The organism is Alteromonas sp. 4NH20-0104 (assembly GCF_057547795.1).
In genome coordinates this window covers 1-57671 of record NZ_BAAJLP010000028.1, presented here as the reverse complement: position 1 = coordinate 57671, position 57671 = coordinate 1, and the positions used below count along the sequence as shown (strand labels likewise).

Below are 57671 nucleotides of genomic sequence, written 5' to 3'. Positions count from 1 at the left end.
GCAGGGATAACTTATGCTGAATGCGTCGATTATTTATACAGCAAGTCCTCAACCTATCGACCGGCGAGGAAATAAAAGGAGTCACATGAAACGGGTGGTATTCAATCAAAAGGGCGGTGTTGGTAAATCTACCATCAGCACCAATCTCGCAGCAGAAAGTGCCTTAAGAGGATATAAAACCCTACTGGTCGATTTGGATGCTCAGGGTAACAGTACCCATTACGCAGGCATCGATATCAACGAGGACACGCTTACCGTAGCCGATATGTTTAAACAAATCGTCGGTTGGTTTTCCAAGCCTCAGCCGCCCACCGCATTTGTGCAGGAAACCGCGTTTGAAAACCTTTATGTGTTGCCGGCCGATCCCGCCCTCGCAACCATCGAACGGGAACTGGAATCTCGCTATAAAATGTTCAAGTTGCGGGAAACGCTGGAAGCACTGAGCGAAGAGTTTGACCGCATTTATATCGACACGCCCCCCAACTTTAATTTTTATTCCAAAGCAGCACTGATTGCAGCGGATGAGTTTCTGGTCCCCTTTGACTGCGATCACTTTTCTGCTCAGGCCATTGAGCGCTTGCTGGAAAATGTGATGGAGATTAAGGAAGACCACAATCAGTCACTGGCGTTATCCGGCGTAGTGATAAACCAGTACAATGCGCAGGCTAAGCTGCCTGCAACGCTGATTGGCGAGTTACAGGAAAAGGGCCTGCCTTTATTCGAAACCCGGCTAAGCAGTTCGGTAAAAGTAAAAGAATCACACTCACACCGCACGCCACTGCCCTTTTTAATGCCCAGCCATAAAGTCACTAAGCAAATTGCAGCGTTATTCGACGAAGTAGAAGGTGGCTGATGAGGGCCAGCGGGCTAAACCGTTGCGGTCTGGCCTAAATCGAGCAGCAGTGTGGCACCCAGCCCCAGGAAAATCAGTCCGACCAATTGTTCCTGACGAACAGCGATCCGGGGATTTTTTGCCATCCAGCGCCCCAGTTGATGGGACAGTTGCACCACCAGCAAATCACAGCTCAGGGCAATAGCACTGAACAATAGCCCCAGGACCAGCAGGTCGGTAATCAGCACGTCGCCGGTCGCGTGCGTAAACTGCGGCAAAAATGCAATAAAAAACAGCGCGGTTTTAGGGTTACTCAGTTCCACCAGCAGGCTTCTTGATACAATTCGCCGGGTAGAAGCCTGCACCGGCTTACGCAGATGAGGGGCGCTGGCAAAGCGCAACGCCGTCACCCCAAGATAAATCAGATAAAGCGCGCCCAGCACCTTCACCACGGTAAACACCACAGGTACATAAGCAATCACCGCAGCCAGCCCAAACGCCGTGGCAATAGCATAACTGGATGAACCTACCGCCATTCCCAACGCTGCAGCGGTTCCCCCTGCTCTGCCTGAACCCAACGTACAGGCCAGGATATACAGATTGGACGGGCCGGGCGATAAACTGATGATCAGCGTAGCTGCGACAAAGGCCATTAGGATGTCAGGTGTTAAGGTCATGAAATGAATAACTTATTATCTTTGTGTTATGAAATACCCGGAGTGAATACGCTATAGTCTACCAACAAATCAAGCCAAAAGGAGTGCGTCGATGATCACCCTGTATCAATATTTACACTGCCCGTTTTGTGTTCGCGCCGACATGGTTGCTAACTATACCGGTGTTCCCCACAAGAAGGTACTACTGCTCAACGATGACGATGCAACCTGCCACCAGTTGATTGGTAAAAAAATGGTGCCAATTCTGCAACTCGACGATGGCAGTGCAATGGGCGAGAGCCTCGATATTGTTAACAAAATTTTATCGCTGGCGCCGCCAGATAAACAACTGCAGGCCAGCCATCAGGCCGATGAAGTCACTACGCTGCTGAGCGAATACAGTAGCGACATGAATGCTTTGCTGTTCCCCCGCAATGTCCGCATAGAACAACCTGAGTTCAAAACCGCTTCGGCCCGTGCGTATTTTCAGGCTAAAAAAGAAAAAGTGATTGCTATGACTTTTGCTGAAGCCATGGAGCGCTCAGAGCAGGCCATAGACCGGGTCAATGACATGCTCAGCAAGCTACCGCCGTTACCGGCTACAACCAGGCTAGGTATGGACGATGTGCTTATTTTCCCGTTCCTGCGAAACCTGACCATGGTAAAAGGTTTAACGTGGCCCGAGCCGGTGAAACACTATGTAAATAAGGTCGCCGCACTCACCAACATTCACCTTTACTGGCAACAAGCCGTTTAAATTAAGCTACACAGTCACACCACTCCGGGCCTTAGGGCCCTTTTCCCCTGGCGCTTCGGCAAATCCTCGCGAAACATAAAACTCTAACTATACTTTAGCCCAAGCGGCGGGAAACAAAGAATAATATCCCCTCACACACAGGTTTTAAGCCTTAGTTAACCCAGTTACTTCTGAGTTGCGTAGTCCAGAGTTATTCTAACGAGCAAACTATGAATGGATTGATGCGTTTATCGATAGTACACCTGACGCTACTGTGTATCGGCCTGATTGGCGGATTAATGCTGGTCATGACCGGCATCGCAGTGAATAAAAGCCTGACTCAGTTAAACCAGGCGGAACTGGAAATCCGAATTGTTGAACTGGTCGATGCGGTTGAAAAGATTGCCCATAATCACGCCGTTGAACGCGGGCTAACCGCAGGATTTTTGGGTTCGGGCAGCGAACAGGCGCGGGAAAAAGTGCTCGCACAACGGCAAAAAGCCGGTGTCTCGGCAGAGACACTGCGCCAGCTTTCCAGGCAGGACTGGCCGGCATCGCTTAACGTTGAGCATCAGCTAGCCAGCCTGTTTGATATGTTGGACAACAAAAATGCCATTCACCAGCAAGTAGATAACCGCGAAGGCAGCAAAGCTTTCGCCTACTACAGCCAGCTCAACCGAATGGCACTGGATACCGCCAATACGCTGGTTTTGAACATTGCCAACAGTGATGTAAGCAATACCGTTGCTCATGCTTTGACTTATGCCTGGCTAAAAGAACGCCTCGGGCAATTGCGGGGTAAAATTAACGGCGTGCTTGCCAGCCAGCGTATTACGGGGCGCTTAGCCGATGACCTGGCCGAATACCATGACAGCATTGAATACCTCATTACCGTGCAAAAAAATGCGCTGACCGGGCAGGAGTTAACCGCATTTAACGCGGTGGCAGGTTCCTCGCAAAAAGCTTTTATGGATAAGGTTTACCGGACGTTAGTCAGAGACCCGGTGGACTTTACTCAATTGCCGTCTGCCCCTGACTGGTTTGGTCAGGCCACGGCCCAGATTGGTCAGGTTAAAGGGCTGTTGGATGCCACCTGGTTGCAAGTGAAGGACAGCGCAGACAATGAGTATCAGACAGAGCTCACCAGTCTTATCATACTGGTATCGGTTACTGGAGGCGTGTTCTTGGTGGTTATACTGCTGGTTACCACTCTGGTAAAAACGCTTAATTCCCAGCTTTCAACGCTCACTCACAGGCTTAATGAGATTTCCCGCAGTGGCGACCTGACCATTAATGTAAAACTTAACAGCGACAACGAACTGGGGGTTATCTCTAAGGCCGTTAACCAAACCTTGCTGGCCATTCGCGACCTGATCACCGGTTTGGCAAAGTCGGTTAACACCAGCACCCGTTTGGGCGACAGTGTAGCGGAATCTGCCGATACTATTCATTCCGAGTCAGAACAAACCCAGCATCGGGCCATGAGTATAGCGACTGCCATTGAGCAGATGACTCAAACCAGTAAAGAAATTGCCCAGTCTGCTTTTAATACGCTGGAGTCGAGCCAGGCACTCGACAAACTGGCCGATGAAGCCACACAGGCAAACAATACGATTAAAACCTCCATTGAAAACCTGACACAACAAATGCAAGTGGTCGAGAGCAGTGCAAAAACGATGGGCGAACACCTCAGCGAAATTAGCGGTATTCTCGACACTATTAACACCCTGTCCGACCAAACCAATTTACTTGCCCTCAATGCTGCTATAGAGGCGGCCCGGGCTGGTGAACACGGACGAGGGTTTGCGGTAGTTGCCGACGAAGTGAGGCAACTGGCCACCGCCAGTCGCAGCTCTTCTGACAAAATTTCATCGCTACTCGACACGCTGGCGCAGGTCAGCAGCAAAGTCATTAATGGGGTCAGCCAAAGTGCCGAAGCGGCCCGCACTTCACTGAATCTGACCGAAAGCGGTGAACGCACTGCCAACACCGTGCGCGAAAGTGCCGGGCATGTGGAGATTCAGGCCAATGCAATGTCTGCCGCCGCCGAGCAGCAATCGGTCACTTCAGAGCAAATCGCCAGGGATGTCATTTCGGTGCAGGATGCAGCAACCCATCAGGTATCGATTGCCGATGAGTTAAAAGCACTGACTACCGATCTGCAGTCAAACAATACACTGCTCGAACGCACTATGGGCAATTTTAAGTATTAGGCGAACGGCTGCTTTGTGACATACTGGCAAAGATAATTACAATAAGGATAAAACATGCGAAAACTGATTATGTTACTCGCACTTACTGGTGTGGCAGCGTGCAGCGGTGAAGCACCGATGACAAGCGATACCGGCGATTCCCCGAGCCAGGCAACGCCTGCACAAACCACCAGATTCAACGTATTGTTTGGCGGTACTGATGTGGGCGATATGACCATCAGCCAGTCAGGCACACTGATTGATATCCGCTATAGCTTCAGCAATAACGGCCGCGGCGCCAGCAGTGAAGAAACACTGTTATTGTCGGAAGCCGGGCTGCCAATAAGCTGGAAAATCACCGGTAAAACCACATTCGGTAACCAGGTGAATGAAACCTACCAGTTGAGCGACGGCCAGGCCAGCTGGACCTCAGCCGCCGGCAGTGGCGAAGCGGATGCCAGCAACAAACCCATTTATATTGCACAGAACCCCAGCCCTTACGCGCTCTACACCTATGCTAAAACCGTCCTCGATGCGGGCGGTGAGCCCTACCCGGCTCTGCCGGCGGGCCAGGTTACGGTAACGGCTAAAGAGTCACTGACCCTGCAAGGTAAAGACACCGAGCTGCCGGTAACCCTGTATGCCGTTGGCGGCATTAACCTTAACCCCAGCTACATTTTACTTGATAAGGAACAGCAATACGTTGGCACTGTGTCGCCGCGTTTTGCGCTGTTAAGAGAGGGTTTCGAGAGCGAAGACAGTCGCCTGCGAGAGCTCACGGCTGCACTCAATACCCAACGTTATGAAGACATTGCCAGTAACGTAACCCACCAATACGAACAGCCGGTAAGAATCAATGATGTGCGTATTTTTGACCCCAAATCGCTGAGTCTGACCAAGCCGGTATCGGTGGTGATCACTGGTGATACCATCACGGCCATTGAAGAGGTCCAGTCTGCCCCGGGTAACAACGAAGTTTTTATTGAAGGCGATGGGGGCACTCTGGTCGCCGGTCTTTACGATATGCACGGGCACGTAGGCGATAACCAGGCCATTATGAACGTAATGGCTGGGGTCACCGGCATTCGCGATATGGGTAACGAAGATGACGTATTATCGGATTTGATTGATAAAATCGATCGCGGTGTACTGATTGGGCCAACCATTACCAAAAGTGGCTTTATTGAAGGGGTCAGCGAATTCAGCGCCGCCACCGGAGAACTGGCAGACACCAAAGAGAAGGCCCTGGAGCTGGTTAGAAGCTATGCCGAAAAAGGCTACTGGCAAATAAAAATCTATAATTCCATGAACGGTGACTGGGTTGAAGACATGACAGCTGAAGCCCACCAGCTGGGTATGCGGGTAGCAGGCCACGTTCCGGCATTTTACCGCGCTGACCAGATGATTGAGGCAGGTTATGATGAGCTAACGCATATCAATCAGATTATGCTGGGCTGGGTACTGGGCCCGGAAGAAGACACCCGCACTCTGTTCAGGATTACCGGCATGAAACGCTTTGTTGATTTGGACCTCAACAGCGAGAAAGTACAACACACCCTGGCGCTGATGGCAGAAAACAATATCGCTCACGACCCCACAGCGGTTATTCATGAATATGCCATGACAGGCCGTAACGGCATTACCAATTTTGCAGTGCGTGATTATATTGACCATATGCCAATAAGCGTGCAGCGCTCGGCCAAATCCGCCATGCTCAACGTGGCCGATGACGCCGAAGATGAGGCTTATCTTGTTGCCTACCAGAAGATCCTCGATACCCTGGCGTTAATGCACCAAAAAGGCATTCTATTAGTGCCCGGTACCGATATGGGAGGCGCTTTTTACCTGCACCGCGAACTGGAGTTGTTTGAAAAAATCGGTATGACGGCAGCCGAAGCACTGCGCCGGGGTTCTTATGATATGGCACAGTATCTCGGACATACCGCACGCGGCTCTATTGAAGTAGGTAAGCAGGCCGATTTTTTCCTGGTACCCGGCGATCCAACCCAGCAGCTCAAGGCTATTAAAACTATTGCCATGGTGGCTACCCAGGGACGTATTTATTTTCCTACTGAGGTGTATCCTTCGTTTGGCATACAGCCATTTACTGAGATCCCGGCAGTTCATCTTCCCGACTAGACTAAACGGCTCATAACGCGTTTACAAACATTTACAGTTTTCATTCCGCCAGTACTTTATTAACTGGCGGAATGATTTATGTTTAACGCTGGTATAATACCAATCCGCATAATAGTAGTTTGCCCCGGGCGATACGCAACGCTTATAAAAAGATAAAGGAAGACTATAATGACAGTAATCAAACACCTCACCAAAGGCCTGAAAGTAGGCGTTGGTGTGCTGGCACTCAGCGGTTTATATATAACCTCTGTTCTCGCCAAAGACGACATTAATATCGACTACGAAAAATTTACCACCGATAATGGCCTGACCGTTATTGTCCATGAAGATCGTAAGGCGCCGGTTGTTGCGGTAGCAGTGTGGTACAAAGTGGGCTCTAAGGATGAGCCAAACGGTAAATCAGGCTTTGCTCACCTCTTTGAGCACCTGATGTTCAACGGTTCTGAAAATTATGACGATGAGTGGTTCGGCCCACTGCAGGAAGCTGGCGCCACCGGCCTTAACGGCACCACAAACTTCGACCGCACCAACTATTTCCAAACCGTTCCCACGCCGGCTCTCGACCGCATTTTATGGATGGAATCTGATCGCATGGGGCACTTACTCGGTGCCGTGACCCAGGAAAAACTCGACGAACAACGGGGCGTAGTGCAAAACGAAAAACGTCAGGGTGAAGATCAGCCCTACGGCACACTCTTTAACCATGTGGTAGAAGCATTATTTCCCAGCGGCCACCCTTATAATCATACCGTTATTGGTTCGATGGACGATCTGAACTCAGCCTCACTGGACGACGTGAAAGGCTGGTTCAATCAGTATTACGGGCCCAACAACGCTATTTTAGTACTCAGTGGCGATATTAACGCCGAGGAAGCCAAGCCTTTGGTTGATAAGTATTTTGCTGATATCGAACCGGGTCCGGCTCTGGCTAAGTGGCAATCATGGGTACCTGAGCGTAAGGCAAATACCCGCCAGGTAGTGCAGGATAAAGTGCCGCAAACCCGCATTTATCGCTTGTGGGTGTCACCTGAAAATACCAGTCCAACCGCCACAGATCTGTTTATTGCTGCCAGTGTATTAGGCGATGGCAAGAACTCACGGATGTACAAAGAGCTGGTTTACGATCAACAAATTGCGACCAATGCCTCCGTATTTAACTATGAGCTTCAAATGGCGTCTATTTTTGGTGTCAGCGTTGACGTGAAAGCCGGTGAGGATGCCGCCAAAGTTGAACGCGAAATGGATAAAATCATCGCTGAGTTTTTACGTAAAGGGCCCAGCCGCGATGAGGTAGAACTGGTCTCCACCAAGCGTCGCGCCTCCATTATTCGTGGCCTGGAGGAAGTTGGTGGTTTTGGCGGTAAGGCCGATACACTGGCTACCGGTGAGTACATCGCCGGCGATCCGAATTATTTTAAAACTGAGCTTGAAGAGCTGGCCAGCTCAACGCCTAAAAAAGTCAAAGCCGCCGCCCAGCAATGGCTGGGGGATGGCTGGCATCAAATTACCTTTGTGCCATTTGAAGAGCATACCGCTAAAGCTGACGGCGTTGACCGTAGCACCGGCCTGCCATCGATTGACGCAGAAACCCAGCTAAGCTTCCCACAAGTCACCGAAACCGAGCTGTCTAACGGTATTAAAGTGGTTTACGCTCAGCGCGCTACGGTGCCACTGGTGAATGTGGCGGTACAATTTGACGCTGGTTACGCGGCAGATGCGGGCGGTAAGCTTGGCCTTGCCAGCTTTACTACGCGGATGCTGGATGAAGGCGCCGGCGATTATGATGCGCTTGAACTGGCCGCAGAACTGGAGCAACTGGGCACCAATTTAAGCAGTGGCTCTAACCTGGATACGACTACCGTTAGCATGTCGATGCTAAAAGAAAACATGAAGCCGTCACTGGCGTTACTCGGTGATATCCTTAAGGAGCCCGCGTTCGCAGAGGAAGAAATCGAGCGCCAGCGAGCACTCATCTTAAGTAACATTGCCCAGCAGAAAACCCGTCCGGTGAGTATCGCTCTTACTCTGCTACCCCCGCTTATTTATGGCGACGACCACGCCTATGGCATTCCCTTTACCGGCACTGGTACCGCTGAAGATGTGCAAGCCGTTACCCGTAGTGATTTGGTTAACTTCAAAAATACCTGGTTACGCCCGGATAATGCCACTATCTTCGTGGTTGGTGACACCACCCTGAATGAAATTAAACCGGCGCTGGAAAAAGAGTTTGGTAAGTGGAAAGTATCTGGTAGCAAAGGCAGCAAACAAATCGCCAAAGCTGAACTCCCCGCTCAGGGCCAGGCGATTATTATTGACCGCCCGGGCTCGCAGCAATCACTGATTCTGGCTGCCCATTTAGCCCCCCCTACAGGCATCGACAACAATATTGCCATTGAAGCGATGAACCTGACTTTAGGCGGCGCCTTCACTGCCCGGGTCAATATGAACCTGCGTGAAGATAAAGGCTGGTCCTACGGCGCTTATACCTTCTTACAGGACGCTCGTGGTCAGCGGCCGTTTATGGTGTATGCACCGGTTCAGACCGACCAGACCGGCCCGTCTTTACTGGAGCTGAAAAAAGAACTGAATGGTTACTTAGGTGATAAACCACCGATGGCCATGGAGCTTGAACGCGCGCGCCTGGACGAAGTACGTTCTCTGCCAGGGCAGTTTGAGACCGCCGGCTCAGTGCTTGGCAGCCTGCTGTCCAGCAGTCGTTTTAACCGTCAGTTTAACTACCCGGAAACCCTGGTAGAAAAATACAACGGCCTGACGTTAGACGACCTGAATAAAGCTGCAGCTCAGGTGATTCACCCCGATAAGCTTACCTGGCTTATTATTGGTGATGCCGAGAAAATAAAAGCTGAAGTGGAAGCTGCAGGCCTTGGCCCTGTCTCTGTGCAGAGCATGAACAGTCTGTAATCCCATCCGCCAGCGGCAGCAGCCGCTGGCACCATTTTCTGTCAGCAAAAGAATCCCCTACGTCTGCCACCACGCAGCATCGGTCTGAAGACTCACAATCTGTAACCATTTACTCCTGCACAACCGCCTTTGTCTCTGCTAATCTGAAAACAGGTTATCTGAATAAAGACATGTTGATGACTAAGACAAAACTCATTTTCCTGGCGGTGGCGATATTACTGCTATCTGGTTGCGCCGACCAAATGACCTTCGAACAGGCACAACAAGCCGATAAAGTAGGTTTCCTGCATGGCTTGTGGCATGGCCTGATTATTATATTTTCCTGGCTCGCCTCATTGCTATTCGATGACGTGGCTATCTATGCCATTTATAACAATGGCGGCTGGTACGATTTTGGGTTTGTGCTCGGTGTGGGCGGCCTGAGCTTCAGCTCCGGTTTATTTAACAGTTCGGAATCCTGATCAGCGACTTAACGGCTTAAAAGCACTGCCAGATAATACTTTTTAAGCGGTTTGCCGTAGTAATTAATCAGCAGCACCGGGATTTCATCGTGAGCATGGTTTGCCGTTGCGTATTTTGTAGTAGGATGCGTATAACTCATTAGATAAAGGGAAGCGTAATGAAAAAAGTTGTTATTATTTTATTGGTGCTGGTTGCCGCCATTGTGGGTGGTGTCGTGTATCTTGCCAGTGGTGCCAATGAATTTATCCGTGCACAAATAGAAACTCAGGGAACGAAATACTTAGCCACGCCCGTTAGTGTTGCCTCGGTGGATTTGTCTTTCAGTGAGGGGCGACTGACCATAGCCGATATCGATGTGGAAAACCCCGAAGGTTTCAGTGACGAAGACGCCATGAGCCTTACTGGCATCACGTTGGACCTGGCCGGTTCTACCGAGGAACCCTATCGCATTCAGGAAGTCACGGTTGACGGTCCGGAGATCCTCTACGAGTTAGATAGCAGTGGTCAGGGTAATCTGATTGTACTTAAAAACAACCTCGACGCTAACCTCCCTGAGGGTGGCAACGAACAGCCTGCCGATCCTTCATCTCCCAGCCCGAAGCTGATTGTTGACCAGGTGACGGTGAGTAACGCCAGATTAGTGCTGAACTTTGAAAACCTGGATACCGGTGAGTTTGAAATTGACAAGAAAACGTATGAAGTAACACTGCCTACCTTCAATGCCGGCTCTATAGGTCAGCCGGATGGCCTGCCTGCCGATCAGGTAGGTGCTGCCATTGTTAAACAGATGCTGGATAACGCCATTAAGCAGGCGAAAGCAGAAGCGAAGAAAGTGGTGGCAGACAAAGCCAGGGAAAAAATCGAAGAAGAGAAAGATAAGCTGTTAGAAAAAGGCAAAGACAAGCTCAAAGACCTCTTCAACTAGGTAACAGATTGTACCTGTAACAACTGGCGAGTTAGCAGACTCCAACCACGTCGCTTACTCGCCTTTTTAGCACTGTTCCAGCGTTAAATTACAAGTGCTGCTCGATGACCACTTCTAGACTTTCCGCTGCCTCCGGGCCCTCAATGGTTAACCATATTTGCCCATCCTGAATGGTGACCTGTATTTGCATAGAACGCTGCACCGCTCTTTCGAGGATAGCGGCCAGTGCTTCTGGTACGGTAAATACCGAGAGGTTTTTGCGGGTTTGTAACTTAGAGCTCTCTTTCTTCCACCATGCGTCAAAGCTGTTGTCGGCGTAAGCATAGATCATCATTTGCTGGCTTTGATTGCAGCCTTTTTTAATTCGCTGTTCTGAAGGCTGGCCTAGCTCGATCCACAACTCAATTTCATCACTGAAGTTCTTTTGCCACAGATCAGGCACATCATCATCTGATAACCCCTTGGTAAACTGCAGCCGCTCATGGGCATTAACGATAAACGCTATTATACGCAGCATCATCCGCGCATCGTTTTCAGACGGATGTCGGGCAATGGTCAGGTTATGGTCATTGTAATAGTTGCGGTCCATGTCGGTAATCGACAGGTCTGCTTTAAAAATGGTTGCTTTAAGTGCCATGGTGATCCTGAGTTATAGACAGTGTGAACAACCTTTAACGGGATCGTTAGCGTTGTTCAGCAGCTTTGGCCTATATTACCAGCTATTTTGCCAGGGAGTGCGCTGGGCGCATTAAAATGTACTGAAAACTCACGTTATAAGCGAAGAACGGGTAGAGGGTAAAACACAGAAATCTGCAATTTCCCGCTGCGCACGTACGCCGACTTAACTATTAATTGTAATTTGATTTACAAGGAGTTTTTGAATGTCTTTCGAGGAATGGTGCCCAGGGGTGGGTGAAGCCGTACGCTTTATGCGAAGCTTTGCTTCGCGTACGGATGAACGACGAAAATCTGTGATTTTCGGCTGGGTTAGTCCGCCGATTTGATAAAAGCTTGAATTTATTTATAAATAAGAAGTTTGAAACGTCTTTCGAGGAATGGTGCCCAGGGGCAACACTGAATCAAAAAAATAAACTACTGTTAAATATAAAATTAAGCTAAGACAGAACCAGAACGTGTTACTAAGCATGTTACTAAAACACTAAGGGCCTACTCAGTATCAAAATGAAAAACTCCGCCAATTTTTATTATTCAAAATGCCAACTCTAGATACTACGATTATTCCCACCTCGAGCACATTTGTAAAAAGTACTCCCAGGTTTCAGAGTCTTTCGCTCTAAGATGGTCAATAAGGTGCTCGGCTCTTTTCTTTAATGAAAGTGCAATTCCCTTCAGGCATTCTTCTATCAGTGGTTCATAGATATCGTCTTTCTCAATTCCTACAGCTAAGAATTCAAAGTAATTCACTAAGTAAACAAGGCCTCGAAGTGAAACTGCAATATCAACGGTCTCACGATCAACTTCAAAATTAATATTTCCTGGAAGAGTAATATTTCCTTCCTTCATCATCATTCCATAGTATTTAATTATTCTTTGATACTTCTTTCGCTCTTCTTCGCCCATTTCTTTAAGGTTCGGAAAGTAATTATCACTGGTGTACAAAGAGCTTGCTTCAGCTAACCTCTCTTGGTAAGTCGCGCTTATACGCGATTGAAGCAGAATATTTAATGTGTGGTTTTTCTTCGTCGCAATTTTGGCTTGCTCGCTTCGAATGAGCCACCAACATATTGCTAATAAGACAGAGAAACCTAGTGATAATAACGTGGTTGCTTTGTCACTTAAGGCATCCCCTTTATGAATGGAAACACCAAAAATCACTAACCCTAATATCAACGGAACAATTGCTAGTACTACCTTGGTTATGCGCGACTCATTGTGTGAGCAATTCCTATAGTAATAAAATAGGAAATGGCAATATCCGATTGAAATGTAGGTAACTATAACAAAGGGAACTAGAAACGCATTTAGCGCAGTTAATCTTGGCTCATCAAGATATTTCTCGAAGAATATTGTCGCTATAAGAATAGCCACAACAAATACGGCTATATATTTTATTAGCCTAGAAGAACCTGACTTAAGGTAACTCGTCAATTTTTCGAACACATTAATAATCCTTTAAACATGATCCATCGATACAAACAAAAAGGGCCCCAAACTGGAGCCCAAAAGGAAGCGGTATCAAAAACCTAGCCGTCTCCGTGGCCATGCTGAAGTGAATTTAAACACGATATTTTTCTAATATTCATGATTCAAGCTCCTAATTTTCAGCACCCCAACAAGGTGCTTAATTAAATATATCGTCATATTTTACGAAATGACAACAAGTTTAGTTTACAAAATTCAACCAAAAACTTATCAACAGGCTTATCCACAAGTTTATTCACAGAAAACATAGAGCCCTGAAAAAATATGTGGATAAACGCTTCTTCATCCAAAAACAAATGGCCGAATAATATACACATAATACGCAATAAAATCCAAAGCTGTTAAGCGCAAACAGAAGTTAATTCCTCAAAAAAAAGATCCTTATTTGGCGCGCAAAAAATTTAATTCAACGTGGCAATGATCAGGCTTCATTCACGACAACAATTAATCCCCCCTATCCCGTATGCGTAGAGTGTCGGCTCGGGTGTCGCTTTAGGTGTCGGCATAGATACCCTAGCCCGTTAAGCATACAACCTCTGAGGTGTCACGTAGGGTGTCGTGCGGGGTGTCACTGTAGGTGTGCCGTTCTATGTCCAGTTAGAAAAAACTTTTCGAAGTTTCGAGTGTGTGAGTTGCCATTCAGCGGCGGTACTGTGTAGCAACCTTACAGACTTTCAACTGGCCCCCTGGGTTAACTTAGTTAACTTACCTTAGGATGATCTTAGGGCGATTTATCAACGGCTTTAATAGCCTGGCAATGGCAAAACACAACAACCACCAGCAATAACACCTCATAAATAGCCAAACCTTGCGAGTCGCATTACCCGCAAGTCTCCGCCACACCGGAAAGTACCTTTTTTATTTTGGTTGCCGGTTGGTGAATGCCCGTATTATCCACCGTATTACTTGTACCTTTCTCTCTTTATCTGGCGCGGACTTCATCGGATCATTAGCCGTATTAACCATCGACTGTGCAACGGCTTTTTCGTTAACAGGCTGGCTACCCTTTACGCTACCAGGCATTGTGCCTTTTCCGCTCTGGCCGGTGTTGTCGTTGACTCGGATAGTAGAACGCTTGCACATCGTAAAACCTGCGCAGCCGCGACCCCGTATAACTGAAAACAGGAAGAACCCAAAGACTAAACAACAACCCACCACTAAAAAATTGTGGCTAGAATTTTTATGCGCTGCGTATTACCCGCTAGCAACGTTTTACTAAGGACCCGTTTAATGATGATTAACTACGCGTCAGCACGCGTAAAAGTGGCGTGAATAAATGTGACTTAACCAAGCACTCGAAAAGCTGCCTGTAATGCGCGTATCAGCCGTTTTAAGAGTGGTTGGCGCTGGTGGCCTACCTTGGTTATCTTCGCTTTGACTGACTGGCCCTGACAGACAACCAGGTAATTATCATTAGTTAATCGCATACACATAAAATCATCTTTGATTTGCTTTTCGTCCACGGTGGCTCCACTCATTCAATACTGTGATGTTATCCACCAAACTATAAGCGCTTTTCTCATATAACGCATCCTGCGCCATTCTGAGAAGATTTACAGCCGTTTGCAGTGTAACTACAACATCATCGTGTTCTATCCTGAAATCATCCGTTTCGGAGTCTCTCAAGGCTAATAGGTTACATAGTAATACTTCGGCCTGCTCGATTATTTGAGTTGGCTTCATGATCCACCAGCAAGTGACTAAGTTGTAATTAGAGCCTAGCGCCTAATGATACTGCTGATAACTGTACTCAGTGCTGGTTTATTGTTTACCGTGTAAGCTGGTGGCTTCCATTCATCAAAAGCCCTTTGGGTGTCCTTGGGGTTCACTTGAGCTTTGTATGGTTTGGGGTGAGGTTTTGTGGGGTCTTTATGGGGTTTGTACCTTAAAAAATAATAACACTTGCCTTGCCGTAATCATGCCGTATTTTTAATCGTAACCCTTATCCCAAACTTATCCTATTCATGGGGTTTGTAGTGGTCAATAAAACCCGGACACCTTTTTAGCTAATTCTTCCGCTTTTGCCGGTGGTAGCCCATCGTTAAATTGATGCGGTCTTTCCCAGTTGTAGTAATTCATCAGGTAATAACCCACATCTCGTTTCGCTTCGTTTATTGAACAGTAGCCAGTTGAAGGCATCCATTCGGACTTCAGACTCCTGAACACACGCTCCATCGGGCTGTTATCCCAGCAGTTTCCTCGTCGACTCATGCTCTGGGTCATCTTGTAACGCCATAGCCTTTGCCTGAACTTGCGCGCTGCGTACTGAGATCCTTGGTCACTGTGGAACATCACATCTTTTGGCTTACCTCGTAGCTCATACGCCATATCTAAAGCTCTGGCGGCAAGCTCCGCATCTGGCCGATGTGACATACTCCAACCGATAACCCTGCGAGTGTGCAGATCGATAACCACAGCAGCGTAATGCCATGCTGAGCCCGCCCAGATGTAGGTGATGTCGCCGCACCAGACCCGATTGGGTTTCTCCACATTGAACTGTCTGTCCAGTAAGTTCGGGGTATCGGGCCGTTCAACCTGGACGTTTTTATAAGCATGTTTGCCCGGCTGCTTACTCAGCAGTCCTTGTTCTTTCATCAACCGACCTACTTTGAAACGGCCCATGGTAATGCCTTCATCGCGAAGCATCTCAACAAGTGTTCGAGTGCCCGCGGACTGACGACTTTTATCGAACAGACGCTTCACTCTGGCGCGCAGAATACGCCGCTTAGCACCAATCAGGCGCTGGCGCTTTCGTCGTTCGTAATAACTACTGACACCAACACCTAACGCTGAACAGACCAATTCTGTTGATTCATGCTCCCTCAACCGGTCTATCAGCGCGTGGATTTCAGGTCGTCGGACATCAAGAGAGCAGTAGCCTTTTTTAGTATAGTTTTTTCTCGTTCCAGGCGATTAACGCGGGCTTCCAGTTCTTGAATACGCTGCTGGTCTGGAGTCAACGCTTTGGACTTGGGTGTACTGCCGTCGCGCTCTGCTTCAAGTTGCCTAATCCACTTGCGCAGAGTATTTTCATGTACATCTACTGCGCGACCAGCTTCAGCCATACTGTAACCCTGATCAACTACCAGGCTGGCTGAATCATGTTTAAATTCCTGACTGAATGACCGTCTTTGTCTTTTCATTGAACACCTCGTTATTAAGTGTAATGCTACCACTTAAAACAGTGTTCGGGTTTAGTCTGCCACTACAGTTTGCTGTATGACGGTAGCTAAACATTTACTTTCAACGTCAACATTTTTCAACATTAAATAGGCTTTGTTATTTCGGGTTTTATCAGTAATCTCATAGGGCTTATTAGCTGGTGGCGTTCTCGCTTTTGCGTTTAAAGCCATTTGCCGCTGATCTATTTTTACCCTCTTTGGTTACTGGGCCGGTACTAGCCCCACCATGAAACTTACAGCGCCCGTTGCTATAACTTGTACCGTCATTCTTGCACGGGTGGCCGCTGCGAGTTTTAGCACCGCATTTCATCCCCCGACATATATCAGGGAATGGCGGTGTAGCTGGTGGTGGGTATTGATAGCCAGAGTCGGCCCATTGCTCATAGCTATCAAAACAGGCTTTGTAATGAGCTTTAAGGGCCTTAACCTGGCGCTTTCTGAAATCACTATCAATCACCACGTTCGACCCCTTGCTTTCTCTTAGTGTTGGTCGCCAGGCTTTGCCAAACTTTCGTCGCATAGCTCTTGAATCTGGCTTAACAAAGCGTTTATCACCTGGTCTTGTGCCGGTGTAAGGTCTAAGTTATTAGAACCATCAAAAATATAATCCCACAATACTTTTGACAGCTCTTTGATAGGCTCCACAGTATAATGTGAAAGAGTTTCTCTTTCGTTGGTTTCGATTGCAGCCAGGTTATTCATTGTTCGCACTCCTATTTGGAATTGCGCGCTCGATCAATTCTTCATTGCTAAACTTCACTTCGGCCATTAACTCCCTTATTGCCCACACAGCAGGCCTTAACTCTTTGTTGTCGAGTGGATAACCTGTTTGGCACAGTGAGCCATAAAGTACTTCCAGTAAGCCAAACGCTTTATCAACGTTCTCGCTCACTAGTTCTTCAAGTTCTGAGTTTTTCATTGCTGATATATCAATCATCGGTATTGCTCCTTTTGGTTAGATGTAAATCTCTAATTGAATAGAGTTGATGAATTAACTATATTTAATGGTACACACCCACCAATATAGAAGTGGTACACACCCAATGCAAGTGAAAGATGATAAAAAACCAAAACGTTCTGACGACCGCAAAGGCTCGACTCGCAAAAACATTCGTTTTGAAGATGAATTACTAAATCAGATTGAGACTGACCGGCAATCCACCAGCGAAACGTTTTCAGAGTGGGTAAAGGATGCTTGCAATAAAAAACTTAAGAGCTAAATAGCTGACCTCCAGTTTTAAGGACTGTTTAGTTTAGTTCTATTTTCGGGACTCTGCTGTCCTGATTTCGGGAATGTTTAGCCTTACCAACTCATTCTAATTTGCTATATCAGGGTGTAACGTTTCGTTATCCCTGGCTGTTCATTTTGCCGTCCAACGCCTTCAATCAAGTCCTTAGATGGCGAGGCCTGTAGTTGTCCATTTTGCTGTCCGGATTAGTCTAATTTCGGACCATTACCCTTTTATGAGTAATTCCTTACCCGTATTTGGGTAACTTAAATTTCAGTAGTCAGATTCGACTTGTTTCTAGTCGGATTCGACTTTTTACAATTTCTGCCTCGCGGTGTTTCATTCCTATTTTTCACTATTATCCTGGTGATATTTTTTCTATGTATATGGCTTAATATATAAGGTGTACAGGGACGCGTACCATGGCTAAAAAGTGTTGCTCTCGCTAACTGTCTGATTTTTATAAAGGTGAAAAATAACCCATAGTACAGGAACGTGTACCGCTAACTTAAGCCAGTGTAAAGGAACGCGTACCGCTACAAGCCTTTGCGGTACAGGTTCGCGTATCATGGCTTTTTTAAGTATTCCGCTTATCAATAGCATCGTTAAAAGTCCTTGTTGGTTTTGGTGATGGTTTGACATCCATCTTGAAACCGGCAATGTCATCTATCCCCCAAAAGGTGAGCGCATAGTAATTTGGTGATCTACCGTTTTTACTTGTTGTCGTTCCTTTGGTTAACTCAATAAATCTTTTAGCGTGTAGTTCCTTAAGCGCTTCTAACAACGTTTGCTTTGAAGCAAACCCTTTATCTTTAAGTTGATCATGAATAGCGCATAGCTTGCCGTTATTACGCTTATTGTATTGATACGCAAACTGTAGAAGTAACCTTAGCGCTCGGTAACTTAAAGATAAAAAATCAGGATGCTCAATAACACGCTTAGGTATGGCCGCTATCTGCGGCCCATTGTTTTTGTTTCTAGCCATACCCGCCTCGTACAGGTAGCCCAGTAGGGCTATGCTGCCTTATCGCTTGAGTCATGCCAGGCGGGAAAATCAATTTTCTGCAACCCTCTCTTGGCGCGGTAGTAATTGAGTAAATTAATTGCTTTTACCCTGTCTTTGTCAGTCTCCAACCAGTAGCGGTGAAATGGCTTTTGGTACTGATAAACTATCGTTTCAAGATCCGGCTTTGAAATACAATGAATACCCTTTTCATGCTTCAAAGAACTGATCGTTGTATGCAACGCTGACTCTCGGTAAAGCGTGTGCGCTTCTGGCTGTACAAGACCCTTAGCGCCTTTGGTAAGCAACCAATATAGGGCTAGTTCAATCTTGCGCGGTTGCTTTGTTGCTGTATTATCGGAAGTGTCTGATTTGGTGTTGCTGCCCTTTGGGGTGGCTTCATCTTTCATCTCACAAGCCCCCTATGCCACAAGCTCTTGAAGTAGCTTTGAAGCTGATTCTTTACGCTTCTCCACCAGCTTAATAACCAGGACTTTTACTTCCTTGTCATCCATGCCTACAGCATGTGCGGCTATGATTGCGTCAACTTCGTGTTTGATGAAGCCAGAGGAACGGCCACCTAGTTTGATTGGAGGAACGAATAGCCCCGCTTTGATGTGCTGCCAAAGAGTTGATCGCTTGCTACCGGATTTAATTAAAACTTCCGGCAATCTAAGAATAGTAACGTCCGTCATAATTTGCTCTCGTCTTCTAAAGTCCGAGGGCAATTGTTATTGTTTACATAAATTTAGTAACGGACCTTAAATGCGCTTATTTGTCCGTTGTGCTTCGCCACCTTCGCCAACTCCTTAGGAACGATTCAGCATCTAATTCTTTATCATTAAGATGCTTCAACGCTGTCCAGTGTGTACTTAAATATTCTTCAGCAAGCTCTGACTTAGAACGAACCTCTCTTTTTTCGTTTTTCGCCAGATATTCTTCGGATCTAATCAAGCTCGAAAAGCCTGAATAAAAAAAGGAACTTGCTCTCCGTCTTGACTCGTTTCCGATCCGAGGTTTTTCCCTACCAAAAAATATGTGTTCCAAACTTACCTCACCACTTACTTGGTAATAGCAATGAAAACACTCATCGAGCCACAACAGCAATTCTGGTGGCGGATATATACCTGCCCCTACAAGTAGCAATAATGTATCAAGAGGTGAGGCATCACCTAGCCTAGCTCTATCCCTGCTATTTTCTAAAGCCTGATTAGATTCAGGATACATTGCACTATAGGCTTCATTGAGTAACTGAAATGGCCTATTAGGGATTGGGGAATTAGATTGGTAATCTTCAACGATTTTAGTCACAACTTCCCATTTATTCTTATGATGAACGGATTTCATATACCTTAAGTCACTCCTTAACTTACTAAATTGAATCTACTCACATCTAGTGCTCAAGAATCGTACGAGGTGTGGTAAAACGCCTTAGGCTTTCTTAATTTCTAATACATTGCTGGTGGCTTCTGTTTCCTTTCCAGCCAGCGCATTCTCAATATGAGTAGACCACCAGACCATCATCACTTTGCGCCGCTCAAGGTACTGAGCACGGTTATAAGCTGATCTCACTTCATTGTCGTCTAAGTGTGCTAGTGCCGCTTCAATCACATCATGATCAAAAGCCTGTTCATTTAACGTGGTACTCGCCAATGAGCGTAAACCGTGTGCTGTTTGTTGGCCTGTAAAGCCCATATCGCGTAACGCCTTGTTCGCTGTTTGACGGTTGGCTGGCCTTTTAGGATCGATGTTTGATGGGAAAACGAATTTACGGTGGGCGCTTAGCGGCTTCATTGTCTCCAGTATGTCGAGCACTTGTGGGGTTAATGGCACAATGTGATCCCGCTGCATCTTCATTCGTTTGGCAGGTATGGTCCATACACCTTTTTCTTCGTCAATCTCTGACCATTCAGCTTCGGCGGCTTCACCAGGGCGTACCATTGTATGTAGCTGAAATTCAATTAAGCAGCGTGTGGCTATCTTAGCGGATGAAAACCTGATCGCTTTCATAAGCTTTGGTAGCTGCTCTGGTGGCAATGATGGTTGGTGCTTTACTCTAGTGGCCGGTATCAACTCCCTGATACCCGCTAATGGGTTGTGGTGAACAATTCCGGCATTAACAGCAAAGGTCATAACGCTATTCATTCGCCTGGCAACTTTTCGCGCTATCTCGTGGCTGTTACGCCCTACAACCTTATTAATGACCTTTATAGCTTTGGGCGCTGTTAGCTGTTCAATTGGAAGCTTACCTACCAGCGGAAAAACGTCTTTCTCAAAATACCGCGTAATATTAGCAAGCGTTCCGGCTGATACCTTGGTAGCGTGTATTTCCATCCATTGCCGTGCAACCAATTCAAATGTTGTGTTTATTGCTTCGGATTTTTTCTGGTGGGTTTCTTCCCTGTGCTCATGCGGATCAATATCCTGAGCAACTAATGCTCGATATTCCTCCCTTAACTCCCTGGCTCTTGCCAGTGAAATATCAGGGTATGTGCCGACAGTGAGATTGGAGCGCTTTTTAGTGAATGGCTTAGGGTAATTGAATACCCACTTTTTAACGCCATTAGGTTTGATTCTGAGCAGCAGGCCGCGACCATCTGCAAGGCTATATTCCTTGTCTTTTGGCTTCGCTTTTTCGACCTGAGTAGGGTTAAGTGATGTGGTAGTTCTAGCCATTTAATGTAACACGCTCCATGCGTATTTATGCCCGTGTTACATTCAGTGTTACTAAAATATTTGGATATAGCAAGACGCGCTCAGACCATGACAGACTAAGAATTATGCTAAATGTTTGATTTTTGGTTTATTTTTGAGCGGAATTTTATTTATTTGGATGTCGAAAGACAAAGGAATGGTGCCCAGGGGCGGACTTGAACCGCCACGACCGTTAGGTCACTAGCACCTGAAGCTAGCGTGTCTACCAATTTCACCACCTGGGCCTTCGCGTTTAGCTCGTTGCTCAACGCGGGCGGAAAGATACGCTCTTGGGCTAATCTTGTCAATCACTTCTTATCACTTTTTCCTAAATTTTTGCATCCAACCGCCTGAGTATGGGCAATATCCTGCAAACTCATCTTGCCGGTGGGATCCATGCTGTAATATTGCGCAAACCAAAGCTGTAATGTTGCCATCGCATCATCGAGCGCATTGTGCGCCGGTGCCAGTGGTAAGTTTAAGCGCTGCCGACACACAGTCAGGGTGGCGCTATTGGGCGGCAACACATCATGCTGTTTTTGCAGCTGATACACCGCCAGCTTAAGCGTGTCGAGGGTAATAACCTCTGGCAGGTACATATCGTTAGCCGTTAACACCTTATCCAGCACTGCCAGGTCGAGCCCGGCATTATGAAATACCCAGACATGGGTCTGAGCATAAGGAGCGAGGCGCTCCAGTGCTTCCCTGATATGTGTCCCCTGAGCAATATCATAGGCTGTGAGGCCATGGATAACCGGGCTTTGTTCCAAGTCCCCTGAAGCTCTGACCACGGCGTAATAACAATGACTCAAATCGATACTGCCCGCTTTTCCTTCGGTCCAGCCAATGGAAGTAACCTTGGCTTTTTGCGGATCAAGCGAAGTCAGCTCCAGGTCTACGGCTAATAAAGGCAGGTCCCTGAGCATTTGATGTTTACGACTCTCGGGTAAGGCCGAGCCACCACTAATCCATTGCTGTATACGCCGCCAGAGCGACGGTTGTTGCTGCGCCGGCATATCAGGACATGCCGCCGGAGAACTTCATCACCGCCGCCTGTTGAGCCCGTTCAATGGCCTGAAAAGCCGCTTTCAACTGATGCTTCTCAATTGACGATAAGTCACTCACCGACACCAGGTTATTGGTCACTTTATTGTGCAGTTGATGACGCCAGCGCAATCGATTCAAGAATAGCCAGATATCCCGCAGGTTGTCGGCGTCGCGGCTGGATAACCCCGCCCCCGCAGGAAGCGCAGCCAGTCTGCCAAGTGTCGATGGCATGGTCAGCCCATTGGCCAGCGCATAAAGCCGCACCAGGTTGTTAATAATAGCAATAGCTCTCACTTTCAGATCGATGGCATCTTTCACGCTATGGCCTTTTTCATAGGTGAATTTTTTAAACATCGACAGCGGTACCGAGGCATCATTGGCCTGGCGAGCCAGCGCCGCCAGAAACATGGGTTGTTTTAACAGCGGCACTCGTGCCATCTGCATTTTTCTGAACAGATCCACGTCGCCGGCTGCCGCCCGGGCATCCAGAAAAATATTAAAATACATAATGGCTTTATTGGTGGGCTGATTTACCCAGCTTTTGGCTTCATTAATCGCGGCATCCAGCGATAATCTTAAATCCGCATTACTGGCCATAATATTGCCCGGACACAATTTTATGCCGCACTTACCCAACCCGTTACAGACATACTCAGCCATTTGGGCAAAGTATGCGGCTTCCTGCTCGTCAGGCTCCCGTTCAAGCAGCAGCCCGTTATCCTGATCTGACCCCATGGTCTGGTCTTCTCGCGCCTGAGAACCATAGACTATCCACGCATAATCGAGCGGCGCCGGCCCATTTTGTTGCTGGTAATAACTAATCAGTTTACGGGTCATAATATCGGTGGCCTGAGCCAGCACTTTACCTGCAATATCAAAGTCACCGGGGCGCTTGGCGTGAGTCGCAAAATAATGCGGCATCTGCCAGGATAAACGGGTCAGCTCGTACAGGTTTTCGGCCTTTGAGAGCTCGCCAATCACAAACAACACGTTGCCTTTTTGATGGCGTATCACATCCGACGCGGTAACCATCCCCACCGGTTGTCGGGTGGTGCGGTCGACTACCGGCAAGTGATGAATATTGCGTTCCGTCATCAGTGCCATGGCATCAAACATGGTGCGGTTTTGAATAATCATTGCCGGCTTTTCAGTCATAATAGACTTTACCGGTAAACTTACGTCCAGCCCGGTAGCCACTACCCGGTTGCGTAAATCCCTGTCAGTGACAATGCCTGTCAGCTTATCGTGCTCGGTAATCAGTAACGAGGATACATTACTCGCCGACATCATTTCAGCGGCCTGCTGCACCGATAAACTCACATCTATTCTTACCGGCGGCCGCTCAATCACCTCCGACAAGGCCTTATACAGCCACATGGAGTTTGAGTCCTGCACAGCCTGATTTTGTAAAGCTTCGCTTTTGGTACTTTGAAAGAAATTGGCAATTTCCGGCATTTCGAGGGATTTTTTAAACGCCGCTTCGCTAAAAGAGTACACCAACCCCGGACTGTCTATTTCTACTTCCAGCGGGTAGGTCACGCCGTCAATAAGCGCGTGAAAGCCAAAGTAATCCCCTTCACTTAAGTGCCGCTGTGGCCCGTCGCTGTCTTTTACCGAAAACTGACCGCTCTGAATCAGAAACAACCGACCGGTATTTTCATTCAGTAATGCCTGCTGATTTTCCTTTGCCAGATAGATCAGCCGTGCCTTCTGTGCCAGTTCGTCGAGCATCTCACCTTTGAGTTGATCAAAAGGCGCTGACGTTTTTAAAAAATCGATTACTTGCTGCGGCGTGGTACTCATCAGTAGTCCCCAAAAGCGTTTTTATTGCATTGCAGTACATACAAGCATAGCTGGTTTTAGCACATGGCTGACTGTGCCAGATCAAGGCTATTTATGCCTGAATAACGTTTTATTCACGTCACTCAGGGATAAATAAAGAAGGCCCACCACAAGGTGAGCCTTTTTTACTGTATTGCTAGCAGGTCTTAGTGAGCCGAAGCTTCACCCGAACCTTTCGGGAAGCGGATACTTTCAACCATTTCCTGAATTTCCTGCGGCGCTTCATCAGTCATCTTGAACACGCCATAGGCTACGCCGAAGTTCACCAGCATACCCAGAGTACCGATACCTTCCGGAGAAATACCAAACCACCAGTTAGCAGGCACGTTAGCGGCCGGATTCACAAACTTGAAGTAGATGATATAGGCTGCAGTAAACGCGATACCTGAGATCATACCTGCCACAGCACCTTTATCATTCATACGCTTGCTAAAGATACCCATAATGATGGCCGGGAAGAAACTCGAGGCCGCGAGACCGAACGCGAAGGCGACCACCTGCGCGACGAATCCTGGCGGGTTAATCCCAAAGTAACCGGCAATCACAATGGCCACACCGGCTGCCAGTCGGGCATAGCCCAGTTCAGCTTTATCGGAGATGTTTGGCGCAAAGTTACGTTTCAGTAAGTCATGCGATACTGAGGTAGAGATTACCAGCAGCAAGCCTGCCGAGGTAGACAGTGCCGCAGCCACACCACCCGCTGCCACCAATGCGATTACCCATGCAGGCAGGTTCGCAATTTCAGGGTTAGCCAGTACCATGATGTCACGGTCAACTTTCACTTCGTTAGCACTGTTAGGGTCGGTAATACTACCCGCTGCATAGTACATGTTGCCATCACCGTTCTTATCGTTAAATTCGATAAGGCCGGTTTTTTCCCAGTTTTTAATCCAGGTCGGCGCTTCAGCATAAGGCGTACCCGCCAGATCCGGACCATTGATGGTTTCAATCATGTTTACGCGGCCAAATGAAGCCAGTGCCGGTGCAGTGGTATACAGGATAGCGATGAAGACCAGCGCCCAACCCGCACTCTTACGTGCATCACGTACTTTAGGTACAGTGAAGAAACGTACGATTACGTGCGGCAGACCCGCAGTACCTACCATTAACGCGAAGGTAATAAAGAACACATCAATGGTACTCTTCGTGCCGGTGGTATATTCATTAAACCCTAAGGCCATGGATATATTGTCCAGCTTCTCAAGCATGTACATCCCGGACCCATCAGCCAGTGTGGCACCGAATGCCGTTTGCGGCAGAATGTGACCAGTCACCATTACCGAGATAAATACACAAGGGACTAAGTAAGCAAAAATCAGTACGCAGTACTGGGCAACCTGAGTGTAGGTAATGCCTTTCATACCACCTAATACGGTGTAGAAGAATACAATTGCCATACCGATAACCACGCCGGTTACGATATCAACTTCCAGGAAGCGGCTGAATACCACGCCCACACCACGCATCTGACCGGCAACGTAAGTAAAGCTTACGAAGATGGCACAGAATACCGCCACAGTACGTGCGGTTTGTGAGTAGTAGCGATCACCAATGAAATCCGGTACAGTAAATTTACCGAATTTACGTAAGTACGGTGCCAGACATAACGCCAGCAGTACATAACCACCGGTCCAGCCCATCAGGTAAACCGCGCCGTCGTAACCCATAAAGGAAATCAGACCGGCCATAGAAATAAATGATGCGGCTGACATCCAGTCCGCTGCGGTTGCCATACCGTTAAGGACAGGTGGAACACCACCGCCGGCAACATAAAAGTCGTTGGTTGAACCAGCGCGAGCCCAAATCGCAATAGCGATATACAGGGCAAACGAGGCGCCAACGATGATAAAGGTTAATAATTGTACATCCATTGGATTACTCCTCGTCTACGCCGTATTTTTTGTCTAACGCATTCATTTTGGCCATATACACAAAAATGAGTACCACAAACACGTATATTGCACCTTGCTGTGCAAACCAGAATCCCAGCTTAAAGCCAAAGAATTGGATCTCGTTTAGCACATCTACTAAGAGAATGCCGGCGCCAAAAGACACGACAAACCAGACTACTAACAATTTGGCGAGGATGGAGAGATTCTCCTTCCAATACGCCGTTTTGTCGTCATCACTTTTAAATGCCATCTTTCCGTCCTCATCAACAGGTTAATTCGATGTTCTATTTTTACATTTTCCTAACGGAGAGCTTCTCAGGCGACTTTAGCGCTTACTTTAGCAATCCCAAACCGCCAAAATCGCCTAAAAACCGCATAATTAGGAGCTTCGGATATACTCTAGACGGGCATGACAATTCAAGAAATGAGACCATGGTCGTAGGTCAGGTCTTAGGGGCTTGGTTATAATGCAATCAGATTTGTTAAAAACCTGTTAGGACAAGGCATGACGTTCGGTTGGGTTTCACTCGCACTCGTTTATTTATTTTTATTATTTTATATCGCCAGTTGGGGAGATAAGAATTCTCCCACCGCCAGATGGATCACCTCTCACCCGGTGATTTACTCACTGGCGCTGGCTATATATTGTACTGCCTGGACGTTTTTCGGCGCGGTGGGTCAGGCTGCCCGGGATACCTGGATTTATCTGCCTATCCTGCTGGGGCCGGTGCTGGTATATATTCTGGGCTACCGGTTTATCTATAAACTGACGCTGGTCAGCAAAAAACAACACATTAATACCATAGCCGACTTTATAGCCTCCCGTTATGGTAAACGCCAGGCTGTGGCGTTGCTTGTTACCATTATTGCGTTAATGGCTACTATCCCTTACATAGCCCTGCAGCTAAAAGCCATAGGCGCTACATTCAGGCTGTTAACGAACCAGCCTAACAGCCAGTTTATCATTGTACTGGCCACCGCCTTTATTGCCCTGTTTGCGATTTATTTCGGCACCAAACAAACCGACGTTACGGAGTACCGCCGCGGTTTAATTCTGGCCATTTCCTTTGAATCATCCATTAAGCTCCTGGCGCTGGTTCTTGTTGCCATCGTCGGCTATCAGGCTTGGTACGAGCAGGAAACACGGCCTATCCTGGAAGACTTCCTTACCACTGAGGCGTTGTCTCAGTTTTCTTCTTTTACCTTTTTTGCTCAGGTTATTATGGCTGCCGCGGCGGTCATTTGTTTGCCCCGTCAGTTTCATGTAGCGATCGTTGATAACCTGAGCCTGAACCATTTAAAAACCGCACGCTGGTTGTTCCCGCTGTATCTGGCAATCACAGCAGCAGTTATTCCTATTATTGCTATGGCCGGGCAGTCTGTATTCGCCGATAACCCTATTGAGCCGGATACGTACGTGTTATCGCTGGCTATGTTCTCAGAGTCTTTCCTGCTCCAGGTGATCGTATTCGTAGGGGGGTTATCTGCTGCCACGGCAATGATTATTGTGGCCACTTTAACCCTCAGTACTATGCTGACCAACGACGTGGTTCTGCCCCGGTTGCTGGCGGTTAAACAGCATTCCGCCTCCTACGGCGACTATGGTAAACGTATCCGTTTAATCAGGCGTATTATCATCGGCATTATTCTGCTGCTGGCGTTTTTATACCATCAGCAAATGACCGGCAGTCGTTCGCTCCACTCCATAGGGTTAATTGCTTTTTCACTGGTAATTCAGCTGATGCCCGCTGTGATTGGCGGTTTGTACTGGAAACGAGGCCATGCTCACGGCGTCTATGCCGGGCTGGTGGTGGGCCTCATTACCTGGGTGCTGTGGCTGGTTTTGCCGATCGTTAATGTTTCCTCGTCAGACTTTGAACAAAGTGAATTGCTAAGCCAGGGCGCTATCATCAGTCTTATCGCCAACACCATCGCCTATTGCCTGTTCTCCTGGTTTGCCCCGGCCCGGTTGATTGACCGGATTCAGGCCGAAGCCTTTGTATCACCGGCCGAGGTCCGTAATACCCCGCTTAAAAATCAGAGTGTCAACGTGACCATTGCCGATTTGATCACACTGCTCTCCACGTTTATGGGCACCGGACGCTGTAAGCAACTGGTTAACGAATACCAGCAACTTCACCACACCACCATAGAAAGCTCTCAGGTACCGGATGAAGCCTTTATGGCTTTCTGCGAACGGGCACTTGGCGGAGTAATCGGGGCATCCAGTGCCAAAGCGCTAATCGACAGTGTATTACGCGGTAAAAAGCTCGACTTTACCGAAGTGATTAACTTCTTTGACGACACTACCCAGGCCATGCAGTTTAATATGACGGCCCTGCTTACCTCACTGGAAAACATGGATCAGGGTATCAGCGTCATCGACAAACACCTGAATCTGGTGGCCTGGAACAAACAGTACGCAGCCTTGTATACCTATCCGGAAGAGTTGCTGGTTGTCGGCACCCCCATTGAAAAACTTATGCGCTATAACGCTGCAAAGGGCGAGTTTGGTGCCCACGATATCGAAGTGGAAGTTGAAAAACGGCTCGAACATTTGCGCTCCGGTACGCCCCACCGTTTTACCCGCCAACGTAGTGACGGCCGGGTGATTGAAATGGTGGGTAACCCCTTGCCTGGGGGCGGCTTTGTAACCAGCTTCAACGATATTACCGGCCACGTGGAAATACAGCAGGCACTGGAAGAGTCAAACATTGACCTGGAACTGCGAATTAAAAAGCGTACCGAAGAAGTTCACTCCATTAACGCCGAACTTCGGCTGGAAATAGAACGTCGCCGCGGCGTAGAAAAAGAGCTTATCCGGGCCCGCAAGCAGGCCGAAGATGCTAACGCCAGCAAAACACGGTTTCTGGCGCTGGCCAGTCATGATGTACTGCAACCCCTTAACGCCGCCAAGTTGTATGTCTCTGCGTTACAGGAAGCCAGATTACCGGAATCGGTGAATAACATCGTTAATAAACTTAATCACTCGGTAAGTTCCAGTGAGGCCTTAATTGCCACGCTGCTGGACATATCCCGTCTGGATCAGGGCGAATTGAAACCTAATCCGGAACCGGTGAATCTGAAAGAATTGTGTGACCCCATAGTCGATGAGTTATCGATGCGGGCAAAAGATAAAGGAGTGCAGTTAAAAACCCGTTTGCTGGATTGTTGGGTCTATGCCGACAAAACCTTTTTGTATCGCATTATCCAGAACCTGCTATCTAATGCCGTAAAATATACCGATTCGGGTAAAGTTCTGTTTTCAACCCGCAAACGGGCCGGAAAGATACTCATAGAAGTGCGCGACACCGGCATCGGCATTTCCAAAGAGCAACAGGCTTTAATTTTTAGCGATTTTTACCGCACCCACGAAAGTTCTGAGCACGGTATCGGTTTGGGGCTGGGTGTTGTCAGACGCCTTAGTCAGCAAATGCAGTGTAAGGTACAGGTAGAGTCCAGGGTTGGCCGGGGTAGCTGTTTCTCCCTGAGTTTCCCCATGACCCAGCCGCTGGCAACCAAAAGTACCTCTCTGGCCAACCCCACGGCGTCGTTCAGAGGCTTACGGGTATTGTGTGTTGACGATCAGCAGGAAAATCTCGACGCCCTGCAAACGCTGTTGAATAAATGGGGAGTAAGAACGGTACTGGCTGATAATTGGGACGATGCCATTACCCAGGCTGATATTTTCTCGCCGCAAATTTTGCTGATGGATTACCAGCTTGGTAACAATCAGAACGGTCTTGATCTAATTGATGCTATTCGTCAGCACCTCGACATTGTGATCCCGGCGTCGCTGGTAACTGCCACCCACGATGAAGATCTGGTAACCCGCTGTAAGGAACAGGGCGTAAACTATCTGAGTAAACCCATTAAGCCGGCCAAACTCCGGGCGCTGCTGAAAAGCATGACCCGTTATATTAAGCATGCCCACTAATAGTGGGCATAACCCGGCGTGACAGCCCACTGTTTTTAGGCGTATGCTATAGACAGTTACGGTAGGTGATGAGTCTTGTTATTACTCAAGATTTCTCACCGTCACGACAAATTTTATTTACTTTACATTCCCCTCACACAAGGCAAAGTATGCCGTTTTTTGCCGCAACCAATACTGAGCTTAATCATGCGAATTGCAATACTCTCGAGAAACCCAAGGCTTTACTCAACCCGCCGCTTAAAAGAGGCAGGCGAACTCAGAGGGCACACCGTCGATGTTGTCGACACCATGCACTGCTACATGGACATCACCAGCAGCAACCCTTCGGTTCGCTATAATGGTAAAAAACTGCCTGTTTATGATGCGGTGATCCCACGTATCGGCGCTTCGGTCAGTTTTTACGGAACCTCGGTTGTTCGCCAGTTCGAGATGATGGGCACCTACAGCATTAACGAATCGGTGGCCATCAGCCGTTCACGCGACAAACTGCGTTCATTGCAACTGCTGTCCCGCAAGGGCATTGGCATGCCGCGTACCGGCTTTGCCCACCATCCGGACAAAGTCGACGACGTTATCAAAAACGTTGGTGGCGCGCCGGTAGTTATTAAGCTGCTCGAAGGTACCCAGGGTATTGGCGTGGTACTGGCGGAAACCCAGAAGACAGCCGAAGCGATGATCGAGGCCTTTATGGGACTTAACGCGAGTATTTTAGTCCAGGAATACATCAAAGAAGCCGGCGGTGCGGATATTCGCTGTTTTGTGGTCGGCGGAAAAGTAATTGCCGCCATGAAGCGTCAGGCAGCCCCGGGCGAGTTTCGTTCTAACCTTCACCGGGGCGGCTCTGCCAGCCTGGTTCGCCTGTCACCGGCAGAGCGTAAAACAGCCATTGATGCGGCCAAAACCATGGGCCTGAATTGCTGTGGTGTGGACATATTACGCTCTTCAAGAGGACCGGTAGTGATGGAAGTAAACTCCTCGCCGGGTCTGGAAGGGATTGAAAAAGCAACCAGCAAAGATGTCGCCAGCATGATTATCGAGTTTATCGAAAAATCCGCCAAGCCACACAGCACTAAAACGAAAGGTAAAGGTTAATGGGCACCCAGGATTTGATCATTGGTGGCGTGCGCGTTGCGCCAGGCGAAACCACAAAAATCGAGCTGGACATGCCGCCGCTTTATACTGCCACCAGTATGAGCATTCCGGTTTATGTGAAACGCGGTAAACGCGCGGGTCCAACATTATTTGTAAGCGCCGCGATTCACGGCGATGAGCTTAATGGCATCGAAATCATAGCCAGACTGATCAAATCCCGGGCCATCGACAGACTAAAAGGTACCCTGATAGCGGTGCCTACTGTCAATGTTTACGGCGTGCTCAATCAATCGCGCTATTTGCCCGACAGGCGCGACCTCAACCGCAGTTTTCCCGGCAGTCGAAAAGGCAGTCTGGCCGGCCGGCTGGCGCATTTATTTTTTAATGAGGTGGTCAGTAAATGCGATGTTGGTATCGACCTGCATACCGGCGCCATTCATCGGAGTAACTTACCTCAGATCCGCGCCGATCTGGACGATGAAGAGGTACTGGCAATGGCCCAGGCGTTTGGTGTGCCGGTACTCCTGAACGCCGATATTCGCGATGGCTCGCTGCGCGCTACGGCCAGTGAGGCAGGAATAAAAATTCTATTGTATGAAGCTGGTCAGGCACTGCGATACGACGAATTTTCTATTCGGGCTGGCGTAAAAGGCATTATCAATACCATGCGGCATCTTGGCATGCTGAACAAAAGTCGGGCCAAGGGCGTACCGATTAAACCCTATATTGCACGTTCCAGTGGCTGGGTGCGAGCACCGGAAAGTGGTTTCATTAATCATCTGGCCCAGCTGGGTGACCATGTGGAAAAAGGTGACAAACTGGCCACCATTGCCGACTCTTATGGTCAGTTTCTGGGCACCTTAACCAGCCCGGCTGAGGGGGTTGTAATTGGTAAACAAAATATACCACTGACTCAGGAAGGCGAAGCGATTTACCACATCGCCTATTTTAAAACGCCGGATACCGTGGCAGAACAGGTGGAAATGCTGCAGGACAATCTGGTGCCTAACGATTCAACGGTGACGATATAAATGAGCAGAGTACATAAAACTAAACAAATGATTGGCGCCCTCGAGTACGCCGATCTGCCAGAACTGGGCATCACTAATTTAGTGATGCGAGTGGATACCGGTGCCGCAACCTCCTCTTTGCATGTAGACAATATTGTCGAATTTGAGCGCGACGGTGAACGGTGGATACAGTTTGATATTCACCCTGACATTCACGACGTTGAACGCACGGTAAAATGTGAGAGCAAGGTACTCAGTCAAAAGAAAATTAAAAGTTCTACCGCCGATCGTCAGCGCCGCTATGTAATTAGAACCCGGCTGGAGATGGGCGCCCGGGCGTGGAAAATCAAACTCACGCTCACCGACCGCTCTGAAATGACTTACCTGATGCTATTGGGCAGACAGGCCATGGCGGGAAAATTCTATGTGGATCCGGAGTATGAATTTATTCTGCCGGCCCGCTAATAGCCCTTCGGCAGCGCTGCGAGTGAACTGAAACTCGCAGCGGATTGCTGTCATCAATCAGGGCATGACAAATTGCACCTTTGAGTTGTGCAGGAACTGAACTCATCACCTATACTTCAACAGTGATGACTATGGAACTGTGCTGCTCATGAAGAAACTGGCCCTGATTGCCGTTGTGTTAGCTGGATTTTACTCAGTGAAGAGTACAGCCCAGGAAGTGATAAGGCTACCAACCTTTACCATTGACCACCCGATTATTAACTACCTGAACCTGCAGCTGGAGCTGGCAATTAAAGCCTCTGAGCAGGATTTCGGAGAAGCCGAGTTGGTGCATCTGAGGATCCCGGTTGAAGAAGAACGTCAGCTACGCAATCTTAATCAGAGCATTACCGATGTTGCCTGGGCGACCTGTTCGCTGAAACGCAATGAAAGCTACCTACCGGTGTTAGTGCCGCAGGTAGCCGGGTTGTTTGGCGTTCGGGTAAATGTGATCCGCGAAAACGACCCGCGCTTCTCCGCTATCAACTCAGTCGGCGCGCTTAAAGGGCTTGTCGCGGTGCAGTCAGAAAAGTGGCATGATCACGACATTCTGGTTAATAACGGTTTTACGGTACTTTCGTCGGATCGCTTTTCTGCCTACCGGGCTTTGGAAAGAGGCCTCGCCGATTATTACCCACGCGGAATAGCCGAAGTGATAGGGGAACTGAAAGCCGCTAACGTGGATGGCCTGGCTATTGCCCCTGATCACGCCTTACGCTATCCCCTGCTGTTTCTGGTTTACGTTAGAAAAGGCAATTCGGCACTGGCAGAGCGGCTCTCAACGGGTTTTCAACGCACCGTGGAAAGCGGCGCATTCCTTAAACTGATGGAAGAGCAACAGTGGTATAAGGAAGCAAAATCCATACTTCGTGGCAGAACTGTTTTTGATCTGGAAAATATCGGTTCCCTGGGCGCGTGCCTGCAGGCCCAGGAACAACATCAGCAACTGTTACAGGCACCCTATGGCAATAATTAGTTTGTAAAATGAAGAGACTACCAGGGATAAGGTTAATCCTGGCTGCTGTGCTGGCCGGTGGTTTACAAGGTATGGTCAACACGTGCCAGGCGCAGCCCAACGCATTCAACGATGTCAGCCAAATTAACATACCCACCTATCAACCCGGTACCGGTGAGTTTTATTTTTACATTAAAACCCTGCTTAGCCTGGCTTTAGCACAAACCGATAATCAATACGGGCCGGTCATACTGGTACCCGACGCTCAGGTGGTGTCTCAGCAAAAACAATTTGAAGAACTCGCCCGGGGACGTACCGACATCACCTGGTCGATTACTACGATTAAGCGAGAGCAACAGCATATAGCGGTACGTGTGCCTTTAACGGCCGGCCTGTTTGGTTACCGCGTGATCCTGGTAAGAGCAGCCGACGATCGGTTTAACCATGCGCTTTCGCTGTCTGAACTCAAAGCGCTGACTGCGGTGCAAGGCACCGGCTGGCCGGATAACAGCATTCTGACCTTCAACGGCTTTACTCTGGAAAGAGACAGCTACGCAGGTGCTTTTGCACGATTATCCGCTGGCCAGGCAGACTATTATCCGCGGGCCGCTCACGAAGTGTTTGAAGAGCTTGAAAGCCGATCCGCTGAAGGCTTTGTTATCGCCCGCCACATTACCCTGCAATATGACAACCCTATGTTTTTCTTTGTCACCAAGAACAAGCCGGAATTGGCTAAACGGCTGCAAAAAGGGTTACAAATTCTGGCGGCTAACGGTGATATGTCGCGCTTACTAACGTCACAGCATTTCTACATCAGAGCGCGAAACTTACTGGCAGGCAGAACGCTTATCAGCATCGCCAATCCGCTGCTGTCAGACCCTACCAAAAAGGCCATCTCACACTATAACAGCCCACTTAAACATTTGTTTTGACGCGTGGCTACTTGTCTGGCGTTGCCGGCGGCTCTAATTCAAGCTGCGAGGCAATCAGTACCGCCTGAGTGCGGTTATTGATACCCAGCTTTTTAAATATTGCCGTTACGTGAGCTTTCACCGTGGCTTCAGCGATATCAAGATTATAGCCAATTTGCTTATTGAGCAGACCGTCGCGCATATAGCACAGCACTTTGTATTGCGAAGGTGTCAGGCTCGACATTTTGTCGGCCAGTTCGGAGAATTCCTCGTCCACATCTTCAAGCTTTTCGCTGATAGATTCAGGTAACCAGATATCACCGTCCAGAATCACCTGAACCGCTTTGGCAATGTTGTCGGCACTGGTGGTTTTAGGAATAAAACCAAGCGCCCCAAGCCCAACAATTTTAGAGATAATGGTGGCGTCTTCGGTGCCGGATACAACCGCTACGGGCAAGTCGGGATAAAGCTTGCGGATATGTAATAAGCCGAACAGATCGTTACTGCCCGGCATATGTAAATCGAGTAATAACAAGTCGACATCCTCTTTTTCGAGGATGTCGGCGGTGGCAGTAAGGTCACCAGCCTCCAGAATGGTGAGGTCTGGCAACGACAAGGACAACGCTCCCTTTAGCGCATCGCGGTATAAAGGGTGATCATCGGCAATCAGCAGCGTTATCATTATTACTCCGTTCTACTTGTTAAGACGCTCCTCTATGAGTGTATCAACAACCGATGGATCCGCCAACGTTGACGTGTCGCCTAATTGCTCATGCTCATTGGCTGCAATCTTACGCAGGATACGACGCATGATTTTGCCTGAACGGGTTTTCGGCAGACCGCGAGACCATTGGATCATGTCCGGTGTGGCGATTGGGCTCAGTTCAGTACGTACCCAGGCACGAATTTCTTTGGTCAGCGCGTCATCCGGCTCAACCCCTTCATTCGGCGTGATGTACACATAGATACCCTGGCCTTTGATGTCGTGCGGATAACCCACAACGGCAGCTTCCGCCACTTTAGGGTGTGCAACCAACGCACTCTCGATTTCAGCGGTACCTAAACGGTGACCAGACACGTTTAATACGTCGTCCACGCGGCCGGTAATCCAATAGTAGCCGTCTTCATCACGACGAGCACCGTCACCGGTGAAGTAAACGCCTTTATAGGCACTGAAGTAGGTATTAATGAAACGCTCGTGATCGCCATAAACGGTACGCGCCTGGCTTGGCCAGCTTTCTTTAATCACCAGGTTACCTTCGTTGGCACCTTCCAGTTCCTGACCTTCAGCATCAAACAGTGCTGGCTGAATACCGAACATCGGACGCGAAGCCGACCCCGGCTTAAGTGGTGTGGCACCCGGCAGTGGCGTAATCATCATGCCACCGGTTTCAGTTTGCCACCAGGTATCCATAATCGGACAACGGCTTTCACCAATAACGCGGTAGTACCATTCCCAGGCTTCCGGGTTAATGGGCTCACCTACTGAACCTAACAGACGCAGAGAAGACAGATCGCAACCTTCTACCGGCGCTTCACCATGGGCCATCAGCGCACGAATGGCAGTAGGCGCAGTATACAGAGAGTTTACTTTGTACTTTTCAACAACCTGAGCAATACGACGTACATCCGGATAAGTGGGTACACCTTCAAAGAAGACCTGCGTAGCACCGTTAATCAGTGGTCCGTAGGTCATGTAACTGTGACCGGTGATCCAGCCCACATCGGCAGTACACCAGTAAATATCATCTTCGCGGTAATCGAAGGCATACTTGAAAGTCATCGCGGTATATAACAGGTAACCACCAGTGGTATGCACCACACCTTTAGGCGTACCGGTAGAGCCTGACGTATACAGAATAAACAGCGGATCTTCGGCGTTCATGACTTCTGGCTCACACTGCGCAGAACAGTCTTCTACCAGGGCGTCCCACCACACATCAACACTGTCATCAAAGGCGACATCACCACCGGTCAGCTTATGCACGATAACATTGGTAATTGAAGGACACGCATCGTTAGCCAGTGCGCGGTCGACGTTGGCTTTCAGCGGTACGCTGCGACCAGCACGGCGACCTTCATCACAGGTGATCACTACTTTGGCGCTACTGTCATTGATACGGTCGGCAATGGCGTTTGGCGAGAAACCACCAAAGATTACCGAGTGAACCGCACCGATACGCGCACAGGCCAGCATTGCGTATGCTGCCTGGGGTACCATCGGCATGTATATCGCAACACGATCGCCTTTTTCGACGCCCAGTTTCTTCAGGCCATTGGCCAGCTTACAGACTTCATAATGGAGCTGTTGGAAACTAATTTCATCACTGTCTTCAGGTGAATCGCCTTCCCAGAAAATGGCCGTTTTCTTGGCATTTTCTGCCAGGTGGCGATCGATACAGTTGTAGCTGGCGTTGATTTCGCCGTCTTCAAACCATTTTATGGAGACGTCATCAGCGCCGAAATGCGTATTTTTTACTTTTGTTGGCTTGGTATACCAATCCAGCGTGCTGGCATGTTCGCCCCAGAATCCTTCAGGATCTTCAACTGACTTCTTGTACATCTCGAAATATTGCTCTTCAGTCAGATGCGTAGATGCTTTGATGTCCTCTTGAACCGGGTATATCTTGCTGGCAGTCATTTGATGTGCCTCCAATTTTAAATAAAAAGCAGTGATATTGTTGATAGATCAATGTAGCTGTTCCTGACCAAAGAAAAATGCGACTTTGGTCTTAGCGAAAACGAAAATTCTATTTACTTACCATGTGTTACGACTTTCGTCTTATAGACCATCCGCTTATTTGCAATTGGTCTAAACTCATCCAAATTATTATTCGTTAACTGTATTTTTACACTTTTTTTACCAATCATCCAATTCCTGGACAAATGGGACGAGAAACATGAAAACCACTATGAAAACAATTACCCGCGCAGTATCACTGGCTGTAGCTGGCTTTGCAATGGCTTCAGCCAACGCCGCTACGATTGGCTCAACAGACGTTAAATATACCGGTTACATCAAAGTAGATGGCATCTACAGTGATTACTCCAACGGCGAAGGTCATCCTCTGAACCGGGATTTTTATGTCCCTTCCACTATTGCAGTGGGCGCATCTGATGATGACATTGGCGGCCGTTTTGATGGTCATGCAAGACAGTCTCGTTTCCGTTTAACCACCAATACGCCGGTAGATGGCGGTGACAGCATCACAGGTGTGCTGGAATTTGATTTCATGGTAACCAAAGGCGACTACGATAACGAGCGGATTTCTAACTCTTATCTGCCACGTTTACGTCACGCCTTCTTAAAATACAAAAACTGGTTGGTAGGTCAAACCTGGACCACCTTTATGGACGTAGGCGCATTACCTGAGTCTCTGGACTTTATCGGTACCACCGATGGGATTACCTTCGGCCGTCAGGTAATGGTACGTTATTCACAAAACGGGTTTGATTTTGCGTTGGAAAATCCGGAAACCACCGTAGTTGGCGTGGGCGCAACAGATGACAACTCAGTGCCCGATGTAATTGGTGCCTACACTCACAAAGCAGATTGGGGTCACGTAAAAGTAGCCGGTATCTTACGCCAGTTATCTTATGAGGTAGGTGGCATTGATGCATCCGACACTGGGATGGGTGTGTCTATTACGTCAAAAGTGAAGTTAAGCGATACCGACGACCTGCGTTTCACTTTCTTCACCGGTAGCGGCATTGGTCGTTACGCTGCTCTGAATGCCGCGCAGGGCGCCGTGTATAACGAAGACACCGGCAGCCTGGACGCCATTGATTCAACGGGTTATGGCGTAGCTTACCGCCATATGTGGACCGACAAAGCCCGCTCCAGCATCATGTTTTCAGCTTTTGATGCCGACGCCGAGCAAGTTACCGACGTTACCATGGGTGACTACACCGATAAAACCTACAGTGCCCGCGTGAACTATATTTACTCCATGAGCAAAGCCGTTACGGTGGGTGCTGAATATGCTTACGCGAAGCGTGAAACCGAAGCGGGTCTTGAAGGTGACATGAGCCGCGTGCAATTTTCGGCGAAGTACGCTTTTTAAGACTACACTTAATTACGGCAGCGTGTGCGCGCTGCCCGTTGTGTTCAGTTGTTCCCAAGTTGGCCACATTAATTGTGGCCTTTTTTATGGCAGCTTAAATCCTGACAGTAATAAAAAGCCAAACGGCAACGCAAAAAAGACACTCAGAATATACACCAAACCCAGTACCTTTTGTTTGGCCACTCTGTCAGCCAGCAAACCAGACAACAGCGGCGGGATTTCCCGTAACCATGGTAAACCAAAAATTAACAGAACTGCCAGCACGTTATAAATAAAATGGACCAGCGCGATTTGTAGCGCAGGCTCTGCCATAAGGCCACTAACCCCGAGCGCAGCAATAATTGCGGTAATGCAGGTGCCAATATTGGCGCCCAGTGTAAATGGATAGATATCTCTGGCCGTGAGTACGCCACTGCCGACCAACGGCACCATCAGCGACGTGGTGGTTGACGAAGACTGCACCAGCACGGTTACCGCCGTGCCAGAGGCAATTCCGGAAATTGGCCCTCTGCCAATACTGCTGTACAGCATGGTTTTGGCCCGGCCGACCATCAACGCTTTCATGATTTTACCAAGATAAGTGATGGAAACGATGATCAGGCATATCCCTGCCACAATCATCAGCGCACCGGCATAGCCGGAGGATAAGCCCGACAACAAGGATTCGAGTTGCTGGCTTACCGGCGAGGTGACCGCTTTTATGGGGTTAAATCCCCCCACCTCCAGCACCTCGTCGCTGTGCATCCAGCTCACCAGCACGCCACTGATTTTCTCCAGCAGGTTAAACATAATCTCCAGCGGCAGGAAGATAATCACCGCCATCAGATTAAAAATGTCATGAATCGTAGCGGCCTGGAAGGCTTTACGGTATTCATCGGCATTTTTGATATGGCCCATACTGACGATGGTATTGGTAATACTGGTGCCAACATTGGCGCCCATCATCATCGGCACCGCCAGTGTTATGGGTAACCCGCCGGCAACCATCGCCACGATTATCGAAGTTACCGTACTGGACGACTGGATCAGGGCCGTAGCAAGAATGCCAATAATCAAACCGGTAACCGGGTTTTCGGCAAACTGAAAAAGCGACTCTGCATGGTCGGCCGTCATCGCCTGAAAGCCATTGCCAATTACCGAGACGGCAACCAGCATCAGGTATATAAGCCCCAGCAAGACCACCCACTGATGGCGGTTTGGTTGAGGTGCAGCGCCCGCCTGGCTGCCTAATGGAAGTGATGTTGTCGACATAAACTGAAGGTGGAAAGTTAACCAACCACCAGTCTATTGACGTTACATGACAATTATATTAAGTGCTTTACCTAACAGGAAAAGCTCTGAGATATGCTTATCAATCTGACTAGCCTGCGGCAGGTCTCTCTGCCAGCCTTGATTTAAACTGCTATGAGAGTAACCGATAAAGCTTTCATGCTGGAATTTGCCATAATAAAGTCAATGACTTTGATGATTAATGCATGCCTGTTGACCCCAATCGATTAAAATTTACCCGAACTGTTTGAGTTCATCAGAATAACTCTATCTTAGGCTCTCTTAGTTCGTCGGTGGGGCGTTTTTCACCATTGGTAGTGGTAAGATCAAAATGTATGCGGCGCTGGTCTTCCATCACGTAGTTTTCAAACATCTCAGCAATACTCAGATTAAATGTGTCGTCAAAAGCTTTTCGTTTATCGATGTAGTCGGAGAAATGGCGAAACAATGAAACCATGGTGTCGTGCTCAAGCTTAACGTTCTCGGCACGTTGGCGAATAATATCCTGAAACTGAATTTTACCGATAGCATTGCCGACCATTTTAGCAATGGTCGTTGCCACACCAGAGAAACTGGCAAGCATTCTCGGACTAAATGCCTCAAGCTTGCGATAGTGTTCTGTTACATTGCTCAACGAGTCAGAAAATGAACACAGTAGTTCACAGGTATCTTCACTGTGGTTTGTTGCCAGCAGCCTTTCTCCATGCACTTTGGCCGATTGCAATGCCGACTTGATGCCAGTTTCAATTTTCTCAGCGGCCTCTGATGACTGTGAAGATAAGGTTCTCACCTGTTCAGCAACCACTGCAAATCCGCGACCATATTCGCCGGCGCGGGCAGCCTCAATAGCAGCATTAAGTGCCAACAGGTTGGTCTGAAATGCAATATTTTTAACCAGTTCTGTAAGTTCTTTCAGGTTATCGATCTCCTGCAGAACATCCTGGATCGCTTCATTATGGGCTTTATCCTGTTCGCGTTGATTGTTAATAAGCTGGGTGATTTCTTCTAGACGATCATTGACCCTTTCCAATTCGTCAGAACTCGATTTCCTGAATTCCGCGGTAGACTTTTGAGATAGTTCAACTTTGTCCAACCCGTCCTGTATCGTCGTTTCAATCTCATACAAAGCGTTCATTAAGTCTATAGAAGCTTCTTCAGTGATTTCCGATATACCATCAATCTGCCCGTTTAAAATGCTCGCATACTCACTAACCTGTTCATGAGTCTTCTTTAGCTGAACGGAAGTTTCTGCCAGGTAAGTATCGGCAACCGACTGTTTTAACTCATCCTCTTCCGCTTTCTTACTGGCTTGTCGATGTTGAATCGCGCTCCACAACACACTGGTGACCAGTGATGAAAGAAATACCTGAAAAAAGGCTACGCTGCCAGGCGCAATTAATTCTACAAGCGAGGCCAGTACAACACATATGATTAATCCGGCCATCGATAACATCACCACCATAAGTATGGTTGACTTACCCGCTTCGTGCTGCAGAAAGGTATCCGGATCTATTTTTAGCAATAAACTTTTCATACATCACCTATGGGGCAAGCTGTTTTACGATAGCCAGTAGCTGCTCTGGTTCAACCGGCTTGACCAGCCAGCCGGTAGCTCCGGCTCGTTTGGCTTCATCCCGGCGAGTTTGCTGAGACTCCGTAGTCAGCATAAGGATTGGGGTAAAGCGGAACTTACTGTCTTTTTTGATGCTCTGGATCAGTTCAATACCATTCATACCCGGCATATTCAGATCGGTAATGATCAATTTTGGGGTGGACTCTTTTAATGCCGCCAGCGCTTTTTCTCCACTGACTGATTTAATAATATCGTAGCCCGCTCGTTTTAATAACATCTCCATGCTCATCAGCATGGTAGTAGAATCATCGATTAAATGAATAGTCTTCATTATAAAACCTCTTAGTTAGGTAAAAAATTATCACACAGCAGCTGGTAATCTTTAGCACCAGAGCACGCAGGCGCATAGACAGAAACCGGGCAGCAAGCGGCAAAGGCTTCAGCCACTTTGATGTTTCGCCGAATGGGAGGCAGTAGTCTTGTAGCACCAAAGCGCTGATTCCAGCTATCCAACGTTGCCCTGTGTAACAACAATTGTTTATCAACCATCACTGGTAGTACTGAGATTTTGGTTGCGCGGAATTGCTGTTTTTTAATTGCCCGCACGCAGGCATTCAGTAACTTTTGCACACCATCTGAAGCGAGAGGCGTAGGTTCAGACGGAATTAAAATTTGATCGGCAGCGGCCAATGCACTCAATAAAACCGGCCCCAGAGTTGGCGGCGTATCAACCAAAATCAGATCATATTGATTTAGAGTGCGAACCCGCCCGAAAACAGTGGTCAGGAACGGTAGCGTAAATACCTCCTGTTGTTGCTCATTACTGGCAACCGCTATATCGATATATTCGTTGTAACGGTATAGACCTTTTAGCGCGGGCACTGTTGCCAACCATTCAGGTTGCTCAAAGGGTTCGTCGCCATTTACGCAACCAAATCCAATCGCTACATGCCCCTGGTTATCCAAATCACAAACCAGCACACGAAAACCTTTCTGGCTAAGGCCATAAGCAAGATTCACTGCGGTTGTTGTTTTTGCCGTCCCTCCTTTGCGATTAGCAATCACCATCACTTTCGCCATCAGCCCGGCTCCGTGACCCGACCAATGCTTTGCATAGCCGTTTGCAACCATTCCAAATCTGGTAACTTTGGCCAAACAGATACGCCGGGTTGTAAATTAAGCAATACCTGATACACCGCCGTGTGAGCAGACGTTAGTAGCTTCAGATTGACCTGCCGGTTGGGTTTCTCTGCCAACCAGGCAGCTAATGCTTCTGCCAGCTCAATTTCACAATGTCCATCAAATACTGCGACCTTTTGCTTAAATTCTATTGGCATGACAATAACTCCTGGATATTAATAATTAGCAACACCCGTCCGTCACCCAGTAAAGCCGTACCGCTAAAATGAGAATAGCCTGCCATAACCCCTTCCAGCGGCTTCTGAATAACATCAATACCTTCGTGGAAGCGATCGATTTTCAGACCGATTTCGCCTTCCCTGGTATTCACCACCATTACTGCCTGTTCTTCTTTGGTTTCGCAATCAGGATCAAACCCCAGATGACTGCGTAAGCAATAAAGTGGCACGAGCTTTTCTCTGATCACTAACACCTGATGATTCTTGATATGCTGAATTTCTGTCGGGGGCACTTTAACGGTTTCAACCACCGCATCCATGCTTACCCCAAACATCTGGCCGTTTACTTCAAACATCATGACCCTGTTTACCGACATAGTCTGCGGCAGAATCAATTTAAACTGCGTACCAATCCCCACTTCCGAATGCATTTCAATGGTGCCACCTGCCTGATTGACCATAGTTCGCACAGCATCCATTCCTACCCCACGGCCAGAGAGGTCAGAAACTGTTTCAGAAGTAGAAAATCCAGGGGCAAAAATTAATTGCAGGGCTTCGTTATCATCCATGCTTTCCACTTGCGACTCGGTAATAATGCCTTTTTTAAAGGCCAGCATTTTTATCTGTGTGGCATCAATTCCCTTACCATCATCACGGATTTCAATAATAACGTTATCGTCCTGAGGAGTAGCGATAAGCTCAATGTTACCGACTTCCTCTTTGCCGTTGTCAAGGCGAACCCTTGGCGTCTCGATGCCATGATCGATACTATTGCGTAGCAAATGAATAAGAGGCTCAGACAGAGACTCAATCAGATTTTTATCAAACTCAGTATCCTCTCCCTGCATAACCAGATTGATCTTTTTATTGAGCTTACGCGCCAAATCCCTGACTAATCTTGGATAGCGCTGAAACACATGAGAAACCGGCACCATTCGGATTTGCAATACCGCGCTTTGCAGCTCTTCGGTCAGACGATTTACAATAGAAAAATGCGACTTAATTTGTTTACTGAGCTGGCGGTTCCCGCCTTCTTCTTCGGCCTGCTTGGCCAGATAAGGCAGAGAGTTTTTAGCAACAGTGAGTTCGCCAACAAGATCCATCAGATAGTCAATTTTTTCCTGATCTACCTTTAAGGTTTTTGGAATCTGGCGTTCAGTGGCCCGACCGGGCTCCAGTATTTCATCCTTAGTAGCCAAAGTGTCAGTTGCAGGCGTTGCGGAGGTGTTGTTCTCTGTCGCTGGCGGTTCACTTGTCGCTGCTGGCTGTTGCTCTTTTACTACCGGCCCGGTGTTCAATGCGCTATCAATCTGCTGGATCCAAAACTGAATGGAATCCTGGTCGCTATCCGTAACATCTTCCGTATCTAATGTACGTTGCACAATCAGTCGAATGGCAGGTAACGCTGCCCGACTGTTAGCGCTGTCCAGCATATTTTCAAGCAGAGTGCGCTGCTGAGTTAATAACCGGGTTGCAGTATCCGACAAAGCTGGCATTGTGGCAGCAGGCATGGTGACGGCTTGCTCGCTCACCATCAGGCCAGCCAGCTCATTAAGCCTGGCAGGCTCTTCACTCAACTCGGCAAGCCACTGATAAACGGTAAAGTTATCACTTTCGGGGTTATTTGACGCACTGAAAAATTCACTCAAACGCTTAGTTTGTAAAGCATCGCGCCCGATTATACTCTTGGCCAGTTCAATAGCGTCATCTCTGCATGCCTTTCCCAGTGCATCATTAACGCTTTCAAACATCGCCTGTTTACTGACCAGACAAAGCTCATATTGCCCTTCATAATAAGCCAGATGCTGTCGAAGCTCATTGACAGGGGCAGTACTACACAGCAACAAATCCAAATGGCAACAATACACATCCTGCAGATCGGCATCGTTTTTTCGCGCCAGACTCATGGCGACTAAACCCGGCGTTGCCAGTGCAACATTTATTGGGTCTTCACCACGAAAAAAACAGTCGGGATCAGGCTGATAGTCAACCAGTGTAATACTCTCAAGAGCACCGCATAACTGGCTCAATGCCGACAGCCTGCCACGCAGGTCGAGTCTGGCAAGAAGTGGTCGTCGTGATTCGCATTGTTCATAGACAGGCGCTTCTGTTGTTTGGTGAGGACTTTCTTCTGTGCTGGTTTGATCGTCCGATCTAGTGTCGCCTGTTATGGGAAGCATTTGTCCACGCAATCGCAAAGCGAGCTCTTCAGATAAGACAGCCCACTCAGCAAGATTATAATTACCGATTTCCAGTTCATCAAAAAACGTGCTTATCTGATCGAGACCTTCTAACAAAATATCAGCAATTTCTTCAGTGTAGGGCGTCTCCTGACTGCGAATGCTGTCGAGCAGGTCTTCTGCTGCATGGGCCAGGCGGGTTAATGGCTTAATATCAAACAGATCTGATGAACCTTTGATGGTATGCAGATCGCGAAATACATCATCAATTGCTTCAGCATTAAACCCCTGGGTGTGAAGCAAAATAAGCTGCTGGCTGGCTGATTCGAGGTTTTCCCTGGACTCACTAATAAACGTATCGAGTAATTCACTCATCACTTTACTCCCCCAACATCAGGCCAACCATTTCATTTAACAGTTCTCCTTCGACCGGCTTGACCATGTAGTAGTTGGCCCCACAGCTAAATGCCCGGTTTGCGTCCTTTGATTCAGATTCGGTACTAATCATGATAATCGGAATATTCTGTAGCAACGGATTCTGGCGAATCTCCTGACACAACCGATAGCCATCCATTTTCGGCATGTTTACATCAACCATGAACAAATCCACCTTGCTACACAGGGCTTTTTCAAGCGCTTCGATACCATTCTCAGCCTCCTCGACCTTTCGCGAAGGGGTTGCGATCAGCATTTTGTGGTAGGTTCTGATGGTATTCGCATCATCCACAATCATGATGGTTTTCATTTGGTAATTCCTTCGCTAATTGGCTTTTGATACACAATAACATCGCCAAACTTCTTAATTTTAAACAGCGAACTAATCCGGCTCATGGATTCGCTATGGCCAAGAAATATGTAGCCCCCCGGATTTAACGCATCGTAAAGCACCTGTGCAGCTCGTCTGCGCGAGTCATCATCAAAATAGATCAGCAAATTGCGACAAAATATCAGGTCAAAATTTCTAAATTGTCGGGCCATTTCGGGTGCCAGTAAGTTAGCCAGACCAAAAGACACAGAGTCTTTTATATCACTGCACAAATGAAACTCGCCGCCACTTTCTATAAAGTACTTTTTACGCAGCACTGGTGACACATTTTGCACAGAGCGTTTGGAATATATCCCTTGTCTGGCACGGGCCAGGACACTGGTATCAATATCCGACGAAACAATTTCCACGTCGCGGTGGGCGAGTCCATTCCAGTACTCAAGTAGATAGATTGCTATCGAGTAAGGCTCTTCACCGGTGCTGGATGGAACAGACCAGATACGCAGTTCCTGATCAGTTTGACGAGTTTTGTCGAGGTCATTCATGAGATGGCGACACATGGCGTCAAACTGATAATCCTCCCGAAAAAAGTACGTTTCGTTAACGGTCATCGCATTTACCAGTTCCTGGAACTCTGCTCCACTGGCCTGAAAGCGCATAAACGTAAAGTAAGTTTTAAACTGGTTATGACCGGTTAATCTGATTCGGTCTTTGAGGCGTTTGTCGACAAAATACCGCTTGGAGTCTTCAAAATAGATACCTGTTTTGCGATAAAACAAAGCTCTGAATCGGTCAAAATCCGCGGCAGAAATCTCCAAATCAGCGTGTTTGTCATCGCACTGGTTTACCATTACTCCGCTCCCTCAATGCTGTGCCTGACACATTGAATAGCAAAAATAATATAAGGTTGGTCAGCATACTTCTCTGCAGCCTGCTGCAATACCGGTAGACTCTCATTAGTGCCTATTTCAGCCAGTTTGTCGATTGCTGTACCCACTACATTGATATGCGTATCCTGCAGCACAGTGTGATGTAACCAGTTAACTGCTGATGGATGACATACCGCGCCAATCACATCCATGGCAAAGATCCGGACATCCGGATCGTCATCAGCCATCAGTTCTTCAATGTGCGCAGCTACCAACTCAGGCTGAGTTTGCAGTAGCTCAATAGCACAGTTACGAATCTGCGCATCTTCAGACTTTAGCTTTGTCAGTAGCGCTACAGCACAATCGTCATCACAGAGATTTGCCAGTGCATTAAACAGCGATTCAATCACTTCTGGTGCCTGCTCAACATCAATTCGCTTTAAGAGATGTTCCCGTGCCTGCGGGTAGTTTTGTAATTCAGAGGCGGCATAACGCCGACGGCTACCCGCCTCTGCTTCTAGCTCCATTAGCAATGCTGTCAGCCGATCTTCTGCTGATTCAATCTGAATATTATTTTCAGATACTATTTCGATTGCTTTTTTGAGTGCCATATGCGACTCCTAATGTGAACAGATCTCTATGATCTTGCTGGCAATTTTCTGCGATCCCAGAACATACGTGGCACAATTTGCCTGAATCAGCTCTTTGGGCATGCCAAAGACCGTTGCAGTATCTTCACTTTCTGCGATAGTCACGGCACCACGTTTATAAGCTTTCGACATAGCAGCCACGCCATCGCAGCCCATTCCAGTGAGTTGTATACACAACATCTGAGAAGGCGGAATACACCCAAGGGCAGACTCCACCATTCGATCAACACTGGGGTGCCATAAAAAATTCGGACTTGCTGGTACCGGTCGAACAGATATTTGCTGGGCATTTTTAACCATCGAAATATCTGCATCACCTTTAGCAATGTAGGCTTTACCTGATTCCAGCGGCATGCGCTGATCCACTTCAACCACGTCAAGGGCACACAGTTTGTCCAGTCGGTTGGCCAGCGCAGACGTGAAAGCTTTTGGCATATGCTGGGCAATAACAATCGGGCAACCGAAGTCAGCCGGTAAAGCCGTAAGTATGTCTTCCAGTTTGCGTGGCCCACCAGTAGATACACCAATCAACACACAACTAATCTGACCGGGTTTCGCCCTGGCAGGTCTCGCCACTTCAGACTGAACCGGAAGGTTGCATTCTGCCTTTTTCGATACCTGTTTACCTTGTGTCAGAGCCTCGACCTTGGTGATTAATTGCTGCTCAATGGCGGCAATATCTTTAGACACTGTGCCACCAGGTTTAAGTACATAATCAGCCGCTCCCAACGCCATCGCTTCAAGAGTTACCAAAGCCCCTTTTTGGGTCAGTGAAGAAAGCATCAATACCGGGCAATGGTGAAACTTCCTTAGCAAACTCAGGCAAGTCAATCCGTCCATCACCGGCATATTGATATCCAGCGTAATAATGTCCGGTTTAAATGAGGCCGATTTGGATAGTGCTTCTTCACCGTCCCTGGCGGTTTCAACATCGTAATGATGCCTTGTAAAAACCTGACTAAATAGCTTCCGCATTAACGCGGAATCATCCACCACTAATACTTTTACTGCCATAACACGGTCTACCCTGCAGTCATGCTGCTAACGGCGCTGTCAGATAACAATACCGACGGCTCCAGCAACTGAATAATCCGCTGCTCATCATCCAGCTTAATCAGTCGATTAAGCATTTCAGACTGTTCGTCTGATAAAGCCGGGGCAGATTCGATGGTTTTACTTACAACGGTTTTAACCTCGGCCACACCATCGACTATAAAACCGGTTTTCTGATTATCCCGGGTTAGCACTATGATGCGCTGACGGTCTGTCTGCTCTGCAGTAACCAACCCAAGCAGGCAACGCAAATCAATCACCGGTAATACGGTACCTCTCAGGTTGACTATGCCTTGCAGGTAATCGGGTGTATTAGGTACGCTCTCAAGGCTATCGGGTACGCGTGTAATTTCCTGGGTATCTTCTATTCCCACGCCATATTCCTGGCCGTCAATATAAAAAATGACATACTGCTGATAATCCTCTTCAGCAATCAGCGCTTCATTCTGGGTTTGCATCGCATCTGCCTCCGACTGACTGGTTGTCTCTTCAAGGCTACGCCGTAAGGAACGACTAAAAATGCCATTGAGGTTTAGTATGGAAATGAGTTTACGGCTGCTCTCATCGCGATAAACAGACGCCAGTGCACCATCTGAATAGCCGTCGTTACACATTGCCGGGATTGCTTCAAGAGCATCAGGAGAAATACTGATGACATTTCTGACCCTGGCTACCACTAACCCAACACTGCCGAGTTCAGCAGAGTGAGAATGCACAATGATAATGCGCGATGCATCGTTAATATGCGCGCGAGGTAGCCCCAGGTTGGATGCCAAATCAACAATTGGAATGATACGCCCGCGCAAATTTACCAGGCCGAGTACCGATGAATGGCTGTCTGGCAATGCTGAAATGTTGTCTGGCACCCGGACAATTTCACCGACATCATTAAGGGAAAATGCAAAGTCCTGTTCAGCAATTGAAAAACACACAAGCTGATGTTGCTCTTCGATATCATCCGGTTCCAAATGTGAGTCAGCTTTGCGCAAACCATTGAGTGCTATGTTTGAATCACTATCACCAGACACTACGTGAAGCTGGGCTTTAACGAGTAAGTCTACATTCAGAATTTGCTCCAACGGTTCACCATTTTGCCGGATCAGGCCATCAAGAAATTCATAGGCGATAGCTGACTCTTTTGCCTGTTCTTTGACCACAGAATCTTTACTGACGCTGTAAACCCGGTTGACTTTGTCGACCAGAAAACCGGTAACGCCAAGCGAAGATTCAACCACGACTACCCTAGAACTGTCAGTGCTTGCGGTTCTTTCGCCCAATAACACTACCCGTAAATCATAAACCGGCAGTACATTACCGCGCAGATTGGCCAGGCCCAGCATTTGTGGTGTACCCAGTGGCACTCCCACCATTGAAGGTACGCGAATAATTTCGCCTACTGAGTTCATAGGAAAAGCAAACTTTTCGCCGCCGATTAAAAAAGACACGAACTGCAGCTCGCTTTCGCCCGTTGTGCTTTCCTGTATTTCTGTATCGTTCATGGAAAACCTCCAGGTCGCAATTAACCGTTTTGCATCTCGTCGGCAACAGAAGCAATCTCTTCGATAGACTGAGCGAGAATTTCCATGCCTTTGCTTTGCTGATCAGCCGCAGAGAGCGCTTGCTGACAGTTACTGCTGGCTTGCTCATTAGCAGTGGCGATTTGTTCCATACCTTTATGCGCCTGAGTCACTGCTGCCGCGATTTCTTCTGAGGCCTGTTGTATATCTTTGTTGTAGCCGAGCACAACTTCCATATCTTTGGCAATGCTCGCTATATCGGTTGTGGTTTTCTGCGCTTTTAAAACCTCCCGGTAAGCACTGTCTGCAACGTTAGTCAGATCCTGCTTAACACAAATTGTCTGTTCCTGAATGGCTTTTATCAGGTCTTTGATTTGTTCCACGTTTTCGGCAGCTTCATCAGCGAGGCTTTGTATATCGGCAGAAACTACCGCAAAACCCTTACCATATTCCCCCGCTCGGGCCGCCTCCACAGCACCATTAACCGCCAGCATGCTGGTTTTTACCGATACCGTTGTGATCGTATCGATAACTTTATCGATTTGACGGGTCATCACTTCCATTTCCGAAATGGATGACACATTCTCTTTGCTGGTTTTAAGCGCCTTATTGATGCCCTCAACCATCTCTTCAATTAATGCCCGGTTTTCCTTTAGCAATGACGTGATCACATCACCTTTAGTGAGGCTTTCGTCACACTGTCGAGAAGACTCATTCACACCTTCTCGGAGAATGTTAATACTGGAAACTGACTGATCCACAGCCGCAGCAGCCTGTTGTGCGCCATTATTAATCTGGCTCAGTGCAGTGGATATTTCAGTAGTCGAACGGCTGATCTCTTCCATGCTGGAAGACAACTCTTCGGCAGACGATGCAACTTCTTCTGCGCTTTTGTTAATGTCAGTGCTGTTCTTTAACTCTTCAGTAATGATTTCAAGGGATTGCGCTGCTTGTTCAGCCTGGGTCAAAGCGCTGCTTTGCTCACCAATATTGCTTGACACTTCCTGAGCTGCCGACGATTGCTCATCGGCAGCACAAGAGATGGCTTCGGCTCCTTTCTGAATATCGCGGGACGCCGAGTCCATCTCGGTTATCTGAGCTTGCAGTGTCTCGGCACCTTCTGCGATTGACTGCATGTCGGTTTTAATTCGTTCTAACTGAGTAGTGACCTTTTCGCCTTTACTCACTTCGTCAAGGGCCGCTTCTGATGAACGTTTCACCGAGTCAGACACGTTATTTGACTGTTGTTGTATAAGCTCGATCTGCTGGGCGATTTCCGCAGCGCTTTTGTCTGACACTTCGGCCAGCGCGCGAACAGTATCAGCAACTACAGCAAACCCTTTACCATGTTTACCTGCTCGGCCTGCTTCAATGGCGGCGTTAAGGGCTAAAAGGTTGGTTTGGTCGGCGATTCTGGTGACCTGTTTTACTGCCTCGCCTATGTTAGATGCCTGTTGCTCGAGCTCACTCATCATCACAACGGAGCGGGACTGATGCTCCGAAGCCGTCTTAACACTATCCATCATTGTGGTTAAATCTGTCATGACACTTTCAACAAACTTCTGAAGGGATAAGGTGGTGTCTTTTGAGCGGCCGGAAAGTTCCAGTTGTGCTGTCAACGAGGCCGATATTTGAGTAATGGCCGCCAGGCTTTCCTGACTGGCGCTGCTTGATTCCTCTGCGCCCGCAGCAATTTCGTTTATAGCGGTACTTAACTGGTCGGTGGCACTGGCAGACTGACTAATACCGCTGGCAAGTTCTGCCGTTGCTGTTGCAACGCGCTCTGCTGCCTGTTGTTGCCTTGCCAGGGTTCGCGCCTTACGCCGCTGCTCTTCTGCCTCGCGACGCATTTTTGCATCAACTCTTACAGCAGGTGCAGAAACCGATTGTTCTGCATGTTTTTTCAGTGCCATGGGTTACCTCGAATCTTCGTCTCAACTACACACACAGTGCTTGTGCATATAGATTGGACGAAAAACGCCCAGCACATAGGTATTATTCCCAATACCTTGTTATAAAAAAAACAACTAATGCGCACAACAAACACCAAAGCAATATATTGCCCATTTGTCACTTTTGTCACATTGGATGGTTTTTATTTTTTTAATTTTCATTAAGTTAATTTTTCAATGTTCATCATTTACGGTGAATCAATAATGTCAAGCAAATAAAAACAGACACTTGGAGATGAAATTCAAAATTATTGCCTCTTAAACTTAAGACTAATAGCAAATTAATACTGTTCGTTTATTGTTCAAATCACGATTTGTTGATGTTTATAAAGCTAGCTATAGACGATAAAACAATACCTTTTTATCAAGCCTATGTTTATGAGTTATCCAAAAAGCATTGTCCACAACGAGGTCAACATGTCAGATTCAACCGGTCAGGAATTATTAGATATCAAGGGCGACATTATGAATGTCGCCTTCAATAAACATTTGGAGAGTTGCGTTGGCAATGAGTTTTGTATAGGTGAAATTTCCCAAGGCGGTCAATTTGTTGGTTGCAACGAAAGACTGCTTGCATTTCTTGGCCTCACCACACTGGAGGAAACCCACTTTGATGAAGTGTTTTATTCCGATGATGAACTCGATTTTGCGGCTATTTCCCAAAATTTGCCTACTCGACGTTATTTTAGAGCCAAACAAGACAGAAAACTCAATTCCAGAACGATGCTGGTCGTGCTTTATCCGGCTGATTCAGAAAATTCCTTCGGCAGCTTTCTTTTGATTGGTGGTAAGCGAAGTAATGCCTTTTCAGGATGTCACGCCCTTAATGTCGCCTCAAGCCTGTGTAATTGGCGGCTTTAACCGACGCGGTTGGGTTATTCCTGTAATTAGCCTGGAAACATATGTAAGCAATGCCAACACTTGCAGACAGCATGACATTATTGTGATACTCAGTTTTGTTGACTCGCTGATTGGCATTGCCATTGATGAGGTTGTGGGAATGTTTGACATCGATGTGCACACTATTGGCCGGTTTACTTCTCATTCTGAACAGAGTGTTTTCTCGGGTAGCTTCTATTATCAGTTAACCCAAAGTACCGTCACTATGCTTAACCATGAAATGCTTTTTGCAGATTCAGCATTACCTTTCGTTACCACGCCTGACACTACTGCGCTTCATCCAGAGCATCTCTCCAAAGACACATTACAACCGCAAATATTTATGCTGATAAAAATTGGCGAAAGAATGCTGGCTTTCAATGCCAAAAGCATCTTTAGTAGTCTTAACATCACCAACGTGGAAACAAGCACTTGCAGCAGCCCGTGTTATCTTGGTGAAACCGCGCACCTGGGTAAATTGATCCCGGTATTGGATCTAGCTTGCTTGATATTCGGACAGCCTAGTGAAATAGCGCCTCAACAACGTCCAACTGTTTTCATCAACATTAATGAACATCAGATCGGATTCAGTGTTGATTGTATAATAGAGGTGGTTGAAGTTGACTCACAGCAGGCCATAAAAAAGCCGGAGCAGACATTTAGCGGACACAGTTGGTTTTCAACGTTGTATCCAGTGTCTGCCGTTTGCAATCAAAACGCAGGAGCAGAAGTTGAGCAGAGTCCGCCTCTTATCATGGAAGTGGATATTGACTATCTCGCAAACAATGAAGCTATTCAAGGCGTAATGGGTCTATGCCGGTCAGATAAACAAAAGATTTCAGAAAACCAACTAATTTGTAACAGTGAGCAAAACCGTGCTATCCACTATGATATGGGCACCGAAATTTTATCTGACCTTAGTGATATTGTCGAAATCGCCCCTGCGGATACTCCAATTATTCCGGTATCAGACAATGGTTATCTGTGCGGTATGATATTACTTCATAATAAGTCTGTTGCGGTTTATGATTTTCGCTCTCTTTTTTCGGTCAACAACAGTGATTACCACACGAAGACTAAGATTAACCAAGGCAAACTTGAGCGTATTTTGGTGCTAAAGAATGACAATGATACCTTTGGTATTCGGGTTAACTGCTTGCTTGATATTGTAAACTATTCAATTCCTAGCGATGCTCAGTGCACTGCTCCCGATCTTCCCGAAGAAGAGGCGGAGTCAGTGCTTTTAACGGTTAGCTTTAATCAGAATGAGAAAAAACGTTACGCAAAATTAGTTTCACCTGAGTATTTAAAGCAACATTTCAACGGCTAAAGAAATCCCTTAAGTGCATACCTAATAAGCCACCGGGTAGCGCTTGATCACCTGGTGGATTTGTCTTTTGGTGTCTTCCGTCAGGCATATTTCGAATGCGTCGATGTTTTCTTTTAACTGCGCCACGCTGGTTGCGCCAATGATGGTGGATGTCACGCCGGGGACCTGCTTGCACCACGCCAGCGCCAGTTGGGCGGGCGAGATTTTAGCGCGCTCGGCAACTTCCATATAGCGCGCGGTCGCCTCATGGGCTTCAGTGGTATTTCTGAATAAGCCCTGGCGCTGAACAAAGGTCCAGCGGCTGCCCTTCGGGCGCTCATCATTCTGGTATTTACCGGTCAGTAATCCTGTGGCCAGCGGCGACCAGGGCAGATAAGCAATATCTTCAAATACACAGGTTTCGATTAAATAAGGCCAGTCTTTCATATGCAGCAGACTAAACTCATTCTGAATTGATACCGGCTTAGGCACATTAAGCTCGCGACAGATATTTAAAAAGGTGTGAATCCCCCAGGGGGTATCGTCCGATAAACCCCAATGGCGAATTTTACCGGCTTTAATTGCCTCACCTATACCTTGAACTATATCCCGCATACCATCACGCTCACGCTCGACATCGGTATCCAGCGGATTCGTCCGCCAGGGCCAGTGTTTGGCAAAATGTGGTGAAGTACGATTTGGCCAGTGTAACTGGTAAACATCAACATAATCGGTTTGCAGCCGCTTCAGTGACTCATCGAGCGCCACCGCAATACTGTTACTGCTAATGGGGCTGGCATCGCGGATGTAAGCCAGGCCACTGCCGGCAATTTTGGTCATCAGCACCAGCTTTTCACGCTTATCCTGATTCGCTGCCAGCCAGTTACCAATAAAACGCTCGGTATCAGCGTAGGTCGCTTCATTAGGCGGGATTGGATACATTTCAGCAGTATCGATGAAGTTAATGCCGTAATCGACCGCGTAGTCGAGTTGGTCGTTAGCATCCTTCTGCGTATTCTGAATACCAAATGTCATGGTCCCGAGGCAAATTTCCGATACCTGTAAGTCGCTACTACCTAGTTGATTAAATTGCATTGCTGCCCTCTTATAAAATGTTATGGCGCAACCTCTGAAGATTTCCGGCCGGCGGCTTCCAGTTTGGCCAGTCGTTGCTCGGTTAGCCGCCTGCTTTCAACCATCTCATTGGCCAGTGCAGCGAGCGAACGAAACTCCGAAAATCCGAGTTGCTTTGGGTCTATACGTTGATATTGCCGTTTACAGCGGTAAAAAAACAGTACGAAGTTAGCAAAAGACCGGTGGAAGGTCGCAAAACTTTTGACCAGTAACAAAATTAGTGCGACTGATGTCAGTACAGCAATGGCCGTACTGTACATGGTTGCCTGTTCTTTATGCGATAACAGTACGGGTTGCAGGGCTTTATCCAATGCAGCCAAATCATCTTCAACCCGATGGGCCTGCTGGCGAAACTGACCACGTAGGCCTTGTTGTTCGGTAAAGCCGATTTGTTGCTTAACCTCAACCAGACGATTTACCTGCTGGCGAAAATCAACCAACAGGCCTTCGACTTCCACGGGTAACGACTGACTACCAAGGATGAGTGACAGCGTTTGTCTGAGTGCTTCCAGAGTTTTCGGATCGGCGATAAGTTGATAATCGGCGGCCAGATAAGTGGCTCGACCGAGCAAGTTTACCAGAGCTGGCGTGAGCCCTTCAGCCCGGGTATTTAACGCCGTGGAAAGCTGGCGAAGTTCGCCGTTTATCCCCGTTTCAGCGGTTAATCCATAACTTTCCATCAATTCTGCCAACTGATAAAAATGCCGGGCATACTGTTCACTGTTTACCGCAATATTACTCACCAGAGTAGGCGGCAGATGATATTGCTCAATGACCTTATCAAGGGTATGAACCGTGCCGATAAAATGCTGGTATTGCGCGCGAAATTGCTGAAGATAACGACGATCATGGCGCAAAAGGAAGTCTTTTTCGTGGCGCCGCAATTGCAGCAGACTTGTTTGCAGTTGCTGTAACGCTACGTTCTGCTCATTGAGGGCACTTAATTTCTGACCAAAGTAATGCTGATTAACGGTCATTAATCCCATACCGAAAACACACAAGGTGGTCATTAAGAGTAACCGGGACTTAATTGAATCCCATTTCATCGCTTAACCTTGTTGGCAAATAAAGCCCGACGCTACCCCACATTGATGACGTTTACATGACGTCATAGTTTGCTGATAACTGCACCGCTACAAGTTCGTTTCAAGGGAGGAAGGCTATGCTGACTCATTGTCTCTTCCTGGCGAAGAAACAGATTACAAGCCGATAATATAAAGAAATAAGGCAGCAGGCTTGTGTCTGTTGTCAGTTCAAATATCCGGTTCGTCATCCAATTGAGAATGTTGATGTAAACCATATAGATACCGAAGGCCTGAAAAGCATGGCATGTAATTATTTTAAGCATAGTCTTACCTGGGTTTCCTGAGCCGCTTACAGGCAAAGGTTAAGATTCAATTACCTTTAGCCTGCCTTTTTTCAGGCACATTTTAAGCTGTACCGGCTACCAGAAATTAGGGATACCGGTTAAAAACTTGACCACCGCTCGTTACTTGCTCATATTTTATGCAGATAATAACAAGGAGTATCTATGAAAAAGGTAACATTTGCTGCAGTGGCAGGCGTTGCGGCTTTGTTGGCGGCCCCTGTTTTGGCACATCAACATGAATCAAGGCACGGTGAATACCACGCTTTTTTTACTAAGCTTGGTGAGGGTAAACCCATAATGTATACCGGCAGACCTATCTATCAGCATGTCAAAACGGGTGATTTACCTTCCGAGATCGGCCTGTTCGAGGAAATATTACCCGCAAAGTCACTCGGCGCTCCGCCCCATACCCACACCAATGAAGATGAAATATTTATCGTATTAGACGGCACGGTACATTTTCTTAATGGAACCGATGAGGTGATTGCTGAGCCTGGCACTGTAGCGTCATTGCCACGCAACAATCAGCATGGTTTCTGGAACCCCTACGATGAGCCTGCTCATTTACTGGTTTTGGTTGCACCCGGCCATTTTCAGGAGTTCTTCGGTGCTGTAGAGGCTGCAGTGAAAGAGTCCGGCGCTAAATCTCCACAGGACATCGGCGCTATTATTGGTCAGGAAGCAGCAAAGAAAGGCGTGATGATAGATATGTCTGCCCTGCCACCTTCAGCACTGGCTTTATTGCCACCGCCACCGAAGTAAGTATTATCTGAAGAGTCAGCCTTTTAAGGCGATCCCGGCTCGGAGGCCGGGATGACGGAGTTCAAACAACCACGTCATTCCCGAACCGACTGCGTCTTCCCGGAAGCTCGCAGAGCTATCCGGGATCTCCCAACATGATGTCGTAGAATTAAAAAGTGCTATTGCGAACAGGCTCTATCTGGTGAATCAACCTTTTCAGGAGATCCCGGCTCGGAGGCCGGGATGACGGAATAGAAATCGTCATCCCCGTACCGGCTTCGTCATCCCGGAAGCTCGCAGAGCTATCCGGGATCTCCCAACATGATGTCGTAGAGTTAAAAAGTGCTATTTCGAAAAGGCTGTATCTGGTGAATCAACCTTTTAAGGAGATCCCGGCTCGGGGCCGGGATGACGGCAGTAAAAATCGTCATCCCCGAACCGACTACGTCTTCCCGGAAGCTCGCAGAGCTATCCGGGATCTCCCAACATGATGTTGTAGAGTTAAAAAGTGCTATTGCGAAAAGGCTGTATCTGGTGAATCAACCTTTTAAGGAGATCCCGGCTCGGGGCCGGGATGACGGCAGTAAAAATCGTCATCCCCGCATGCTTTAAGCGGGGACCCCCTTGCATGATATTGTGGGTTTAATACGACCTTTCCAGCAG

51 protein-coding genes and 1 tRNA gene are annotated in these 57671 nt (G+C 47.7%); 18 read left to right on the top strand and 34 right to left on the bottom strand.

The window, feature by feature from the left end:
- Nucleotides 1-85: 85 nt before the first annotated feature.
- Nucleotides 86-853, top strand: coding sequence for a ParA family protein (locus AC27IB_RS18020; protein WP_296050735.1), 768 nt, complete (start codon nt 86-88; stop codon nt 851-853).
- Between the two features lie 14 nt (nt 854-867).
- On the opposite strand, the gene AC27IB_RS18015 is transcribed toward AC27IB_RS18020, so the two are convergent.
- A complete protein-coding gene (locus tag AC27IB_RS18015; protein WP_487122691.1) occupies nt 868-1509 on the bottom strand; it encodes a LysE family translocator in 642 nt (213 codons plus the stop codon).
- 91 nt (nt 1510-1600) lie between these two features.
- On the opposite strand from AC27IB_RS18015, the gene grxB reads away from it, so the two are divergent.
- The 6 genes from grxB to AC27IB_RS17985 all read left to right on the top strand — a co-directional run bounded on the left by grxB (nt 1601) and on the right by AC27IB_RS17985 (nt 10864).
- The gene (grxB, locus tag AC27IB_RS18010) at nt 1601-2245 is read left to right on the top strand and encodes a glutaredoxin 2 (protein WP_487122689.1); all 645 of its coding nucleotides are present in this window, start codon (nt 1601-1603) and stop codon (nt 2243-2245) included.
- Between the two features lie 209 nt (nt 2246-2454).
- Nucleotides 2455-4437, top strand: coding sequence for a methyl-accepting chemotaxis protein (locus AC27IB_RS18005; RefSeq protein ID WP_487122687.1), 1983 nt, complete (start codon nt 2455-2457; stop codon nt 4435-4437).
- A 54-nt stretch (nt 4438-4491) separates the two neighbouring features.
- Entirely contained in the window at nt 4492-6555 is a 2064-nt protein-coding gene (locus AC27IB_RS18000) for an amidohydrolase family protein (protein ID WP_487122685.1), read from the top strand.
- A gap of 168 nt (nt 6556-6723) precedes the next feature.
- Nucleotides 6724-9477, top strand: a complete 2754-nt coding sequence (locus AC27IB_RS17995; RefSeq protein ID WP_487122683.1) for a M16 family metallopeptidase — start codon at nt 6724-6726, stop codon at nt 9475-9477.
- A 176-nt stretch (nt 9478-9653) separates the two neighbouring features.
- Nucleotides 9654-9938, top strand: coding sequence for a hypothetical protein (locus AC27IB_RS17990; RefSeq protein WP_487122682.1), 285 nt, complete (start codon nt 9654-9656; stop codon nt 9936-9938).
- 158 nt (nt 9939-10096) lie between these two features.
- Nucleotides 10097-10864, top strand: coding sequence for a hypothetical protein (locus AC27IB_RS17985; RefSeq protein WP_296053669.1), 768 nt, complete (start codon nt 10097-10099; stop codon nt 10862-10864).
- 88 nt (nt 10865-10952) lie between these two features.
- Here the strand turns inward: AC27IB_RS17985 and AC27IB_RS17980 are convergent, their stop codons facing one another.
- The 7 genes from AC27IB_RS17980 to AC27IB_RS17950 all read right to left on the bottom strand — a co-directional run bounded on the left by AC27IB_RS17980 (nt 10953) and on the right by AC27IB_RS17950 (nt 17146).
- Nucleotides 10953-11501, bottom strand: a complete 549-nt coding sequence (locus AC27IB_RS17980) for a YaeQ family protein (RefSeq protein WP_487122680.1) — start codon at nt 11499-11501, stop codon at nt 10953-10955.
- Nucleotides 11502-12100: 599 nt separating this feature from the next.
- The gene (locus AC27IB_RS17975; protein WP_487122678.1) at nt 12101-12985 is read right to left on the bottom strand and encodes a DUF4760 domain-containing protein; all 885 of its coding nucleotides are present in this window, start codon (nt 12983-12985) and stop codon (nt 12101-12103) included.
- Between the two features lie 1479 nt (nt 12986-14464).
- Complete coding sequence (locus AC27IB_RS17970) at nt 14465-14710, bottom strand: hypothetical protein (protein WP_487122676.1); 246 nt, start codon at nt 14708-14710, stop codon at nt 14465-14467.
- Between the two features lie 297 nt (nt 14711-15007).
- Nucleotides 15008-16170 (bottom strand): IS3 family transposase gene (locus AC27IB_RS17965; RefSeq protein WP_487122674.1). Its coding sequence is split into 2 segments (ribosomal slippage): nt 15008-15915 and nt 15915-16170, totalling 1164 coding nucleotides; the frame shifts between segments, so codons are not numbered across the junction.
- Nucleotides 16171-16342: 172 nt separating this feature from the next.
- Nucleotides 16343-16729 (bottom strand): HGGxSTG domain-containing protein, encoded by a 387-nt coding sequence (locus AC27IB_RS17960; RefSeq protein ID WP_487122672.1) that lies wholly within the window; start codon nt 16727-16729, stop codon nt 16343-16345.
- Nucleotides 16690-16911 (bottom strand): hypothetical protein, encoded by a 222-nt coding sequence (locus AC27IB_RS17955; RefSeq protein ID WP_487122670.1) that lies wholly within the window; start codon nt 16909-16911, stop codon nt 16690-16692. The genes AC27IB_RS17960 and AC27IB_RS17955 overlap by 40 nt, the downstream gene beginning before the upstream one ends.
- Nucleotides 16904-17146, bottom strand: a complete 243-nt coding sequence (locus AC27IB_RS17950; RefSeq protein ID WP_487122668.1) for a hypothetical protein — start codon at nt 17144-17146, stop codon at nt 16904-16906. Before AC27IB_RS17950 ends, AC27IB_RS17955 begins: the two co-directional genes overlap by 8 nt.
- 106 nt (nt 17147-17252) lie before the next feature.
- On the opposite strand from AC27IB_RS17950, the gene AC27IB_RS17945 reads away from it, so the two are divergent.
- Entirely contained in the window at nt 17253-17429 is a 177-nt protein-coding gene (locus tag AC27IB_RS17945) for a YlcI/YnfO family protein (RefSeq protein ID WP_487122666.1), read from the top strand.
- Nucleotides 17430-18015: 586 nt separating this feature from the next.
- On the opposite strand, the gene AC27IB_RS17940 is transcribed toward AC27IB_RS17945, so the two are convergent.
- The 10 genes from AC27IB_RS17940 to AC27IB_RS17895 form a co-directional block, all read right to left on the bottom strand.
- Nucleotides 18016-18423: a hypothetical protein gene (locus AC27IB_RS17940; RefSeq protein ID WP_487122664.1), complete on the bottom strand. Its 408-nt coding sequence runs from the start codon at nt 18421-18423 to the stop codon at nt 18016-18018.
- A gap of 29 nt (nt 18424-18452) precedes the next feature.
- Nucleotides 18453-18851: a hypothetical protein gene (locus tag AC27IB_RS17935; protein ID WP_487122662.1), complete on the bottom strand. Its 399-nt coding sequence runs from the start codon at nt 18849-18851 to the stop codon at nt 18453-18455.
- A 12-nt stretch (nt 18852-18863) separates the two neighbouring features.
- Nucleotides 18864-19136 carry a helix-turn-helix transcriptional regulator gene (locus AC27IB_RS17930; RefSeq protein WP_487122660.1) on the bottom strand — a complete coding sequence of 91 codons (273 nt, stop codon included), beginning with the start codon at nt 19134-19136 and terminating at the stop codon, nt 18864-18866.
- A 76-nt stretch (nt 19137-19212) separates the two neighbouring features.
- Complete coding sequence (locus tag AC27IB_RS17925) at nt 19213-19788, bottom strand: hypothetical protein (protein WP_487122658.1); 576 nt, start codon at nt 19786-19788, stop codon at nt 19213-19215.
- Between the two features lie 84 nt (nt 19789-19872).
- Nucleotides 19873-21117, bottom strand: a complete 1245-nt coding sequence (locus AC27IB_RS17920) for an integrase domain-containing protein (protein WP_487122656.1) — start codon at nt 21115-21117, stop codon at nt 19873-19875.
- A gap of 176 nt (nt 21118-21293) precedes the next feature.
- Nucleotides 21294-21380 (bottom strand) — tRNA-Leu (locus AC27IB_RS17915).
- Between the two features lie 63 nt (nt 21381-21443).
- A complete protein-coding gene (locus AC27IB_RS17910) occupies nt 21444-22151 on the bottom strand; it encodes a 3'-5' exonuclease (protein WP_487122654.1) in 708 nt (235 codons plus the stop codon).
- A 1-nt stretch (nt 22152) separates the two neighbouring features.
- Complete coding sequence (locus AC27IB_RS17905) at nt 22153-23985, bottom strand: putative nucleotidyltransferase substrate binding domain-containing protein (protein ID WP_296050328.1); 1833 nt, start codon at nt 23983-23985, stop codon at nt 22153-22155.
- A gap of 185 nt (nt 23986-24170) precedes the next feature.
- Nucleotides 24171-25895, bottom strand: a complete 1725-nt coding sequence (locus AC27IB_RS17900; RefSeq protein ID WP_296050325.1) for a sodium:solute symporter family protein — start codon at nt 25893-25895, stop codon at nt 24171-24173.
- Nucleotides 25896-25899: 4 nt separating this feature from the next.
- A complete protein-coding gene (locus AC27IB_RS17895) occupies nt 25900-26166 on the bottom strand; it encodes a DUF4212 domain-containing protein (protein WP_296050322.1) in 267 nt (88 codons plus the stop codon).
- Nucleotides 26167-26421: 255 nt separating this feature from the next.
- Here AC27IB_RS17895 and AC27IB_RS17890 point away from each other — a divergent pair, with 255 nt between their 5' ends.
- From AC27IB_RS17890 to AC27IB_RS17865, 6 genes are all read left to right on the top strand, one after another.
- On the top strand, nt 26422-29853 hold the full coding sequence (locus tag AC27IB_RS17890) for a PAS domain-containing hybrid sensor histidine kinase/response regulator (protein ID WP_487122651.1): 3432 nt from the start codon (nt 26422-26424) through the stop codon (nt 29851-29853).
- Nucleotides 29854-30039: 186 nt separating this feature from the next.
- Entirely contained in the window at nt 30040-30945 is a 906-nt protein-coding gene (gene rimK / locus AC27IB_RS17885; RefSeq protein WP_296050315.1) for a 30S ribosomal protein S6--L-glutamate ligase, read from the top strand.
- The gene (locus tag AC27IB_RS17880; protein ID WP_296050312.1) at nt 30945-31976 is read left to right on the top strand and encodes a succinylglutamate desuccinylase/aspartoacylase family protein; all 1032 of its coding nucleotides are present in this window, start codon (nt 30945-30947) and stop codon (nt 31974-31976) included. The genes rimK and AC27IB_RS17880 overlap by 1 nt, the downstream gene beginning before the upstream one ends.
- Complete coding sequence (locus AC27IB_RS17875) at nt 31977-32420, top strand: ATP-dependent zinc protease family protein (protein WP_296050309.1); 444 nt, start codon at nt 31977-31979, stop codon at nt 32418-32420. It begins immediately after the preceding gene.
- Nucleotides 32421-32568: 148 nt separating this feature from the next.
- A complete protein-coding gene (locus AC27IB_RS17870) occupies nt 32569-33435 on the top strand; it encodes a hypothetical protein (protein ID WP_487122648.1) in 867 nt (288 codons plus the stop codon).
- Between the two features lie 8 nt (nt 33436-33443).
- Nucleotides 33444-34346, top strand: a complete 903-nt coding sequence (locus tag AC27IB_RS17865) for a hypothetical protein (protein ID WP_487122646.1) — start codon at nt 33444-33446, stop codon at nt 34344-34346.
- 7 nt (nt 34347-34353) lie between these two features.
- Here AC27IB_RS17865 and AC27IB_RS17860 read toward each other — a convergent pair whose 3' ends face one another.
- Nucleotides 34354-35007, bottom strand: coding sequence for a response regulator transcription factor (locus tag AC27IB_RS17860; RefSeq protein WP_296050301.1), 654 nt, complete (start codon nt 35005-35007; stop codon nt 34354-34356).
- Between the two features lie 12 nt (nt 35008-35019).
- Nucleotides 35020-36966, bottom strand: coding sequence for an acetate--CoA ligase (gene acs, locus AC27IB_RS17855; protein WP_296050299.1), 1947 nt, complete (start codon nt 36964-36966; stop codon nt 35020-35022).
- A gap of 259 nt (nt 36967-37225) precedes the next feature.
- Between acs and AC27IB_RS17850 the strand changes: the two genes are divergently transcribed.
- The gene (locus tag AC27IB_RS17850) at nt 37226-38389 is read left to right on the top strand and encodes a DcaP family trimeric outer membrane transporter (RefSeq protein ID WP_296050296.1); all 1164 of its coding nucleotides are present in this window, start codon (nt 37226-37228) and stop codon (nt 38387-38389) included.
- Nucleotides 38390-38473: 84 nt separating this feature from the next.
- Here the strand turns inward: AC27IB_RS17850 and AC27IB_RS17845 are convergent, their stop codons facing one another.
- The 12 genes from AC27IB_RS17845 to AC27IB_RS17790 all read right to left on the bottom strand — a co-directional run bounded on the left by AC27IB_RS17845 (nt 38474) and on the right by AC27IB_RS17790 (nt 51537).
- Nucleotides 38474-39640, bottom strand: a complete 1167-nt coding sequence (locus tag AC27IB_RS17845) for a Na/Pi symporter (RefSeq protein ID WP_487122643.1) — start codon at nt 39638-39640, stop codon at nt 38474-38476.
- 274 nt (nt 39641-39914) lie between these two features.
- A complete protein-coding gene (locus AC27IB_RS17840; protein WP_487122641.1) occupies nt 39915-41192 on the bottom strand; it encodes a methyl-accepting chemotaxis protein in 1278 nt (425 codons plus the stop codon).
- Between the two features lie 7 nt (nt 41193-41199).
- Nucleotides 41200-41562, bottom strand: a complete 363-nt coding sequence (locus AC27IB_RS17835) for a response regulator (RefSeq protein ID WP_487122639.1) — start codon at nt 41560-41562, stop codon at nt 41200-41202.
- An 11-nt stretch (nt 41563-41573) separates the two neighbouring features.
- Nucleotides 41574-42311 (bottom strand): ParA family protein, encoded by a 738-nt coding sequence (locus AC27IB_RS17830; RefSeq protein WP_487122637.1) that lies wholly within the window; start codon nt 42309-42311, stop codon nt 41574-41576.
- Nucleotides 42311-42568 carry a hypothetical protein gene (locus tag AC27IB_RS17825; RefSeq protein WP_487122635.1) on the bottom strand — a complete coding sequence of 86 codons (258 nt, stop codon included), beginning with the start codon at nt 42566-42568 and terminating at the stop codon, nt 42311-42313. Before AC27IB_RS17825 ends, AC27IB_RS17830 begins: the two co-directional genes overlap by 1 nt.
- Nucleotides 42559-45144: a chemotaxis protein CheA gene (locus AC27IB_RS17820; RefSeq protein ID WP_487122633.1), complete on the bottom strand. Its 2586-nt coding sequence runs from the start codon at nt 45142-45144 to the stop codon at nt 42559-42561. Before AC27IB_RS17820 ends, AC27IB_RS17825 begins: the two co-directional genes overlap by 10 nt.
- A 4-nt stretch (nt 45145-45148) precedes the next feature.
- Nucleotides 45149-45514 (bottom strand): response regulator, encoded by a 366-nt coding sequence (locus tag AC27IB_RS17815; protein ID WP_487122631.1) that lies wholly within the window; start codon nt 45512-45514, stop codon nt 45149-45151.
- On the bottom strand, nt 45511-46386 hold the full coding sequence (locus AC27IB_RS17810) for a CheR family methyltransferase (RefSeq protein ID WP_487122629.1): 876 nt from the start codon (nt 46384-46386) through the stop codon (nt 45511-45513). Before AC27IB_RS17810 ends, AC27IB_RS17815 begins: the two co-directional genes overlap by 4 nt.
- On the bottom strand, nt 46386-47015 hold the full coding sequence (locus tag AC27IB_RS17805; protein ID WP_487122627.1) for a HEAT repeat domain-containing protein: 630 nt from the start codon (nt 47013-47015) through the stop codon (nt 46386-46388). Before AC27IB_RS17805 ends, AC27IB_RS17810 begins: the two co-directional genes overlap by 1 nt.
- A gap of 9 nt (nt 47016-47024) precedes the next feature.
- Nucleotides 47025-48068: a chemotaxis-specific protein-glutamate methyltransferase CheB gene (gene cheB, locus AC27IB_RS17800; RefSeq protein ID WP_487122625.1), complete on the bottom strand. Its 1044-nt coding sequence runs from the start codon at nt 48066-48068 to the stop codon at nt 47025-47027.
- Between the two features lie 8 nt (nt 48069-48076).
- Nucleotides 48077-49606, bottom strand: a complete 1530-nt coding sequence (locus tag AC27IB_RS17795; RefSeq protein ID WP_487122623.1) for a chemotaxis protein CheW — start codon at nt 49604-49606, stop codon at nt 48077-48079.
- Between the two features lie 20 nt (nt 49607-49626).
- Nucleotides 49627-51537: a methyl-accepting chemotaxis protein gene (locus tag AC27IB_RS17790; RefSeq protein ID WP_487122621.1), complete on the bottom strand. Its 1911-nt coding sequence runs from the start codon at nt 51535-51537 to the stop codon at nt 49627-49629.
- 456 nt (nt 51538-51993) lie between these two features.
- Between AC27IB_RS17790 and AC27IB_RS17785 the strand changes: the two genes are divergently transcribed.
- Together AC27IB_RS17785 and AC27IB_RS17780 are read left to right on the top strand one after the other, a co-directional pair.
- On the top strand, nt 51994-52437 hold the full coding sequence (locus tag AC27IB_RS17785) for a hypothetical protein (protein WP_487122619.1): 444 nt from the start codon (nt 51994-51996) through the stop codon (nt 52435-52437).
- The gene (locus AC27IB_RS17780) at nt 52403-53785 is read left to right on the top strand and encodes a chemotaxis protein CheW (protein WP_487122617.1); all 1383 of its coding nucleotides are present in this window, start codon (nt 52403-52405) and stop codon (nt 53783-53785) included. The genes AC27IB_RS17785 and AC27IB_RS17780 overlap by 35 nt, the downstream gene beginning before the upstream one ends.
- 21 nt (nt 53786-53806) lie before the next feature.
- Here AC27IB_RS17780 and AC27IB_RS17775 read toward each other — a convergent pair whose 3' ends face one another.
- Together AC27IB_RS17775 and AC27IB_RS17770 are read right to left on the bottom strand one after the other, a co-directional pair.
- Nucleotides 53807-54859 (bottom strand): aldo/keto reductase, encoded by a 1053-nt coding sequence (locus tag AC27IB_RS17775; protein ID WP_487122615.1) that lies wholly within the window; start codon nt 54857-54859, stop codon nt 53807-53809.
- A gap of 20 nt (nt 54860-54879) precedes the next feature.
- Nucleotides 54880-55944, bottom strand: coding sequence for a chemotaxis protein (locus AC27IB_RS17770; protein ID WP_487122614.1), 1065 nt, complete (start codon nt 55942-55944; stop codon nt 54880-54882).
- Between the two features lie 485 nt (nt 55945-56429).
- Between AC27IB_RS17770 and AC27IB_RS17765 the strand changes: the two genes are divergently transcribed.
- Entirely contained in the window at nt 56430-57029 is a 600-nt protein-coding gene (locus AC27IB_RS17765) for a cupin domain-containing protein (protein WP_487122612.1), read from the top strand.
- Nucleotides 57030-57671: the final 642 nt, after the last annotated feature.

What these genes read in the sequence shown, in the direction of transcription:
- AC27IB_RS17940 (WP_487122664.1), bottom strand. Translation starts at nt 18,423, where the DNA reads ATGGCTAGAAACAAAAACAATGGGCCGCAGATAGCGGCCATACCTAAG.
- AC27IB_RS17985 (WP_296053669.1), top strand. Translation starts at nt 10,097, where the DNA reads ATGAAAAAAGTTGTTATTATTTTATTGGTGCTGGTTGCCGCCATTGTG.
- AC27IB_RS17945 (WP_487122666.1), top strand. Translation starts at nt 17,253, where the DNA reads ATGCAAGTGAAAGATGATAAAAAACCAAAACGTTCTGACGACCGCAAA.
- AC27IB_RS17850 (WP_296050296.1), top strand. Translation starts at nt 37,226, where the DNA reads ATGAAAACCACTATGAAAACAATTACCCGCGCAGTATCACTGGCTGTA.
- AC27IB_RS17765 (WP_487122612.1), top strand. Translation starts at nt 56,430, where the DNA reads ATGAAAAAGGTAACATTTGCTGCAGTGGCAGGCGTTGCGGCTTTGTTG.
- AC27IB_RS17890 (WP_487122651.1), top strand. Translation starts at nt 26,422, where the DNA reads ATGACGTTCGGTTGGGTTTCACTCGCACTCGTTTATTTATTTTTATTA.
- AC27IB_RS17805 (WP_487122627.1), bottom strand. Translation starts at nt 47,015, where the DNA reads ATGGCACTCAAAAAAGCAATCGAAATAGTATCTGAAAATAATATTCAG.
- AC27IB_RS18015 (WP_487122691.1), bottom strand. Translation starts at nt 1,509, where the DNA reads ATGACCTTAACACCTGACATCCTAATGGCCTTTGTCGCAGCTACGCTG.
- AC27IB_RS17785 (WP_487122619.1), top strand. Translation starts at nt 51,994, where the DNA reads ATGTCAGATTCAACCGGTCAGGAATTATTAGATATCAAGGGCGACATT.
- AC27IB_RS17925 (WP_487122658.1), bottom strand. Translation starts at nt 19,788, where the DNA reads ATGAAATCCGTTCATCATAAGAATAAATGGGAAGTTGTGACTAAAATC.
- AC27IB_RS18000 (WP_487122685.1), top strand. Translation starts at nt 4,492, where the DNA reads ATGCGAAAACTGATTATGTTACTCGCACTTACTGGTGTGGCAGCGTGC.
- AC27IB_RS17825 (WP_487122635.1), bottom strand. Translation starts at nt 42,568, where the DNA reads ATGCCAATAGAATTTAAGCAAAAGGTCGCAGTATTTGATGGACATTGT.
- AC27IB_RS17865 (WP_487122646.1), top strand. Translation starts at nt 33,444, where the DNA reads ATGAAGAGACTACCAGGGATAAGGTTAATCCTGGCTGCTGTGCTGGCC.
- AC27IB_RS18005 (WP_487122687.1), top strand. Translation starts at nt 2,455, where the DNA reads ATGAATGGATTGATGCGTTTATCGATAGTACACCTGACGCTACTGTGT.
- AC27IB_RS17835 (WP_487122639.1), bottom strand. Translation starts at nt 41,562, where the DNA reads ATGAAGACTATTCATTTAATCGATGATTCTACTACCATGCTGATGAGC.
- AC27IB_RS17980 (WP_487122680.1), bottom strand. Translation starts at nt 11,501, where the DNA reads ATGGCACTTAAAGCAACCATTTTTAAAGCAGACCTGTCGATTACCGAC.
- AC27IB_RS17880 (WP_296050312.1), top strand. Translation starts at nt 30,945, where the DNA reads ATGGGCACCCAGGATTTGATCATTGGTGGCGTGCGCGTTGCGCCAGGC.
- grxB (WP_487122689.1), top strand. Translation starts at nt 1,601, where the DNA reads ATGATCACCCTGTATCAATATTTACACTGCCCGTTTTGTGTTCGCGCC.
- AC27IB_RS17990 (WP_487122682.1), top strand. Translation starts at nt 9,654, where the DNA reads ATGACTAAGACAAAACTCATTTTCCTGGCGGTGGCGATATTACTGCTA.
- rimK (WP_296050315.1), top strand. Translation starts at nt 30,040, where the DNA reads ATGCGAATTGCAATACTCTCGAGAAACCCAAGGCTTTACTCAACCCGC.
- AC27IB_RS17780 (WP_487122617.1), top strand. Translation starts at nt 52,403, where the DNA reads ATGTCGCCTCAAGCCTGTGTAATTGGCGGCTTTAACCGACGCGGTTGG.
- AC27IB_RS17775 (WP_487122615.1), bottom strand. Translation starts at nt 54,859, where the DNA reads ATGCAATTTAATCAACTAGGTAGTAGCGACTTACAGGTATCGGAAATT.
- AC27IB_RS17955 (WP_487122670.1), bottom strand. Translation starts at nt 16,911, where the DNA reads ATGAATAACCTGGCTGCAATCGAAACCAACGAAAGAGAAACTCTTTCA.
- AC27IB_RS17995 (WP_487122683.1), top strand. Translation starts at nt 6,724, where the DNA reads ATGACAGTAATCAAACACCTCACCAAAGGCCTGAAAGTAGGCGTTGGT.
- AC27IB_RS17810 (WP_487122629.1), bottom strand. Translation starts at nt 46,386, where the DNA reads ATGGTAAACCAGTGCGATGACAAACACGCTGATTTGGAGATTTCTGCC.
- AC27IB_RS17870 (WP_487122648.1), top strand. Translation starts at nt 32,569, where the DNA reads ATGAAGAAACTGGCCCTGATTGCCGTTGTGTTAGCTGGATTTTACTCA.
- AC27IB_RS17770 (WP_487122614.1), bottom strand. Translation starts at nt 55,944, where the DNA reads ATGAAATGGGATTCAATTAAGTCCCGGTTACTCTTAATGACCACCTTG.
- AC27IB_RS17970 (WP_487122676.1), bottom strand. Translation starts at nt 14,710, where the DNA reads ATGAAGCCAACTCAAATAATCGAGCAGGCCGAAGTATTACTATGTAAC.
- acs (WP_296050299.1), bottom strand. Translation starts at nt 36,966, where the DNA reads ATGACTGCCAGCAAGATATACCCGGTTCAAGAGGACATCAAAGCATCT.
- cheB (WP_487122625.1), bottom strand. Translation starts at nt 48,068, where the DNA reads ATGGCAGTAAAAGTATTAGTGGTGGATGATTCCGCGTTAATGCGGAAG.
- AC27IB_RS17860 (WP_296050301.1), bottom strand. Translation starts at nt 35,007, where the DNA reads ATGATAACGCTGCTGATTGCCGATGATCACCCTTTATACCGCGATGCG.
- AC27IB_RS17930 (WP_487122660.1), bottom strand. Translation starts at nt 19,136, where the DNA reads ATGACGGACGTTACTATTCTTAGATTGCCGGAAGTTTTAATTAAATCC.
- AC27IB_RS18020 (WP_296050735.1), top strand. Translation starts at nt 86, where the DNA reads ATGAAACGGGTGGTATTCAATCAAAAGGGCGGTGTTGGTAAATCTACC.
- AC27IB_RS17840 (WP_487122641.1), bottom strand. Translation starts at nt 41,192, where the DNA reads ATGAAAAGTTTATTGCTAAAAATAGATCCGGATACCTTTCTGCAGCAC.
- AC27IB_RS17900 (WP_296050325.1), bottom strand. Translation starts at nt 25,895, where the DNA reads ATGGATGTACAATTATTAACCTTTATCATCGTTGGCGCCTCGTTTGCC.
- AC27IB_RS17795 (WP_487122623.1), bottom strand. Translation starts at nt 49,606, where the DNA reads ATGAACGATACAGAAATACAGGAAAGCACAACGGGCGAAAGCGAGCTG.
- AC27IB_RS17905 (WP_296050328.1), bottom strand. Translation starts at nt 23,985, where the DNA reads ATGAGTACCACGCCGCAGCAAGTAATCGATTTTTTAAAAACGTCAGCG.
- AC27IB_RS17790 (WP_487122621.1), bottom strand. Translation starts at nt 51,537, where the DNA reads ATGGCACTGAAAAAACATGCAGAACAATCGGTTTCTGCACCTGCTGTA.
- AC27IB_RS17920 (WP_487122656.1), bottom strand. Translation starts at nt 21,117, where the DNA reads ATGGCTAGAACTACCACATCACTTAACCCTACTCAGGTCGAAAAAGCG.
- AC27IB_RS17960 (WP_487122672.1), bottom strand. Translation starts at nt 16,729, where the DNA reads ATGCGACGAAAGTTTGGCAAAGCCTGGCGACCAACACTAAGAGAAAGC.
- AC27IB_RS17845 (WP_487122643.1), bottom strand. Translation starts at nt 39,640, where the DNA reads ATGTCGACAACATCACTTCCATTAGGCAGCCAGGCGGGCGCTGCACCT.
- AC27IB_RS17910 (WP_487122654.1), bottom strand. Translation starts at nt 22,151, where the DNA reads ATGCCGGCGCAGCAACAACCGTCGCTCTGGCGGCGTATACAGCAATGG.
- AC27IB_RS17815 (WP_487122631.1), bottom strand. Translation starts at nt 45,514, where the DNA reads ATGAAAACCATCATGATTGTGGATGATGCGAATACCATCAGAACCTAC.
- AC27IB_RS17830 (WP_487122637.1), bottom strand. Translation starts at nt 42,311, where the DNA reads ATGGCGAAAGTGATGGTGATTGCTAATCGCAAAGGAGGGACGGCAAAA.
- AC27IB_RS17895 (WP_296050322.1), bottom strand. Translation starts at nt 26,166, where the DNA reads ATGGCATTTAAAAGTGATGACGACAAAACGGCGTATTGGAAGGAGAAT.
- AC27IB_RS17950 (WP_487122668.1), bottom strand. Translation starts at nt 17,146, where the DNA reads ATGATTGATATATCAGCAATGAAAAACTCAGAACTTGAAGAACTAGTG.
- AC27IB_RS17935 (WP_487122662.1), bottom strand. Translation starts at nt 18,851, where the DNA reads ATGAAAGATGAAGCCACCCCAAAGGGCAGCAACACCAAATCAGACACT.
- AC27IB_RS17875 (WP_296050309.1), top strand. Translation starts at nt 31,977, where the DNA reads ATGAGCAGAGTACATAAAACTAAACAAATGATTGGCGCCCTCGAGTAC.
- AC27IB_RS17820 (WP_487122633.1), bottom strand. Translation starts at nt 45,144, where the DNA reads ATGAGTGAATTACTCGATACGTTTATTAGTGAGTCCAGGGAAAACCTC.